General features: G+C 63.9%; 61 protein-coding genes, 1 tRNA gene and 1 pseudogene (1 of these 63 cut by a window edge). 11 read left to right on the top strand and 52 right to left on the bottom strand.

Going from position 1 to position 55,183, the window contains the following annotated elements:
- The 7 genes from aroKB to ASD28_RS09165 form a co-directional block, all read right to left on the bottom strand.
- Positions 1–461 carry the beginning of a bifunctional shikimate kinase/3-dehydroquinate synthase AroKB gene (aroKB, locus tag ASD28_RS09195; RefSeq protein WP_267873808.1) on the bottom strand. Its footprint begins 1,195 nt before the window's first position, so the window shows 461 of its 1,656 coding nt (coding positions 1–461); its start codon is at positions 459–461; its stop codon lies beyond the left edge, outside the window.
- Between the two features lie 74 nt (positions 462–535).
- Positions 536–2,494 (bottom strand): hypothetical protein, encoded by a 1,959-nt coding sequence (locus tag ASD28_RS09190; RefSeq protein WP_056126553.1) that lies wholly within the window; start codon positions 2,492–2,494, stop codon positions 536–538.
- A 26-nt stretch (positions 2,495–2,520) separates the two neighbouring features.
- Complete coding sequence (pilQ, locus tag ASD28_RS09185; RefSeq protein ID WP_056126551.1) at positions 2,521–4,674, bottom strand: type IV pilus secretin PilQ; 2,154 nt, start codon at positions 4,672–4,674, stop codon at positions 2,521–2,523.
- Positions 4,671–5,210 carry a pilus assembly protein PilP gene (locus ASD28_RS09180; protein WP_056126549.1) on the bottom strand — a complete coding sequence of 180 codons (540 nt, stop codon included), beginning with the start codon at positions 5,208–5,210 and terminating at the stop codon, positions 4,671–4,673. The genes pilQ and ASD28_RS09180 overlap by 4 nt, the downstream gene beginning before the upstream one ends.
- A complete protein-coding gene (locus tag ASD28_RS09175; protein ID WP_056126548.1) occupies positions 5,207–5,875 on the bottom strand; it encodes a type 4a pilus biogenesis protein PilO in 669 nt (222 codons plus the stop codon). Before ASD28_RS09175 ends, ASD28_RS09180 begins: the two co-directional genes overlap by 4 nt.
- Positions 5,872–6,489: a PilN domain-containing protein gene (locus tag ASD28_RS09170; RefSeq protein WP_056126546.1), complete on the bottom strand. Its 618-nt coding sequence runs from the start codon at positions 6,487–6,489 to the stop codon at positions 5,872–5,874. The genes ASD28_RS09175 and ASD28_RS09170 overlap by 4 nt, the downstream gene beginning before the upstream one ends.
- Positions 6,489–7,562, bottom strand: coding sequence for a pilus assembly protein PilM (locus tag ASD28_RS09165; protein ID WP_056126544.1), 1,074 nt, complete (start codon positions 7,560–7,562; stop codon positions 6,489–6,491). The genes ASD28_RS09170 and ASD28_RS09165 overlap by 1 nt, the downstream gene beginning before the upstream one ends.
- Before the next feature lie 298 nt (positions 7,563–7,860).
- Here ASD28_RS09165 and ASD28_RS09160 point away from each other — a divergent pair, with 298 nt between their 5' ends.
- Both ASD28_RS09160 and ASD28_RS09155 read left to right on the top strand, forming a co-directional pair.
- Positions 7,861–10,212, top strand: coding sequence for a penicillin-binding protein 1A (locus ASD28_RS09160; protein WP_056126542.1), 2,352 nt, complete (start codon positions 7,861–7,863; stop codon positions 10,210–10,212).
- A 158-nt stretch (positions 10,213–10,370) separates the two neighbouring features.
- Entirely contained in the window at positions 10,371–10,964 is a 594-nt protein-coding gene (locus tag ASD28_RS09155) for a PEP-CTERM sorting domain-containing protein (protein WP_082577336.1), read from the top strand.
- A 36-nt stretch (positions 10,965–11,000) separates the two neighbouring features.
- Here ASD28_RS09155 and cyaY read toward each other — a convergent pair whose 3' ends face one another.
- Positions 11,001–11,330, bottom strand: coding sequence for an iron donor protein CyaY (gene cyaY / locus ASD28_RS09150; protein WP_056126539.1), 330 nt, complete (start codon positions 11,328–11,330; stop codon positions 11,001–11,003).
- A gap of 41 nt (positions 11,331–11,371) precedes the next feature.
- On the opposite strand from cyaY, the gene ASD28_RS30955 reads away from it, so the two are divergent.
- Together ASD28_RS30955 and lysA are read left to right on the top strand one after the other, a co-directional pair.
- Positions 11,372–11,647 carry a lipoprotein gene (locus ASD28_RS30955; protein WP_229412148.1) on the top strand — a complete coding sequence of 92 codons (276 nt, stop codon included), beginning with the start codon at positions 11,372–11,374 and terminating at the stop codon, positions 11,645–11,647.
- Between the two features lie 11 nt (positions 11,648–11,658).
- Complete coding sequence (gene lysA, locus ASD28_RS09140) at positions 11,659–12,936, top strand: diaminopimelate decarboxylase (protein ID WP_056126536.1); 1,278 nt, start codon at positions 11,659–11,661, stop codon at positions 12,934–12,936.
- Positions 12,937–12,982: 46 nt separating this feature from the next.
- Here lysA and ASD28_RS09135 read toward each other — a convergent pair whose 3' ends face one another.
- The 6 genes from ASD28_RS09135 to ASD28_RS09110 all read right to left on the bottom strand — a co-directional run bounded on the left by ASD28_RS09135 (position 12,983) and on the right by ASD28_RS09110 (position 19,175).
- Complete coding sequence (locus ASD28_RS09135; protein ID WP_036239466.1) at positions 12,983–13,165, bottom strand: hypothetical protein; 183 nt, start codon at positions 13,163–13,165, stop codon at positions 12,983–12,985.
- A 4-nt stretch (positions 13,166–13,169) separates the two neighbouring features.
- Positions 13,170–13,811: a sulfite oxidase heme-binding subunit YedZ gene (locus tag ASD28_RS09130; RefSeq protein WP_056126534.1), complete on the bottom strand. Its 642-nt coding sequence runs from the start codon at positions 13,809–13,811 to the stop codon at positions 13,170–13,172.
- A gap of 12 nt (positions 13,812–13,823) precedes the next feature.
- Positions 13,824–14,801, bottom strand: coding sequence for a protein-methionine-sulfoxide reductase catalytic subunit MsrP (msrP, locus tag ASD28_RS09125; RefSeq protein WP_056126533.1), 978 nt, complete (start codon positions 14,799–14,801; stop codon positions 13,824–13,826).
- A gap of 255 nt (positions 14,802–15,056) precedes the next feature.
- A complete protein-coding gene (gene ccsB / locus ASD28_RS09120) occupies positions 15,057–16,223 on the bottom strand; it encodes a c-type cytochrome biogenesis protein CcsB (protein ID WP_056126531.1) in 1,167 nt (388 codons plus the stop codon).
- A gap of 30 nt (positions 16,224–16,253) precedes the next feature.
- On the bottom strand, positions 16,254–18,347 hold the full coding sequence (locus ASD28_RS09115; RefSeq protein WP_056126527.1) for a cytochrome c biogenesis protein ResB: 2,094 nt from the start codon (positions 18,345–18,347) through the stop codon (positions 16,254–16,256).
- Between the two features lie 144 nt (positions 18,348–18,491).
- Complete coding sequence (locus ASD28_RS09110) at positions 18,492–19,175, bottom strand: cytochrome c (RefSeq protein ID WP_056126525.1); 684 nt, start codon at positions 19,173–19,175, stop codon at positions 18,492–18,494.
- A gap of 175 nt (positions 19,176–19,350) precedes the next feature.
- Between ASD28_RS09110 and yihA the strand changes: the two genes are divergently transcribed.
- Both yihA and hemB read left to right on the top strand, forming a co-directional pair.
- Positions 19,351–20,043 (top strand): ribosome biogenesis GTP-binding protein YihA/YsxC, encoded by a 693-nt coding sequence (gene yihA, locus ASD28_RS09105; RefSeq protein ID WP_056126523.1) that lies wholly within the window; start codon positions 19,351–19,353, stop codon positions 20,041–20,043.
- A 28-nt stretch (positions 20,044–20,071) separates the two neighbouring features.
- The gene (gene hemB, locus ASD28_RS09100) at positions 20,072–21,085 is read left to right on the top strand and encodes a porphobilinogen synthase (RefSeq protein WP_056126520.1); all 1,014 of its coding nucleotides are present in this window, start codon (positions 20,072–20,074) and stop codon (positions 21,083–21,085) included.
- 118 nt (positions 21,086–21,203) lie between these two features.
- Here the strand turns inward: hemB and ASD28_RS09095 are convergent, their stop codons facing one another.
- The 5 genes from ASD28_RS09095 to ASD28_RS09075 all read right to left on the bottom strand — a co-directional run bounded on the left by ASD28_RS09095 (position 21,204) and on the right by ASD28_RS09075 (position 28,905).
- A complete protein-coding gene (locus ASD28_RS09095) occupies positions 21,204–22,100 on the bottom strand; it encodes a cell envelope integrity protein TolA (protein WP_056126518.1) in 897 nt (298 codons plus the stop codon).
- Between the two features lie 266 nt (positions 22,101–22,366).
- Positions 22,367–25,483 (bottom strand): efflux RND transporter permease subunit, encoded by a 3,117-nt coding sequence (locus ASD28_RS09090; RefSeq protein ID WP_056126516.1) that lies wholly within the window; start codon positions 25,481–25,483, stop codon positions 22,367–22,369.
- A gap of 5 nt (positions 25,484–25,488) precedes the next feature.
- Positions 25,489–26,664 carry an efflux RND transporter periplasmic adaptor subunit gene (locus ASD28_RS09085; protein WP_056126514.1) on the bottom strand — a complete coding sequence of 392 codons (1,176 nt, stop codon included), beginning with the start codon at positions 26,662–26,664 and terminating at the stop codon, positions 25,489–25,491.
- 148 nt (positions 26,665–26,812) lie between these two features.
- Positions 26,813–28,180 carry an ATP-binding protein gene (locus ASD28_RS09080; RefSeq protein ID WP_056126511.1) on the bottom strand — a complete coding sequence of 456 codons (1,368 nt, stop codon included), beginning with the start codon at positions 28,178–28,180 and terminating at the stop codon, positions 26,813–26,815.
- Entirely contained in the window at positions 28,177–28,905 is a 729-nt protein-coding gene (locus tag ASD28_RS09075) for a response regulator (RefSeq protein WP_056126509.1), read from the bottom strand. The genes ASD28_RS09080 and ASD28_RS09075 overlap by 4 nt, the downstream gene beginning before the upstream one ends.
- Before the next feature lie 228 nt (positions 28,906–29,133).
- Between ASD28_RS09075 and ASD28_RS09070 the strand changes: the two genes are divergently transcribed.
- A complete protein-coding gene (locus ASD28_RS09070) occupies positions 29,134–29,634 on the top strand; it encodes a Spy/CpxP family protein refolding chaperone (RefSeq protein ID WP_056126508.1) in 501 nt (166 codons plus the stop codon).
- A 107-nt stretch (positions 29,635–29,741) separates the two neighbouring features.
- Here the strand turns inward: ASD28_RS09070 and dsbD are convergent, their stop codons facing one another.
- The 30 genes from dsbD to ASD28_RS08925 form a co-directional block, all read right to left on the bottom strand.
- Positions 29,742–31,610, bottom strand: coding sequence for a protein-disulfide reductase DsbD (dsbD, locus tag ASD28_RS09065; protein ID WP_056126506.1), 1,869 nt, complete (start codon positions 31,608–31,610; stop codon positions 29,742–29,744).
- Positions 31,611–31,721: 111 nt separating this feature from the next.
- Positions 31,722–32,117: a 50S ribosomal protein L17 gene (gene rplQ / locus ASD28_RS09060; RefSeq protein ID WP_056126504.1), complete on the bottom strand. Its 396-nt coding sequence runs from the start codon at positions 32,115–32,117 to the stop codon at positions 31,722–31,724.
- Between the two features lie 114 nt (positions 32,118–32,231).
- On the bottom strand, positions 32,232–33,209 hold the full coding sequence (locus tag ASD28_RS09055) for a DNA-directed RNA polymerase subunit alpha (protein ID WP_036240374.1): 978 nt from the start codon (positions 33,207–33,209) through the stop codon (positions 32,232–32,234).
- A gap of 233 nt (positions 33,210–33,442) precedes the next feature.
- Positions 33,443–34,066: a 30S ribosomal protein S4 gene (gene rpsD, locus ASD28_RS09050; RefSeq protein WP_056126502.1), complete on the bottom strand. Its 624-nt coding sequence runs from the start codon at positions 34,064–34,066 to the stop codon at positions 33,443–33,445.
- 251 nt (positions 34,067–34,317) lie between these two features.
- The gene (gene rpsK / locus ASD28_RS09045) at positions 34,318–34,722 is read right to left on the bottom strand and encodes a 30S ribosomal protein S11 (protein WP_036172227.1); all 405 of its coding nucleotides are present in this window, start codon (positions 34,720–34,722) and stop codon (positions 34,318–34,320) included.
- A gap of 14 nt (positions 34,723–34,736) precedes the next feature.
- The gene (gene rpsM, locus ASD28_RS09040) at positions 34,737–35,102 is read right to left on the bottom strand and encodes a 30S ribosomal protein S13 (protein ID WP_036240369.1); all 366 of its coding nucleotides are present in this window, start codon (positions 35,100–35,102) and stop codon (positions 34,737–34,739) included.
- A 15-nt stretch (positions 35,103–35,117) separates the two neighbouring features.
- Positions 35,118–35,231: a 50S ribosomal protein L36 gene (gene rpmJ, locus ASD28_RS30950; RefSeq protein WP_005663407.1), complete on the bottom strand. Its 114-nt coding sequence runs from the start codon at positions 35,229–35,231 to the stop codon at positions 35,118–35,120.
- Between the two features lie 37 nt (positions 35,232–35,268).
- Positions 35,269–35,487: a translation initiation factor IF-1 gene (infA, locus tag ASD28_RS09035; RefSeq protein ID WP_005663428.1), complete on the bottom strand. Its 219-nt coding sequence runs from the start codon at positions 35,485–35,487 to the stop codon at positions 35,269–35,271.
- Between the two features lie 32 nt (positions 35,488–35,519).
- Entirely contained in the window at positions 35,520–36,854 is a 1,335-nt protein-coding gene (secY, locus tag ASD28_RS09030; RefSeq protein ID WP_056126499.1) for a preprotein translocase subunit SecY, read from the bottom strand.
- Between the two features lie 29 nt (positions 36,855–36,883).
- The gene (rplO, locus tag ASD28_RS09025; RefSeq protein ID WP_036240364.1) at positions 36,884–37,315 is read right to left on the bottom strand and encodes a 50S ribosomal protein L15; all 432 of its coding nucleotides are present in this window, start codon (positions 37,313–37,315) and stop codon (positions 36,884–36,886) included.
- Positions 37,316–37,342: 27 nt separating this feature from the next.
- Entirely contained in the window at positions 37,343–37,522 is a 180-nt protein-coding gene (gene rpmD, locus ASD28_RS09020) for a 50S ribosomal protein L30 (protein ID WP_036240361.1), read from the bottom strand.
- Between the two features lie 11 nt (positions 37,523–37,533).
- Complete coding sequence (gene rpsE / locus ASD28_RS09015; RefSeq protein WP_036240359.1) at positions 37,534–38,052, bottom strand: 30S ribosomal protein S5; 519 nt, start codon at positions 38,050–38,052, stop codon at positions 37,534–37,536.
- A 12-nt stretch (positions 38,053–38,064) separates the two neighbouring features.
- Complete coding sequence (gene rplR / locus ASD28_RS09010; RefSeq protein WP_036240357.1) at positions 38,065–38,427, bottom strand: 50S ribosomal protein L18; 363 nt, start codon at positions 38,425–38,427, stop codon at positions 38,065–38,067.
- 12 nt (positions 38,428–38,439) lie between these two features.
- Positions 38,440–38,973, bottom strand: coding sequence for a 50S ribosomal protein L6 (gene rplF, locus ASD28_RS09005; RefSeq protein ID WP_056126497.1), 534 nt, complete (start codon positions 38,971–38,973; stop codon positions 38,440–38,442).
- 10 nt (positions 38,974–38,983) lie between these two features.
- Entirely contained in the window at positions 38,984–39,379 is a 396-nt protein-coding gene (gene rpsH, locus ASD28_RS09000; RefSeq protein WP_036240352.1) for a 30S ribosomal protein S8, read from the bottom strand.
- A gap of 14 nt (positions 39,380–39,393) precedes the next feature.
- Positions 39,394–39,699 carry a 30S ribosomal protein S14 gene (gene rpsN / locus ASD28_RS08995; RefSeq protein ID WP_056126496.1) on the bottom strand — a complete coding sequence of 102 codons (306 nt, stop codon included), beginning with the start codon at positions 39,697–39,699 and terminating at the stop codon, positions 39,394–39,396.
- A 4-nt stretch (positions 39,700–39,703) separates the two neighbouring features.
- On the bottom strand, positions 39,704–40,243 hold the full coding sequence (rplE, locus tag ASD28_RS08990; RefSeq protein WP_036240349.1) for a 50S ribosomal protein L5: 540 nt from the start codon (positions 40,241–40,243) through the stop codon (positions 39,704–39,706).
- Between the two features lie 6 nt (positions 40,244–40,249).
- Entirely contained in the window at positions 40,250–40,564 is a 315-nt protein-coding gene (rplX, locus tag ASD28_RS08985; protein WP_036240348.1) for a 50S ribosomal protein L24, read from the bottom strand.
- Between the two features lie 10 nt (positions 40,565–40,574).
- On the bottom strand, positions 40,575–40,943 hold the full coding sequence (rplN, locus tag ASD28_RS08980) for a 50S ribosomal protein L14 (protein ID WP_056126494.1): 369 nt from the start codon (positions 40,941–40,943) through the stop codon (positions 40,575–40,577).
- A gap of 354 nt (positions 40,944–41,297) precedes the next feature.
- Entirely contained in the window at positions 41,298–41,570 is a 273-nt protein-coding gene (gene rpsQ, locus ASD28_RS08975) for a 30S ribosomal protein S17 (RefSeq protein ID WP_036240344.1), read from the bottom strand.
- Complete coding sequence (gene rpmC, locus ASD28_RS08970) at positions 41,567–41,758, bottom strand: 50S ribosomal protein L29 (protein WP_036240341.1); 192 nt, start codon at positions 41,756–41,758, stop codon at positions 41,567–41,569. The genes rpsQ and rpmC overlap by 4 nt, the downstream gene beginning before the upstream one ends.
- A gap of 12 nt (positions 41,759–41,770) precedes the next feature.
- A complete protein-coding gene (rplP, locus tag ASD28_RS08965) occupies positions 41,771–42,190 on the bottom strand; it encodes a 50S ribosomal protein L16 (protein ID WP_005663456.1) in 420 nt (139 codons plus the stop codon).
- Between the two features lie 2 nt (positions 42,191–42,192).
- A complete protein-coding gene (gene rpsC, locus ASD28_RS08960) occupies positions 42,193–42,987 on the bottom strand; it encodes a 30S ribosomal protein S3 (protein ID WP_036240339.1) in 795 nt (264 codons plus the stop codon).
- Positions 42,988–42,998: 11 nt separating this feature from the next.
- On the bottom strand, positions 42,999–43,331 hold the full coding sequence (gene rplV / locus ASD28_RS08955; protein WP_179966292.1) for a 50S ribosomal protein L22: 333 nt from the start codon (positions 43,329–43,331) through the stop codon (positions 42,999–43,001).
- Complete coding sequence (rpsS, locus tag ASD28_RS08950; protein ID WP_036240336.1) at positions 43,328–43,603, bottom strand: 30S ribosomal protein S19; 276 nt, start codon at positions 43,601–43,603, stop codon at positions 43,328–43,330. Before rpsS ends, rplV begins: the two co-directional genes overlap by 4 nt.
- 9 nt (positions 43,604–43,612) lie before the next feature.
- A complete protein-coding gene (gene rplB / locus ASD28_RS08945) occupies positions 43,613–44,440 on the bottom strand; it encodes a 50S ribosomal protein L2 (protein ID WP_036240335.1) in 828 nt (275 codons plus the stop codon).
- Complete coding sequence (gene rplW / locus ASD28_RS08940) at positions 44,440–44,757, bottom strand: 50S ribosomal protein L23 (protein ID WP_036240333.1); 318 nt, start codon at positions 44,755–44,757, stop codon at positions 44,440–44,442. Before rplW ends, rplB begins: the two co-directional genes overlap by 1 nt.
- Positions 44,754–45,374, bottom strand: a complete 621-nt coding sequence (gene rplD, locus ASD28_RS08935; protein WP_056126492.1) for a 50S ribosomal protein L4 — start codon at positions 45,372–45,374, stop codon at positions 44,754–44,756. Before rplD ends, rplW begins: the two co-directional genes overlap by 4 nt.
- A 3-nt stretch (positions 45,375–45,377) precedes the next feature.
- A complete protein-coding gene (gene rplC / locus ASD28_RS08930; protein WP_036240330.1) occupies positions 45,378–46,034 on the bottom strand; it encodes a 50S ribosomal protein L3 in 657 nt (218 codons plus the stop codon).
- 288 nt (positions 46,035–46,322) lie between these two features.
- A tRNA-Val gene (locus ASD28_RS08925) sits at positions 46,323–46,399 on the bottom strand.
- Positions 46,400–46,745: 346 nt separating this feature from the next.
- On the opposite strand from ASD28_RS08925, the gene ggpS reads away from it, so the two are divergent.
- Positions 46,746–49,052, top strand: a complete 2,307-nt coding sequence (gene ggpS, locus ASD28_RS08920; RefSeq protein WP_056126489.1) for a glucosylglycerol-phosphate synthase — start codon at positions 46,746–46,748, stop codon at positions 49,050–49,052.
- A gap of 35 nt (positions 49,053–49,087) precedes the next feature.
- Positions 49,088–50,143 (top strand): mechanosensitive ion channel family protein, encoded by a 1,056-nt coding sequence (locus ASD28_RS08915; protein WP_056126488.1) that lies wholly within the window; start codon positions 49,088–49,090, stop codon positions 50,141–50,143.
- A gap of 4 nt (positions 50,144–50,147) precedes the next feature.
- Here ASD28_RS08915 and ASD28_RS08910 read toward each other — a convergent pair whose 3' ends face one another.
- Complete coding sequence (locus tag ASD28_RS08910) at positions 50,148–51,149, bottom strand: LacI family DNA-binding transcriptional regulator (protein ID WP_056126486.1); 1,002 nt, start codon at positions 51,147–51,149, stop codon at positions 50,148–50,150.
- 435 nt (positions 51,150–51,584) lie between these two features.
- On the opposite strand from ASD28_RS08910, the gene ASD28_RS08905 reads away from it, so the two are divergent.
- On the top strand, positions 51,585–52,937 hold the full coding sequence (locus tag ASD28_RS08905) for a nucleobase:cation symporter-2 family protein (protein ID WP_056126483.1): 1,353 nt from the start codon (positions 51,585–51,587) through the stop codon (positions 52,935–52,937).
- A 77-nt stretch (positions 52,938–53,014) separates the two neighbouring features.
- A complete protein-coding gene (locus ASD28_RS08900; RefSeq protein ID WP_056126481.1) occupies positions 53,015–54,370 on the top strand; it encodes an 8-oxoguanine deaminase in 1,356 nt (451 codons plus the stop codon).
- Between the two features lie 212 nt (positions 54,371–54,582).
- Here ASD28_RS08900 and rpsJ read toward each other — a convergent pair whose 3' ends face one another.
- Both rpsJ and ASD28_RS30945 read right to left on the bottom strand, forming a co-directional pair.
- Complete coding sequence (rpsJ, locus tag ASD28_RS08895) at positions 54,583–54,900, bottom strand: 30S ribosomal protein S10 (RefSeq protein WP_005663509.1); 318 nt, start codon at positions 54,898–54,900, stop codon at positions 54,583–54,585.
- A gap of 180 nt (positions 54,901–55,080) precedes the next feature.
- Positions 55,081–55,183 (bottom strand): annotated as a pseudogene (locus ASD28_RS30945) (elongation factor Tu); the annotation flags it as partial.

Here is a 55,183-nt window from a genome sequence, read left to right as displayed (position 1 = left end):
TCGATGACCATGTCGGCGATCTCGCGGTACAGCGGCTCGCGCTGCGCGGTCAGGTCTTCCAGCTTCCTGCGCGGGTCGGCCGTCTGCAGCAGCGGGCGGTTCTTGTCGTGCGCCGTGCGCGCCAGGATGCTGGAGACGCTCGCGCGCAGGTAGATCACGGTGCCCCGCTCCGCCAGCAGCGCGCGGCTGGCCGGGTTCAGCACGGCGCCGCCGCCGGTCGCCAGCACGATGCCGTTCTGCGCAGTGAGTTCGCGGATCACGTCGGCTTCGCGGCGGCGGAAGCTGGCCTCGCCCTCGATCTCGAAGATCCACGGAATCGTGGCGCCCGTACGCGCCTCGATCTCGTGGTCGGAATCGATGAAGGTCATGTCCAGGCGCCGCGCCAGCAGGCGGCCGATGGTGGTCTTGCCGGCCCCCATCAGGCCGACGAGGAAGATGTTGTTGTTCTTACAGTCAGACACGTGTACGCGTTCAAATAAAAACGGCCAGGACATCCCTGGCCGCTTTGTTGCAATTGGGCATCCCTTAAGAAAACTTATGGGCAGGTGAACGACAGTTTAAACGGAATACTGGTTACGGAGCCAGAAGGCGACGTCACGGTGACGTTGAATGAGGCCTGAGCGGGTGCGCAATTGGTTGAGCTCGTGCTCGAAATGCTGAAAACATGCGTATAACCCTGCGGGCCGCTACCAACAGTCAAGCCGGTTGGATCATCGACATTAGTGGTCGAGTGAGGGGCAATATTTGGTACAGTGGCAGGTACGACCGGTGCAGCGTTGCCGTTAAGCATGCTCGTTATTTCGACTTGGGAGCCGAAAGGCATCGGGTTGTTGTTCACATCGTTGAGCTGCAGCGAGAATACCTTGGTTGCGCTGCCGCTGATCGAGCCAAGATCGACGGTTTTACTCAGGTCCAACGGGACCGCGCTGCCATCCATATAAACGTTCTTCACGAAACCGCCGCTGAAGAAGATAGCCGTCCTGGCATACACAGTATTGGTACCATCCGTCGAGCTGGCGCAAATAGTGGCCAAGCCGGGGCGGGTCGCGTCCGGGGTGACAGCGTTGCAGGGGCTTAGCGGCAAGCCAGGCGTAGCGACGCGCGGATTTTGCGTACGAAGGAAGACCGTGCAGAGGCCGTTGGTCGTATTGCAGCCGCCCTTGTCTGACGTACCAACGGCGCCCATATTCGTCTGGAACACCACTGGCGTGCCGTCCGGGACTGGATTACTGAAAGCGTCGGCCAGCATGACCTGCAGGGTGGTCGCCTGCGGGCTATCAATATCTCCATTGACGTTGAACGTGCCCGAGCTCAGCGAAAACGCGCGTTGCACGGGCAGGCCAGTCGTCACCACGATCGAATCAGACAGGGTCGAGATGTCCGATCCACCATTGGTGCCGGTACCTCGGAGCGTCGCCTGCACGCGAAACGACATGGCGGTCGCGCCCGAGTTGACCGTCGTGACCACGCTGCCGGTGGCATCGGTCGTGTCGCTGGCCTTGTTGATGACGACGTCGGCGCCCGCGGGCACCGGCGTGAAGTCCACGCGCTGGCCGGCCAGCGGATTGCCGAAGATGTCGACGACCTTGTACGTCAGGATCGCGGTTTCGGTGCGGCCGTTGCCGCCGTTGCCGCGCACGACGATCGATTGCGCGGTCGGCGTGGCGCCCACGAACTGCACCGACGCGGCGGCCGGCGGCGCGATCGCCAGCGTGGCCGACGCCGACTTGGCGATGCCGGCGGCCGTCACGGTGATGATGTCGTTGTTGGCGCAGCCCTTGTCGCGGTAGACCGTCTGCACGGTGCCGTTATTGGTCGGCACGGTCGCGGCCAGCGTCGCCTTGCCGGCCGTGACGCACGCGGAGCTGAAGCTGACGTTGACCTGCTGGTCCGTGTACTTGCTCGAACCGTTCAGCACGTCGACCGACAGCACCGTCGAGCCGTAGGCCTGGATGCTGGCCGGGCTGGCGGACAGGGTGCCGAACGTCAGCGTGGTGGTGCCGACGGAATAGTTCGCGGTGCCGCTCACGGTCGTGCCGGCGACGCTCGACGTGGCGGTCACGGTGCCCGCGCCGCCGGAGGCCAGGCTGGCGGCGCGCATGCTGACCTTCGCGACGCCGTTGACATCCGTCAGCGCGGTGGCGGCCGTCGGCGAGAACACGGCCAGCGTATTGTCGGTGGCGAAGGTCACGATCGCGTTCGGCACGGGCTTCTTGTCCGCATCCAGCACGGTGGCATTGACGGTCAGCAGCGTGGCGCCGGAGAGCGCATTGGTCGACGCGCCGGCCGCGTTCGTGAAGCCCACGGAGACGGTGGGCGCCGCGGGGGTGGTGGTGCCGCCGGTCCCCGTGCTGCCGGAACCGGAGCCGGTCCCGCCGCTCACGGCGCCCGGATTGCCGCCGCCGCCGCCGCATGCGGTCAGCACCATGGCCATCAGCAGGCCGGCCACGCGCACGCCGTGGCGCGCCGTGAAGTCGTTCTTGAAGTCGTTCATGTGTGGGGGTCTTGTTGATGATTCCGTCAATGGCCGTTCTGCAGGCGCTCGGCCACGATCTTGGGCGTGATGAAGACGAGCAGCTCGGTCTTGCTGTTCTGGCGCGACGTCGACTTGAACAGATTGCCCACGACCGGGATGTCGCCGAACAGCGGCACCTTGTCGTCGTTGCGGGTCTCGGTCATCTGGTAGATGCCGCCCAGGACCACCGTGCCGCCGTTCTCGACCATCACCTTGGTCTTCACGTGCTGCGTGTTGATGGCGAAGCCCGACGCGGTCGCCTCGCCCTTCGAATCCTTGGCCACGTCCACGTCCAGCACGACGTTGCCGTCCGGGGTGATCTGCGGCGTGACTTCCAGCTTCAGGTTCGCCTTCTTGAACGTGACCGACGTGGCGCCGCTGCTCGTGGCCTGCTGGTACGGCAGCTCGACGCCCTGCTCGATGATGGCCGGGACGTTGTCCTCGGTGACCACGCGCGGGCTGGAGATGATCTTGCCTTTGCCATCCGCTTCCAGCGCGGACAGTTCCAGGTTGAGGAAGCGGTTCGCCGCCGACGAGAACAGCGAGAATGCGATCGACGGCGCATTCGTGCCGTTGATGCCGGCCGCCGGCAGGTTCACGAGCGTGGTGTTGGTGTAGCCGTCGCCCTTGTCCGGCGTCTGGCCCGTGACCTGGCCCACGCCCGTCAGGTTGCCGCCGATGGCCACGCGCTGGTTGCCGCTGACCTGGTAACCCGTGTCGCCGCCGCGCAAGGTGCGCAGGTCGGCGAAACCGAGCTTGGCGCCGAGGTTGCGCGAGAAACCGTCGTTCGCTTCCACCAGGCGCGCCTCGACGAGCACCTGCTTGGTGGCGATGTCGGTCTTCTGGATCAGCTTGCGGATGTCTTCGATCTTCGATGCGATGTCCGTGATGAACAGCTGGTTCGTGCGCGGGTCGATGATGGCGCTGCCGCGCTTGGACAGCACGCGGTTCTTGCCGCCGCCGTCGCCGCTGGCGCCGCCGTTCTGGTCGAGGCCGAACACGGTACGGAACGCTTCCGCCTTCTGGTAGTTCAGCTGGAAGATCTCGGAGCGCAGCGGCTCCAGGTCGGAGATCTGGGCCCGCTGCTCGAGCTCCAGTTTTTCCTTGGTCAGCAGTTCTTCCTTCGGCGCGATCCACAGCACGTTGCCGTTCTTGCGCATGTCGAGGCCCTTGGCCTGCAGGACGACGTCCAGCGCCTGGTCCCACGGCACGTCCTTCAGGCGCAGCGTGAGGTTGCCGGTGACGGAATCGCTCGTGATGATGTTCAGGCCCGAGATGTCGGCGATCGCCTGCAGCGCCTGGCGCACCTCGACGTTCTGGAAGTTGAACGACAGCTTCTCGCCCCGGTAGCCCGCGCCGCCCGCGCCGCCGGCCGGCCGGTTCGGATCTTCCTTGACGGGCTTGACGTCGATGACGAGCTGCGTGTCGCTCTGGTAGACGCTCTGCTCCCAGTTGCCGTGCGCTTCGACGACCATGTGCGTGTTCTCGCCCCGCGGCGTCGTCGTGATGCGCGACACGGGCGTGCCGAAGTCGGTCACGTCCAGGCGCCGGCGCAAGGTCGGCGGCACGCCGGTTTTCAGGAAATCGACGAGGATCTGCGAGCCGACCTGGCGCACGTCGACGGCGACCTGGCCGTTCGGCAGGTCGACGACGATGCGGCCTTCGCCATTGGTGCCGCGGCGGAAATCGAGGTCGCGCAGCAGCGGCAGGCTGGCCGGGACGGCGCTTGCCGCGCGGGCCGGCTCGCCGGCGGCGTCGATAGCGCGCGCGGGCGCGCCCGAGCCTTCGACGGTGACGATGACGTCCTTGCCGTCGACGGCGGTCGCGTAGTTCAGTACGCGCTTGAGGTTCAGCACGAGGCGCGTGCGTTCGCCCGCCTGCACGACGTTCACGCCGCGCACGTCGCCCAGGTTGATGTCCTGGACGTTCTTGCCGGTGGCGTTGGCGGTGGCGCCGAAATCGAGCGCGATGCGGGCCGGGTTGGTGATCGAGAAGCCGATCGGCGGCTGCTTCGGGGGTGCCTTCATGCCCACGCGGATGACGACGTTGCCGCCCTGCTGGTTGGCGCTGATCGACTCGATCGCGTTGTCCTGGGCCCAGGCGCAGACCGTGGCGAGCGCCAGCAGCATGCCGCCCGCGGCGGAAAGGAATCGGGTCATTTACGGTTCTCCTTGGTTTGCAGCTCCAGCTTCGTCATGCGTCCGGTCCATTCTCCCGCGGCGTCCTGCACTGTTTCGCGGATGTCGACGGCGTCCTCGCCCACGTGCGTCACGACGCCGAAGTTCTGGCCGATGCGCTGGCCGGCCTTCACCTGGTACAGCGCGCGTTCGATCTGCAGCAGCGCGAAGCGCGTGCCGCCCTTTTCCATCGTGCCGACCATCTGCATGGTGTCGAGCGGGAAGGTCTCCAGCTGCTCGCGCGGGCGCTGCAGGTCCGGCTGGTTCGGATTGTTCGACGTCGCGGCCGCGCGGGCCAGTTCGCCCAGCAGCTTGTTCGCATCGAACGGGTCGACGGCATCCTTCGCGCCGTACGCGTAAGGCAGGAAATCCTTCGGCTCGGGCAGCGGCTTCACGGCGGGGCGCGTGTCGCGCTTGACCTGTTCCATCCAGCCGCGCACTTCGCGCACGTCGGAATCGCCGCAGCCGGCCAGCAGCAGGGTCGCCATCAGGGCGCCGATCGCGATGCGCGGGCTCATGCCTTCCCCTTCTTGGCGGTCTTCTTCGCCTTGCGGGCCTTGGCCTGCGCATCCAGTTCGTCCTGGTCGAGGTAGCGGAACGTCTTGGCGATGGCGTCGAGCGACAGCGTGCCGTCCTTGCCGGCGGTGAGCGCCAGGTTGTTCAGGGTGACGATGCGGGGCATCCTGGCCATGTCGGCCGCGAATTCGCCGATGTCGTGGTAGTGGCCCGTGACCTTGATGTCGATCGGCAGCTCGGCGTAGTAATCCTTGACGACGACCTGGCCCGGCTTGAACAGTTCGAACTGCAGGCCGCGGCCGATGCCGGCCTGATTGATGTCGGACAGCAGCGCGGCCATCTCGGCCTTGCTCGGCAACTGCTTCTCGAGACGTTCGACGTAGCGGTTCACCTGCTGCTGCTGGGCTTCCAGCGCGTCCAGGTTGATCGCCTGCGCCATCTTGACCTTGTAGTCGTCGCGCAGCTTGAGTTCCTGCGCGGCCAGCGCGTCCTGTTCCTCGAACTGGCTGCTCCAGTAAAAGAAGTAGCCGAGGCCGAGGACGGCCGCCATCACGCCGGCCGCGCACAACAGGCGCGGCGCCAGCGGCCACAGGCCGGGATGGCGTCCCTGCAGGCCCTCGAACTGGGCCGCCAGGTCGGCGAAAGACTGTTTCAGATCGATGTTCATGACTTGGTGCCCGCTTGTTTCGTGGACGGCTTGGCATCCTTGTCGTCGTCCTCGACGCGGGCGCGCTTGATCGCGACGTTCAACGTGAATTCGACGACCTTGCGGCCGGTCTTGCTCTGCGCAAGCGTGGCCGCGCGCACCTCGGTCAGGTCCGGGCGCTCCAGCCACGGCGAGCTGCCGGACAGGTTGCGCAGCAGCTCCGCCACGCGCTCCTGCGACTGCGCATAGCCGTTCAGCAGCACGCGCTGGCCCTCCTGCTTGAAGCTCTTCAGGTACACGCCGTCCGGCGTCTGGCGCACCAGTTCGTCGAGCAGGTAGACGGGCTGGTTGCGGTCGCCCTGCAAGTCCTCGACGGCCTGCTGGCGCGCCTTCAGCGCCTCGATCTCGGCCTTCAGGCTGGCGATCTTGCTGATCTTCTTGTCCAGTTCCGCGTTGGCGTTCTTGAGGACCAGGTTGCGTTCGTTCTGCGTGGCGATGCGGCTGGCGTTGTACGCGCCCACCAGCAGCACGAGCGCGACGCCGACCAGGCCGCCCAGCGCCATCAGCGCGATGAACGCGGCCTGTTTCTGCTTGCGCTTCGCTTCCCGGTGCGGGAGCAGGTTAATGCGGATCATCAGCCGAACCTCCGCAGTGCGAGGCCGCAGGCGACGAGATAGCCGGGACCGTCCGTGCGCAGCTGCTGCTCGCGCACGGCGGGGGCCAGCTGCATGCCGAAGAACGGCGCCACGACGGAGGTCGCGATGCGCGTGCGGCCCGCGATGATGTCGGGCAGGCCGGGCAGCTGGGCGCTGCCGCCGGCGAGGACGATCTGGTCGATGCGCGTGTACGGCGTCGACGTGTAGAAGAACTGGATCGCGCGCGTGACTTCCAGCGCGGCGTTTTCGAGCCAGGGCGCCAGCAGGTCGGCGCGGTAGTTGTCCGGCAGGTCGCCCGTCTTCTTGCGCGTTTCCGCTTCCTCGAACGAGAGGCCGTAGGCGCGCACGACGTCCTGCGTGAGCTGCACGCCGCCGAACGGCTGCTCGCGCTCGTAGACGGTCTCGCCGTTCTGCAGCACGGAGACGTGGGTCGCGTTGGCGCCGATCTGGAACAGCGCGACGATGCGGTCGCGCGGGCCGTTGTCGTTGTCGAGGAGGCGCTGCAGCGCGGCGCGGGCGGCGTACGATTCGATGTCCATCACGGTGGCCGTGAGGCCGGCCGCTTCGGCGATGGCCACGCGGTCCTCGACCTTTTCGCGGCGCGCCGCGGCCAGCATCACTTCCATGTCCTCGGGCGAACTGGCGACGGGGCCGATCACGTCGAAGTCGAGGCTGACCTCGTCCAGCGCGAACGGGATGTACTGGCTGGCCTCGGACTCGACCTGCACTTCGAGCTGGTCTTCCGGCAGGCCGGCCGGGAGGATGATCTTCTTGGTGATGACGGCGGCCGGCGGCATGCCGAGCGCCACGTGCTTGATGCGGGTGCCGCTCTTCTGCACGACGCGGCGCACGGCGTCCGACACCGCGTCGATGTTCTCGATGTTGCCGTCGACGACGGCGCCGCGCGGCAGCGGTTCCGCCGCATGGCGCTCCAGCCGCAACTCACCCTTGCCGCCGTCGGACAACTCGACCAGGCGCACGCCGGACGTACTGATGTCGAGCCCGACGAGCGGCGGGCTCTTTTGTCCGAACAAGGAACCTAGACTGATCACGAGCGCACTCCCCTATCTGCTGCTTCTTTGAACGCCCGCTTGGGGAACTGTTGAAATGGTAGAAATACAGTGCATATATATCAGGCACCGTATTGAATCGTAGCAATACTGATGTTTGAGGACAAGAAATTTCTACACGGGAACATAATAGTGCGCAGCATGAAAACGACACTCCTTTCACTCTGATATCAATCAATCTTGCCTCTGTTTTCACACCTATTGTCCGCTTGTCACGCCGTGCCTCAGATACAAGCGTGACTTATAATGAAATGGATCAATAAAGCGACCAACATTACGCATGAAAGCATCCCAAAACGGGGCCAGCCCCGCGCCGCAGTCTCCTACGCCGAAGCACACACCCAAGCGCATCCTCCTGACCATCCTCGCCACGCTGGCCGGTCTGGCCGTCTGCGGGGTACTCGTGGTCGTGTTCGCGCTGGCGATGGCGTACCCGAACCTGCCCGCCCTCGACACCCTGACCGATTACCGGCCCAAGATGCCGCTGCGGATCTTCACGGCCGATAACGTCCTGATCGGCGAATTCGGCGAGGAGCGCCGCACCCTCGTCCACTTCAAGGACATTCCGGACGTGATGAAGAAGGCCGTGCTGTCCATCGAGGACGACCGCTTCTACGAGCACGGCGGCGTGGACTACTGGGGCATCCTGCGCGCGGCCGTGCACAACGCGACCGGCGGCGCGCGCCAGGGCGCATCGACCATCACGCAGCAGGTGGCCCGCAACTTCTTCCTGTCGTCCGAACAGACCCTCAAGCGCAAGGCGTACGAGGCCCTGCTCGCGTACAAGATCGAAAAGAACCTCTCCAAGGACCAGATCCTCGAGGTCTACATGAACCAGATCTACCTGGGCCAGCGCGCGTTCGGCTTCTCGTCGGCCGCGCAGATCTACTTCGGCAAGGACTTGAAAGACATCTCGGTCGCGGAAGCGGCGATGCTGGCCGGCCTGCCCAAGGCGCCGTCCGCGTACAACCCGGTCGTCAATCCGAAGCGCGCACGCGTGCGCCAGCAGTACATCCTGCAGCGCATGCACGACCTGCGCTACATCACCGACGCCCAGTACGAACAGGCGAAGAACGAGGAACTCAAGATCAAGATGGACAGCACGGCGTTCGGCGTGCATGCGGAATACGTGGCCGAGATGGCGCGCCAGCTCGTGTACGAGCAGTTCAAGGAAGACACCTATACGCGCGGCCTGAACGTGTTCACGACCATCACCAAGGCCGACCAGGACGCCGCCTACCTCGCGCTGCGCCGCGGCGTGATGGACTACGAGCGCCGCCACCCGTACCGCGGCCCGGAAAAATACATCGAGATCCCGTCCGCCAAGGGCGAGGCCGACGAAGCCATCGAGGCGGAACTGGCCGAGCATCCGGACTCGGACGGCATCGTCGCGGCAGTCGTGATGTCGGCGTCGCCCACGCAGGTGAAGGCCGTGCTGGCGTCCGGCGAGGACATCACGATGACGGGCGCCGGCCTGGCGTTCGCCAAGGACTGGCTGTCGCCGAAGGCGGCCGAGACCCGGCGCTTGCGCCGCGGCGCCGTCGTGCGCGTCATGCAGGATGACGATTCGTCATGGCGCATCACGCAGATGCCGGAAGTGGAATCCGCGTTCATCGCGGTGAGCCCGGACGACGGCGCGATCCGCGCGCTGGTGGGCGGCTTCGACTTCAACCGCAGCAAGTTCAACCACGTGACGCAGGCGTGGCGCCAGCCGGGATCGTCGTTCAAGCCGTTCATCTATTCGGCGTCGCTGGAACGCGGCTTCTCGCCGGCCACCCTGATCAACGACGCGCCGATCTCGTTCGACGCGGGTGCGACGGGCGGCCAGGCGTGGGAACCGAAGAACTACGACAACAAGTACGAAGGCCCGATGACGATGCGGCGCGGCCTGACCAAGTCGAAGAACATGATCTCGATCCGCATCCTGAACAAGATCGGCGCCCGCTACGGCCAGGAATACGCGACGCGCTTCGGCTTCGATCCGGACAAGAACCCGCCGTACCTGACGCTCGCGCTGGGCGCCGGCGCGACGACGCCGCTGCAGATGGCCGGCGCGTATTCGGTGTTCGCCAACGGCGGCTACCGCATCAGCCCCTACATCATCTCGAAGGTGACGGATGCCGACGGCAAGGTGTTGTCGGAAGCGCGTCCGGACCGCGCCGGCGTCGACGCCAACCGCGTCATCGACGAGCGCAACGCGTGGCTGATGGACAGCATGCTGAAGGACGTGGCCCGCTACGGCACGGCCGCCAAGGCGTCGCAGGTGCTGAAGCGCACGGACATCGCGGGCAAGACGGGCACGACGAACGATTCGATCGACGCCTGGTTCGCCGGCTACCAGCCGCACCTGGTGGGCATCGCGTGGATCGGCTACGACCAGCCGCGCAACCTGGGCAACAGGGAAACGGGCGGCGGCCTGGCGCTGCCGATCTGGATCGGCTTCATGCAGAAGGCGCTCAAGTCCGAGCCGGTGGTCGAGCGTCCGGTGCCGCCGGGGCTCGTGCAGTACGGCGACGAGTACTATTACGCCGAGAATCCGCCGGGCACGGGCGTGCAGTCGCTGGACGTGGGGCCGGTGGCCCCTGCGGCCGAGCAGAAGTCGCGCGACGCCGTGCGAAACGAGTTGTTCTGAAACTGTCGGAGGTCTTTACAACTGAATTGCTCGCCTGGAACACTGTTCGGTCAAGTTGTTGTTTTTAAAAGGTAAAGCGTTTGCGTTGCAAAATGGCATGAAGATTGCTCAGCAGGAAGCCGACGTCCAACACTGTCTTTTCCTGGTGAGCCAATAACATGTTCAAAAAAATACCTGCAATCGCTTTCGCTCTTCTTTCCAGCGTCTTTTCGGTACAGTCCGCCAACGCGACCGTGTATTCGGTGGCCTACACCGCGACGGCGCCCAGTTTCTCGCTCCTGTCCGGCACGGGCGACGTCGGCGCGACGCTCGATGTGGGCGATTCGTTGACGGTGACGGTCAACGCCCCCGCCAACAAGGCGTTCAAGACCACCGGGGGATTCATTTTCAATTACCAGATGTGGAGTGGCAGCAGCCAGCTCACCGAGGACGCCACCTACGACTTCTCGCTGGGCGGACTCAGCGTCCTGTCCGGAACCGTGAACAACGCGGCGGCATGCTGCTCCGACGTGCGCCTGCCCATCTACAGCCTGCCCCCGCTGACCTGGGATACCCTGACCTTCACGGCGACGATCGTCAGCGCGAACGGTCCTGTCCAGCTGCTGAACATGTTCGTCTCCCAGCAGAACAACACGCAGTTCATCGACACCGCGGCCGTGCCGGAACCGGCGTCGATCGCACTGATGGCCATCGGTGCGCTGGGCTTCGCGCAGCGGCGCCGCCAGCGCGGCAAGCAGGCCACGCTGGCCTGACCTGGAAGCCGGCGCCCGCCGGCTTTTTTTTCGCCGTCAGCGCAGCTTGACCGGCGCGCCGCCCTGCTGGGTGGCGAAGTCGGACAGCGACGTGAAGAACTCCGTGTCGTCGCGCGTGTTGCGCCACTCGTCGCCCACGCGCTTGTAGTGGAAGCCGCCGGCGCGGGCGGCGATCCACATTTCCTGCAACGGCGCCTGGCTGTTGACGATGATCTTCGAGCCGTTGTCGACGAACTCGATCTCGAGCACGTTGCCGCTGCGCTTGCACTCGACGTCGACGATATCCTGCTCGAACAGGCGGTCGAATGCCTGCTCGATGTCGTTCAGGGTGGACTCGGCCAGGGCCAAAAATTCGGATTCGGTCATGCTACACTCCAAGGTCTGCTAATCAAACCGTGATTCTAATCGTGAAGTCCCCATTTGCGCTCCTGACAAGCCTGGCGACCCTGATGGCGCTGTCGGCCTGCGGCCAGACCGGTCCGCTCTACATGCCCAAGCCCCCCGCCCGTCCCGGTGCCGCGCCTACCAGCGCCGCCCCGGCCGGCACCACCACGAACACGGCCACTCCGGCGGTCCAGATCTCCCCGCCGGCACCCGCTGCCGGCGTGACCGTCCCCGCCGCCGGTTCGAATGCGAACAATACCGAAGCGAACAACCAGACGCCGCCGGCCACCCAACAGTAAGCACCGATTTCATGTCTCACTTCACTTATCAAGACGGCGTCCTGCACGCCGAACGCGTTCCCCTGTCCAGGATCGCCACCGAACACGGCACCCCGACCTACGTCTACTCGAAAGCCCAGCTGCTGGAAAACTTCGCCGGCTACGCGCGCCCATGCGCGGGCCGCGACGCGCTGGTCTGCTATGCGATGAAGGCAAACTCCAACCTGGCCATCCTCGACCTGCTCGCGCGCCAGGGCGCCGGCTTCGACATCGTGTCGGGCGGCGAACTGCTGCGCGTGATCGCGGCCGGCGGCGACCCGGGCAAGGTCATCTTCTCGGGCGTCGGCAAGACGGCGGCCGAAATCGCGCTGGCGCTGGAAAAGGGCATCCTGTGCTTCAACGTCGAGTCGATTCCCGAACTGCACCGCATCAACGAAGTCGCCGGCCGCATGGGCAAGCGCGCGCCCATCTCGCTGCGCGTGAACCCGAACGTCGACCCGAAGACCCACCCGTACATCGCCACCGGCCTGAAGGCGAGTAAATTCGGCGTCGCGTTCTCGGACGCGCTGGACACCTACCGCACCGCCGCCGAACTGCCGCACCTGGACGTCGTCGGCATCGATTGCCACATCGGCTCGCAGTTGCTGGACGACGCGCCGCTGCTGGAAGCGCTGGACAAGCTGATCGAACTGATCGACGCGCTGGCGGCCGAGGGCATCCACCTGCACCACGTGGACGTGGGCGGCGGCCTGGGCATCGACTACGGCACGGGCGAGGATTCGCCGGTACCGATCTCGCATTACGTCGAGCGCGTGTTCGCGCGCGTGGACGCATGGCGCGCCGAGAAGCACGGCGGCCAGCCGATCAAGGTGATCTTCGAACCTGGCCGCTCCATCGTGGGCAACACGGGCGTGCTGCTGATGTCCGTCGAATTCCTGAAGCCGGGCGAGGAAAAGAACTTCTGCGTCGTCGACGCCGCCATGAACGACATGGCCCGTCCGACCCTGTACCAGGCCTGGATGGACGTCAAGCCGGTCGTGCAGCGCGATAGTAGCGCGGTGACCTACGACCTCGTCGGCCCCGTGTGCGAATCGGGCGACTGGCTCGCCCGCGACCGCGCGCTGGCCGTCGAGCCGGGCGACGTGCTGGCCATGATGGCGGCCGGTGCCTATGGCTTCACGATGGCGTCGAACTACAACACGCGCGGCCGCGCGGCCGAGGTGCTCGTCGACGGAGACCAGGTGCATATGATCCGCAAGCGCGAGAATCCGGCAGACCTGTTCGCGCTCGAGACGATTGTGAAGGCCTGAAAACCGTCGCCCCCGCGCAGGCGGGGGCCAATTTCTCGCGCAGCACCTACTCCCGCCCCCGTGACCGGTCATCCGGCCACATCTGCGCCGCGCACGCGGCAGCCTGCTCGTTCCAGCGACCGCCCAGGTCGAGACAGCGTTCGAGCAGGCCATAGCGCGGCCGCCCCATGCCGAACACGAGCACGAGGGCCAATACGACGACGATCACCAGCGCGAGGGGCCACTTCATGTCGTCATGATCGCACGGAAGCCGGTGTAATACGTTTTTCGGCACGCGTGCGGCTGAGGCTCCACCACACGCGCAACAGCAGCAGCACGCCGACGACGCTGCCCCACACGATGGGCTGCTCGAAGTTGTGCTTGCCCGCCTTCATCCACCAATAGTGCAGGATCGCCAGCGGCGCGATCACGTAGATCGCCTTGTGCAGCAGGGCCCAGTTGCGGCCGAGCCGCCTGATCATCGCATTGGTGCTCGTCACGGCCAGCGGAATCAGCAGCACAAAGGCGGCGAAACCCACCGTGATGAACGGGCGCTTGAGCACGTCCTTCCACATGGCGGCCACGTCGAAGAAATGGTCGAACCACAGGAACGTCATGAAGTGCATGAACGCGTAGAAGAACGTGAACAGGCCCGCCATGCGCCGCAGTCGTACGACCCAGTTCCAGCCCGTCAGGCGCCGCAGCGGCGTGATGGCGAGCGTCGCGCACAGCAGGTACAGGGCCCAGTCGCCGCTGCCGTGCGTGAGGAATTCGACCGGGTCGACGGGCACCCCGGCCGCCGTCAGCCACGCCATGCGCAGGAACGGCAGCAGCGCCAGCACGAACAGCGCGGCCTTCAGGGCCTTGAACTGCCTCGGGGACGGATTGAACGCCATCACAGCCCCCGCTCAATAAAACTTCTTGAGATCCATGCCCGTGTACAGCGAGGCGACCTCGTTATAGCCGTTGAACAGCAGCGTCTTGCGCTTGGGCGTGAACAGGCCGCCCTCGCCGATGCGCCGCTCCGTCCCCTGCGACCAGCGCGGGTGGTCGACGTTCGGGTTCACGTTCGAATAGAAGCCGTACTCGTCGGGTGCGATGCCGTTCCACGCCGTGCGCGGCTGGTCGCGCAGGAAGCGGATCTTGACGATGGATTTGGCCGACTTGAAGCCGTATTTCCACGGCACGACGATGCGCACGGGCGCGCCGTTCTGGTTGGGCAGCACCTGGCCGTACATGCCGACGGTCAGCAGGGTGAGCGGGTGCATGGCTTCATCCATGCGCAAGCCTTCCACGTACGGCCATTCCAGCACGCGGCTTTTTACGCCCGGCATCTGGCTGCGGTCGGCGAGGCTCGTGAATTCGATGTATTTCGCGTTGCTCGTCGGTTCGACCTGGCGAATCAGGCTCGAGAGCGAATAACCGACCCACGGAATCACCATCGACCAGCCCTCGACGCAGCGCAGGCGGTAGATCCGCTCTTCCAGCGGCGCCAGTTTGACCAGGCGGTCGAGGTCGATCGTTTGCGGTTTCTTGACTTCGCCCTCGATCTGCACGGTCCACGGCCGCGTGCGCAGGGTGTGCGCGTTGGCGGCCGGGTCGGCCTTGTCCGTGCCGAATTCGTAGAAATTGTTGTAGTGGGTCGCGTCGTCGAACGAGGTCTGCTTCTCGTTCGTCGAGAACGCCGGGTTGCGCGTGGCCGGCAGTTTTTGCACCGTACCTTGTGCGAAGGCTTCGCGCGTGGCCATTTCCCACAGCGACGAGCCGACGACGGCCGAGGCCGCAACCTTGGCAAGGAACGCGCGCCGGCCTTCGTAGACCTCGCGCGGCGTGATTTCGGACGGGAACGGCAAATCGATGCCGTTCGGATTTTTTCTGATCAACATGGCGGCTCCGGCTGTAAAAAGGGCACCTCGAAAAACCGTCGCGAGCGGCAGCAGATTTGGTCGAGAAGCGCAGCTGTACGAACAGTACAGTGAGCATCGCAGGGCTGGGCGCCCCCACCAATATGCAACGCGCAGCAGGTTTTTCAACGTGCCCGATGTTTCTCGCGACATATAAACGTTACACCATCTGCCGCCGCAGGGTCGTCCGGACGCCGATTTGTTACCAAATCCCGCCAACGGACATAAACGAACACATTACAGCTTGCCGTAAGAATGCAGGCCCGACAGGAACATGTTCACCCCGAGGAAGGCGAACGTCGTCACGACGAGGCCGATGAGGGCCCACCACGCCGCCGCGCGGCCGCGCAGGCCGGACATCAGGCGCATGTGCAGCCACGCCGCGTAGTTCAGCCAGACGATCAGCGCCCACGTCTCTTTCGGGTCCCACGACCAGTAGCCGCCCCAGGCCTCGGCGGCCCACAGCGCGCCCAGGATCGTGGCGACGGTGAAGAACGCGAAGCCGACGGAGATCGCCTTGTACATCACGTCGTCCAGCACCTCCAGGGACGGCAGGCGGTCGGCCAGGATGCCGTGCGACTTCAGCAGGTAGGCCGAGCCGACCATCGCCGCGAGCGCGAACGTGCCGTAGCCGATGAAGTTCGCCGGCACGTGGATCTTCATCCACCAGCTCTGCAGCGCGGGCACGAGCGGCTGGATCTCGGCGGCGTCGCGCGCGACCGTGTACCACAGCAGGAAGCCGACGGCGGCCGAGATCACGAGCAGCACGAACGGGCCCAGCTGGCGCGTCTGGTAACGCTGTTCGTAGTACAGGTAGAACATCGCCGTGATCATCGAGAACAGGATGAACACTTCGTACAGGTTCGACACGGGGATGTGGCCGACGTCGGTACCGATCAGGTAGGACTCGTACCAGCGCACCATCATGCCCGTGAAGCCGAGCACGACGGCGGCCCAGCACAGCTTGGAGCCGACGCTGCCGCCGAACGGCGAACGGGTGAGCAAACCGAGCCAGTAGAACACGGTCGAGAACACGAACAGCGCGCTCATCCACAGGATCGCGGACTGGCTCGACAGCATGTATTTCAGGAAAAATTTCTGGTTCGCGGCATCGAGCGAGCCGCCATACAATTGCACGGCCCACAGCGCCAGCAGCGCGACGAGCGGCATCAGCCAGCGTACCGGCTTGAAGGTCCAGCCGACGAAGGCGAAGGTCGGCGCGGCCAGCACCAGGATCGCCCGCTCGTAGATGTCCATGTAGGCGCCGAAACGGCTCAGCGCGTACAGCGCGGCGGCCAGGAGGCCGGCGCCGAACAGCCAGTCGATGGCCGTGAGGCGCTTGAAGAAGCCCGGCGGGCGGATGTACGCCGCGCCTTGCGCTTGCGATGCGGATGAAATGTCCATGGATGTCTCCTGTTTCCTTGCTCTGCTAGCTTACGCCGATTGCGGCAATTTGGTCTTCAAGTCTTCGAATTCGCGCTCGAAATCGAGCGTCTTGCGCTGCGTGCTCATCGCCATCAGCGCATGCGTGCCGCCGTCCGGCGCCGGTTTCACCCAGACCCAGACGCGACGCTCGCGGATGTAGAACATCGAGAAGATGCCCAGCACCAGCAACAGGCAGCCCACATAAACCACTTTCTTGCCGGGCGAGCGCGTCACCTGCAGCACCGACGCCTTCACTTCCTTGAAATCGTCCAGCGCGAGGAACACGGGGGCGCCGTAGAAAAAGCTGTCGGACAAGGCGTTCGTCGCCTGCTGCAGGAAGCGGCCGTGGGCCTCGGTGGGCGTGGCGGGTTGCTCGCCGGCGCGCGCACGCGCAGCCTGCCACAGCTCCCACATGGCGCCGTTGAGCATCTTCATGAACACGGTCGCCGCCTTTTCCTGCTCCGCGGCGGGGATGCGCTCGAGGAATTTTGACACGGCCAGATAGCCGCCCTGGTTGCCGTCGCCCGCGAAGATGGCCAGCGTCTTGGCGGCCGATTCCTGCAATTGCGTGGACAGCGCGCCGCTCGCGTCGCCCGGCGGCAGCGCGCGCGCGGCGTAGCGGCGGGCCGCTTCTTCCCGCAGCGACGGGTCCGCGAGCGCGGCGCGCAGGCGCATCCATTCGCGCAGGCCGTGGTCGTCGTCGGCCGGGATGCGCAGGAAGCTGAATTGGTCGGACGGATTGTTGCGCACGCCGGCCAGGAACACTTGATGGCCTTCCAGCGTCACGGGCTGCATGTAGTTCAGGTATTCGCGCGCCTGGCCCGTCTTGTCGCGCAGCTTGTATTGCACGCTGGGACCGACGTTCTTCAAGTCCTTGTTGCCCACGTTCTTCGCGGCCGAGCCTGAGTGCTGGGACAAGGTCTGGGCGAACTGTTCCTCAAGGCTCTTGCCCTTGGTGACGGCGCGCGCATCGTTGTTCTGGCTCGTGTTCTCGACGTTGAACGGACGGAAGCCCGACCATTCGACCGAATACACGTCGGCGCCCTGCTTCAACTCGGTCGCATTGCCGACTTCGCCTTCGAACGAGAACGATTTGTCGCTCGTGCCCGTCATGGGCCAGCCGGTCAGCTTGAGCTTGCTGCCGCCATCCTCGAAGCTTGACTGGTAGACGGCGATGCCGCGGTAGATCAGCGGCTCGTTGACCTTGATGGTGGCGGGGAAGGCCTTGCCCGTCTCATGGTCGCGGATCACGACTTCGCTGGCGAACAGCTTCGGCATGCCCGTCGAGTAGAAGTCGATAATGAATTTGCGCAGCTCGATCGTGAACGGCAGATCCTGCACGAGCACGCCGTCGGCCTGCTGGAGCAGTGCCGTGTCGCTGGCCTGGCCTTCCGGAATCATCGTGTTGCCGCGGAAGGTCGGGTTGCCGAGGCCCAGCCGGTGCTGCGGCGGGATGGCGGAGATGAGGCCCGTGCCGGCATATGGCGTCTTGCCCATGAACCATTGCTGGAAGCGGATAGGCAGGTTCGAATCGAGCAGGCCGCCCAGCAGGATGACGATGATGGCCGTGTGCGCGAAGATGTAGCCGAACTTGTTGCCGGCGCCCTTTTTCGCGGCGACGAGCACGCCGCCCGCCTTGTCGACCATCTTCGTTTTATAGCCGGCGTCGACGAGGCGGGACGCCGTCTGCTGCGCGAGCGGGACCATGTCCAGCGGCGCCGTCCATTCGCTCCGGTGGTGGAAATTGCGCAGCGACTCTTCGCGCACGGAATCGCGCCAGCTCCGCATATCGCGGATGAACTTGGGCGCATTGCGCGCGATGCACAGGCTCGTGGACACGATCAGGAACGCGAGGATCAGCAGGAACCACCAGGCCGAATAGACCGTGTACAGGCTGAGCTTGCGGAACACTTCGAACCAGAACGGTCCGAACTGGTTCACGTAGTCCGGCATCGCCCGGTCCTGTTGCATGATGGTGCCGATGATGGCGGCGATCGCGATCATGACCAGCAGGGTGATTGCGAAACGCATCGAGGACAGCAGTTCGACCGTTTCCGCTACGCCGCGCCGGCGCGTCTTCAGTTCAATTCCGGTGGTACTCATCGACTTTCACTCTAGACACAACATTCATCGAGGATACAACAAAAGGGCGCACCGCTTGCGCGGCCGCCCTTCCCTGTTGTCCTGCTTTTTTTATTGTAGGCCGATTATTCGGCTCTATTCACTCTGACCGGCTGATACCGGGTATCACTTCAGGCCGGCGATATAGTCCGCCACTGCCTTCATTTCATCGTCCGACAAGCGCTTGGCCAGCGCGGCCATCTGCGGGCTGTTGCTGCGCCCGCCCGCCTTGAACGCTTGCAGCTGGGCGACAGTGTAATCCTGGTGCTGCCCTGCCACGCGCGGATACTGGGCCGGGATGCCGGAACCGGTGGCGCCGTGGCAGCTGGCACAGGCAGCCACGCCGCGGTCTGCGATACCGCCGCGATAGATCTTGCGGCCCAGTTCCAGCGTGTCCTTGTTGCGCGCGGCGCCCTGCTTCGGCTGCTGCGTGGCGAGGTAGGCGGCGATGTTCTTCTTTTCGTCCTCGCTCAGCATCTTGGCGTACGTCGTCATCACGGGCTGGTTGCGGGCCGGCGTCGTGAAGTCGACGAGTTGCTTGTGCAGGTAATTGTCGATCTGTCCTGCCAGCTTGGGGTTCGTGTTGATGGTCGAATTGCCGCCGGCGCCATGGCACGACGCGCAGGCCGGCAGGCCGCGGGCATTGTCGCCGGTGTCGTAGAGGGAACCGCCCTTCGCCGGATCGGCCTTGGCGGCGGCCGGGGGCGCGTGGGCCGCGTCCGCTGCAAGAGCGCTGCCCACGATGAGGAAACTGGCCAGCAAGGACTTCACGATCGCCGCACACGCGGCCGGTTGGAACACACGATTCATTCAAGCACCCTGAAAAAGTCAAAGATAAACTTGCAGTTGCAGTGCAGCGGTCATGCTCGTGCCCCCGCGTCGGCAATGGCGCCTTCAGGCTCGCCGGCGGCAGGTAACTCCCTATTGTACAATAGCCTTTGTTTCCTGCCCTCACCTTCGTTGTCTTTTTCGCTCCACTTCCCTCATGTCCAAACTCTGGCAAGCCCGTTTCTTCACGACCGTCAACCAGTTGCGGGATCTTCCCAAGACCCAGGTGCCGGAAATCGCCTTCGCCGGCCGGTCCAATGCGGGCAAATCGACGGCGATTAATATCCTGACGAACCAGAAGGGCCTCGCCTTCGCGTCCAAGACCCCCGGCCGTACGCAGCACATCAATTTCTTCTCGATCGGCGGGGCGCACGTCGCCATGCACCGCAAGGATCCGACCAAGGTCGAGGAAATCGAGGGCCTGCTCGTCGACCTGCCGGGCTATGGCTACGCGGAAGTATCGGGCGATGCCAAGCTGCACTGGCAAAGGCTGCTGGGCGACTATGTGCAGCGGCGGGAACAACTGGCCGCGCTCATCCTGATCATGGATTCGCGCCGCCCGTTCACCGAGCTCGACATCCAGATGCTGGAATGGTTCGCCCCGACGGGCAAGCCGATCCACTGCATCCTCACGAAGGTCGACAAGCTCAACCGCAACGAATCCGTCAATGCCTTGCGCCAGGCGCAGCAAGTGCTGGACAGCTATGTCGACGAGGAAGGCAACGGCTTCCCGTTCACCGTCCAGCTGTTCTCGGCCCTGAAACGCATCGGCATCGAGGAAGCCAACGACAAGATCATCGAACTGCTCGGCCTCGACCAGGAGCCGCTCCCGGCCGATCCCGAACAATAGGAATTTACGCAAACTCGCAGGAACCGCCATGCCGATCATCACACCTTCGCAATACCCCGCCGTGCGCATGCGCCGCATGCGCCGCGACCCGTTCTCGCGCGCCCTGATGCGCGAAAACGTCGTCACCGCCTCCGACCTGATCTATCCCGTGTTCATCCTCGACGGCCAGAACCAGCGCCAGCAGGTCGCGTCGATGCCGGGCGTGGAGCGGCTGTCGGTCGACCTGCTGCTGAAGGTGGCCGAGGAAGCGGTCGCGCTGGGCATTCCCGTGCTCGCGCTGTTCCCCGTCATCGAGGCGTCGCTGAAGACCTATGACGGCGTGGAAGCGACGAACCCGGACGGCCTCGTCCCGCGCGCCGTACGCGAGCTGAAGCGCCACTTCCCGCAGCTGGGCATCATGACGGACGTCGCCCTCGACCCGTACACGACCCATGGCCAGGACGGCCTGCCGGACGAAAACGGCTACATCGTCAACGAAAAGACGATCGCGATGCTGACGCGCCAGGCGCTGGCCCAGGCCGAGGCCGGCGTCGACGTCGTCGCCCCGTCGGACATGATGGACGGCCGCATCGGCGCGATCCGCGTGGCGCTGGAAGAGAAGGAACTGATCCACACGCGCATCATGGCCTACTCGGCCAAGTACGCGTCGGGCTACTACGGCCCGTTCCGCGAAGCCGTCGGTTCGGCCGCCAACCTGGGCAAGGCCGACAAGAACACGTACCAGATGGACCCGGCCAACAGCGACGAAGCCCTGCGCGAAGTGGCGCTGGACATCGCGGAAGGCGCGGACATGGTCATGGTCAAGCCGGGCATGCCCTACCTGGACGTCGTGCGCCGCGTGAAGGACGAATTCAAGGTGCCGACCTTCGCCTACCAGGTCAGCGGCGAGTACGCGATGCTGCAGGCCGCGTTCCAGAACGGCTGGCTCGATCCGGACAAGGTCATCATGGAGACCATGATGTCGTTCAAGCGTGCCGGCGCGGATGGCGTGCTCACCTATTTCGCGATGGATGTGGCGCGGCGCCTGAAGGCCGCGGCATAAAACACGTCTGAAACGTTACACATCGTTCATGTGTGACATTTCGATAGCGGCGGGCCGTCCGTAGGAGCTGGTGTAGCAATGGGAAATCGAAGAAGCCTCTCGGTTTCCCACGACGCGATCAGCGCGGCGGTTTGTATTCCGGGAACATTTCCTTGTACAGGAAGGCCATCAGTTCCTGCGTATCCTGCGGCCGGGCCGACAGCGTGACGACGCGGTTCAGGCGGTGCGAATCCCACTCGAAGTCGCCGGTCTTTTCCTTGCGAATCAGCTCGATCATCTTCTTGACGATGGCCGTCTCGATGTCCGGGTCGCTGCCGCGCTCGACCGTCACGGCCGTCAGCCAGCGGCGCTTGAAGTTCGGGTTCCAGCCGCGGAATTTCAGGTCGGCCCGGCTGAACGTCTTGTTGGAGATGCTGAACACGCCGCCCGTCTCGTTCGGATCCTGGCCGCCGCGGCCGTTGATGGCGGCGATGTTCGCGAGCGCGTTGCGCGTGCCGCGCGCGGCTTCGCTTTCCTCGGCCTGGTCCGTCTGCGCCGGGGCGCCGCGGCGCTTGCGCTGGGCCTCGATATAGGCCTGCATGTCGACTTCCTGCGGCGGCGCCTTCGTCTCTTCCTTCGGCGGCTGCGGCTTTTCCTCCACCGTTTTGATCTCCGGCACGGTAATCGTGTTCGGCAGGCGCGGCATCGTGATGCGCGGCGGCGTGAACTTCGGCGCGGCCGCTGCCTTGGCGGTGTGCTTCGGTGCCTGCTCGGCCGGCTTGGCGGCCGGCTTGTTCTGCTTCAGCGGCGGCAGCCAGACGACGGCTTCGCCGGCTTTCGGCGGCGCGTGCTTTTCGATTTTCGGCTGGAACAGCCAGACGGCCACGAGCAGCAGGTGCAGCCCGATCGTGATCGCGATGCCGGTCCGGTTCGGGCCCTTCTGCCCGTAGATGACCACTTTCCGTCCGGGCAGCGGCTGGCCGCAATGTGCGCAGACATCGCTGTCTTCCAGCGGGATATGGGAATGGTCACGCAAGATAATGAACGCCTCCGGTTGGAGGACAAATAAATGATATTGACGAGGCGCAGTCTAACCCGTTTGGATTAGCCGCGCACGCGCTGTTAAGGATCTGTAATGAGAGTACAAGCTGGGTAGCTTAATGGTTGTTACAGTGTGTATCAACCTTGCCCTTCGGAATTACTTATCCCCGTCGTTCCCGGACTGGCCGTCCGCCTTGGCGGGACCCGAGTTTGAACGGCTACGGAAGCAAAATTTGCCCCCCGCCTTCGCAGGGGCGACGGTTAAGCGACCTTCGTCAATACCGGCTTCCGCCCCTGCTCCGCGTCCGCGAGTTGCGTATCCGTCATCGGACCGCTGCCGCTGTACTTGTCGAGGTACAAATAAATCACCGGGGTGATGTACAGCGTGATGACCTGCGAGAAGATCAGGCCGCCGCACACCGCGAGACCCAGCGGCTGGCGCAGCTCGGCGCCGGCACCGAGGCCCAGGGCGATCGGCAGCGCGCCCATCAGCGCGGCCAGCGTCGTCATCATGATCGGGCGGAAACGCAGGATGCACGCCTGGCGGATCGCCTGCTCCGGCGCCATGCCCCGGTTGCGCTGGGCGTCGAGGGCGAAGTCGATCATCATGATCGCGTTCTTTTTCACGATGCCGATCAGCATCAGGATGCCGATGATGGCGATCATCGTCAGGTCCAGGTTGAACAGGCGCAGCGTGAGCAGCGCGCCCACCGCGGCGGACGGCAGGCCGGCCAGGATCGTGATCGGGTGAATGAAACTCTCGTACAGCACGCCCAGCAGCACGTAGATGACGCCGACCGCGGCGACGATCAGGATCAGTTGGCTCGACTGGGAATCCTGGAACACGGCCGCGTCGCCGCCGTATTTCGTGATAATCGACGCGGGCAGCTTCATGTCGCGGCCCATCTGCTCGATGGCGGCCGTGGCGTCGCCCAGCGGCGCGTCCGGCGCGAGGTTGAACGACAGCGTGATCGCCTGCAGCTGTCCCTGGTGGTTGACGGCGATGGGGCCGACCGTGCGTTTCACCGTCGCCACGCTGGAGAGCTGCACCAGCTGGCCCGTCTTGCTGCGCACCGACAGGCGCGACAGCGCGTCCTCGAACTGGCGGTCCTCGTTGGCCGTTTCCAGGATCACGTAATAGCTGGCCGCGCTGGAATAAATCGTCGACACCTGGCGCTCGCCGAACGCCGCGTACAGCGCCGTGCGGATGTCGCCCACCTGCACGCCCAGCAGGTTCGCCTTGTCGCGGTCGATGTCGAGCTTGGCCTGCAAGCCCTTGTCCTGCGTATCGCTCGTCACGTCGCGGAACAGCGGGTTGTTGCGCATGCGCTCCATGTACTGGTTGGCCCACTGGCCGATGTCGGCGCCGGACACGCTCTGCAGCGTGTACTGGTAGCGGCTCTTGCTCGGGCGGCCGCCCAGCTGCAGGTTCTGCACGGGCGCCATGTAGACATTGACGCCGGCAATCCCGCGCAGCGACTTGCGCAGGCGGTCGACGACTTGCGGCATCTTGTCGCGCTGGGTGCGCGGTTTCAGCACGATGAACATGCGGCCATTGTTGCCGCCGCCGGTGAACGAGGTGACGTCCTGCACGGCCGGATCGGCCTGGATCACTTCCGCCACCTTCGTCTGCAGCACGACGAGCGCCGACGACGAAATGTCCTCGGCCGCTTCGGTCGTCACGCGCAGCTGGCCGATGTCTTCCTCGGGGAAGAAGCCTTTCGGGATGGTCGTGTACAGCACGACGGTCAGCGCGAACGTGCCGAACGCGACGATCAATACGATGAAGCGGTGCTTCAGCGCCACGTCGAGCGTCTTCTCGTAGGCGTTGCGCAGCGCCGTGAAGCCGCGCTCGAAATGACGGCCGATGAAGCTTTTCTCTTCCGTGTGGTCGTGGCCATGTGCCGGGAGCAGGCGCGACGCCAGCATTGGCACGAGGGTCAGCGACACGGCGGCCGACACGAGGATCGCGAGGCCGACGATGACGGCGAATTCGTGGAACAGCAAACCGATCACGCCCGGCATGAAGAAGATCGGAATGAACACGGCAATCAGCGACACCGAAATCGAGACAATGGTAAAACCCATCTCGCGCGAGCCGTCGAGCGCGGCGCGCAGCGGCTTCTTGCCCATCTCGATGTGGCGCACGATGTTTTCCAGCACGACGATCGCATCGTCGACGACCAGGCCGACGGCCAGCGTGATGCCCAGCAGAGAAATGTTGTCGAGGCTGTAGCCGAGCCAGAACAGCAGCGCCAGCGCGCCCAGCAGCGAGATCGGCATCGTGATCGCGGGGATGAACGTGGCCGACGCGCGGTGCAGGAACAGGAAGATCACGAGCACGACGAGGCCCACCGTCAGCGCCAGCGTGAAGTTCACGTCATGGATCGCCTCGCGGATCGATCGGGAACGGTCGTTGACGAGATTGATCTTGATGGAAGCGGGCAGCTGCGACTGGAAGCGCGGCAGCAGGCGGCGCACGCCGTCGACCACTTCGACCGTGTTCGCGTTCGGCTGGCGCTGCACCAGCAGCACGATGGCGCGCTCGCCGTTGTAGGCGCCGAAGGCCCGGGTGGACTGGTAGCTGTCCTCGACGGTGGCCACGTCGCGCAGGCGCACCGGCAGGCCGTCGCGCGTGGCGACGATCAGGTTTTCGAAGTCGGCCGCCTTCATCATCTGGGCGGGCCCCTGGATGGTCAGGGTCTGCTGCGGACCGTCGAGGATGCCCAGCGCCGAATTCGAGTTGGCCGAGCGCAGCGCCGTCGCCAGCTCGTCCATCGTGAGGTTGCGGGCATTCATGAGGTCGGTCTTCGCGCGCACGCGCACGGCGAAGCGCTTGCCGCCGTTGACGGACACCTGCGCCACGCCCGGCAACGTCGAGATCGCGGGCGACACGAGGTTTTCCGCGTAATCGTTCAGCTCGGACAAGTTCATCGACGGCGACGTCATCGTCATGAACAGCACGGGCGCATCGGCCGGATTGACCTTGCGGTACGACGGCAGCGTCGTCATTTCCTGCGGCAGCTGGCGCTGGGCTGCAAGGAGTGCGGCCTGGACGTCGACCGCGGCCGCGTTGACGTCGATCGACGGGTCGAATTCCAGCGTGAGCGACGTGCTGCCCTGCGTGCTCGTCGACGTGATCAGGTTGATGCCGGCGATGGTCGAGAACTGCTTTTCGAGCGGCAGCGCGACGGACGAGGCCATCGTCTCGGGGCTGGCGCCGTCCAGGTTGGCGTTGACGTTGATGACGGGCGTGTTATAGCTGGGCAGCGCCGCGACGGGGATGTGCGAATACGCCAGGATGCCCACGAGGATCAGGCTGATCGACAGCAGCACGACCATCACGGGCCGGCGGATGCACAGTTCGGACAGGTTCATCGTGTTCAGCCCTTGTCGGCGACGTGGACGTCTTTGCCCTTGCCTTTGCCCATGTCGGACGCCAGGCGGACCTTGGCGCCCGGGCGCACGTTCTGCTTGCCGTCGGTAATGACCTGCTCGCTGCCGGCGAGACCGCTGACGGCCGCATCCACGCCCGCGCCGTACACGCGGCGCACCGGCACGAGGCGGGCCGAGTGGTCCTTCTCGAGCACGTAGACGAACGTGCCCTGGGCATTGGTGATGATGGCGTTCTGCGGGATCACGACGGCATCCTTCAGCGTCTGCACGATGACCTTCGTGTTCACGTACTGGCCGGGCCACAGCGTGGTCTCGCGGTTGTCGAACTCGGCCTTCACCTTGATCGTGCCGGCTTGCGGGTCGACCGTGTTGTCGACGAAGCTCAGCAGGCCCTTCACCGGCGCCAGGTCGGCGCCCGGCAACGCCTCGACCTCGACCTTGCCGCGCTTCTGCGCCGCCAGCAGCGACGGCAGGCTGGATTCCGGCAACGTGAACGCGACGGTGATCGGGTCGAGCTGGGTGATCGTCGTGAGCGACGTCGCCGGCTGCACGAGGCTGCCCGGATAGACGTTGATGCCGCCCACGCGGCCGGACATCGGCGCGCGGATCGCGGTGTAGCTGGTCGTGACGCCGCTCGCGCGCGCGGCGGCGGCGTCGGCCTGCAGGGTGGCGCGGGCCTGGTCGACCTGGGCGCGCAGCGTGTCGACGGCGCTCTGGGCGATGAAGTGCTGCGCGAACAAGTCCTGGCTGCGCTTGAGCTGGCGCTCGAGGTCGGCCAGCGATGCGCGGTCGCGTGCGACCTGGGCCTGGGCCTTGTCGAGGTTGGCGCGGTCTTCGCGGTCGTCGAGCGAGAACATCAGCTCGCCCTGTTTGACGAACTGGCCTTCCTTGATGTGGACTTGCCGGATGGTGGCGGTCGTCTGCGGGTGCAGGTCGACGGTGCGGATCGGCGTCACGGTGCCGTTGGCCTGCTGCACGACGGCCACGTCCTGGCGTTGCGGCGCCACGACGTTGACGACGGCCGGCGGCTGCGCCCCGTTACCCTTGCCGCCCGGGGCGGCGGCCCCGTCGGCATGCGATTCGGACCCGTCCTTCATGGCCCACGTGGCGGCGCCGACGGCAACGACGATGCCGGCGACAATCGCGATATTCTTGGTCTTCATTCCACTCCCTGTGCCGCCTGTCCGCGGTCTTTCTCTTTGTGTATTTATGCGATGAGGGTGACGCCGGCCGCAAGACCGGGGCTCCGGCGGAGATTGTCCCACACGGGTGTAACAGTAATGTTTCTGCCCGTGCGATTTTTCAGCGTGCTTATTTGCCGGGATAAAATTCCGGCAACATCAGGGTCGCTTCGAGCCCGCCTTCCGGATGATTGGCGAGGTTGATGCTGCCGCCGTGCTGCTCGGCGATGTTGCGGGCGATGGTGAGCCCGAGGCCCGTGCCGCCCGATTCGCGCGAGCGCGACGTCTCCACCCGGTAGAACGGGTCGAACACGCGCGCCAGCTCGGCGCCCGGAATGCCGGGGCCGGCGTCGCGGATGCGGATGCGCGCCGCGCCGTTGATGCGGTCGACGCTGACCCTGGCCGCGTGGCCGTACTTGACGGCGTTGTCGATCAGGTTCACCAGGCAGCGGCGCAGGTCCATCGGCCGGCCCAGCAGCGCCATGCCGGCGTGCCCCGTCAAGGTCACGCGCTGGCAGCTCTCGGCCGCGTCGGCGACGACGGAGTCCAGCAGCGAGTCGAGGTCCAGCATCTGCATGGCTTCGTTCGTGTCCATGCTGCGCGCCAGATCGAGGCCTTCGCGCACCATCGCCTGCATCGCGGACAGGTCGCCGATCAGGCGCTCCTGCAATTCCGGTTCGTTGACCTTTTCCAGGCGCAGGCGCATGCGCGTGAGCGGCGTCTGCAGGTCGTGCGTGATGGCGGCCAGCATCTGCGTGCGCTGGAAGATGTACTGGCGGATGCGCGCCTGCATCGCGTTGAAGGCGGCGCTCGCCTGGCGGATCTCGTCGGCGCCCGTGAGGTCGAGCGGCGGGTGGTTGATGTCGTTGCCGAGATCTTTCGCGGCCTGCGCCAGCTGCTTCAGCGGACGCGTCGTCATGCGCGCCACGAGGTAGGCGAGGAAAGCGACGCTGACGAGGAAGATCGAGATCGTCCACGTGTAGTCGGTGCGCTGCGGCGACGTGGCCGAGCGCGGCGGCAGCACGGACAGCACGAGGTCGTCGCCGTCGCGCAGGCGCACGGCGATGCTCTCGCACGTACCGCGCCACTTCATGCGCAGCAGGCCGAACACGACGGGCTGTTCGCGCGCCGTCGAGCACGCGACGGGACGCGCGGCCAGCGACCGCATCAGATACCCTTTGCCCATGCGGGCGGCGAGCGCCTGGGTGAATTCGGAGTTGGTCGGGGCAAGCGCCGCCGGATGGGTGTCGACGTCGGCGAGCTGCATGCCGGGACGGTTGGCCACGTCGAGGTAGGCCTTGCGCGCGGACTCGGGGACGATCTCGGTGGCCATGATGAGCTGTTCGGCCCGGTCGAGGTTGTGCAGGTCGCGGAACTCGTCGATGACGCGCGCGCGCTCGGCGTCGGCCAGCAGCTGGGTCAGCGCGGCCGTGAGCAGGATGCCCAGCAGCAGGGTAGCAAACACGCGGCCCGTCATCGAGCCGAGGAAAGCTCTCACGCGCTCGGCTCCACCGTGACCTGGCCGGCCAGCACGTAGCCGCCGTTGCGGACGGTCTTGATGATCTGGGGCATGCGCGCATCCTCGCCCAGCTTCTGGCGCAGGCGGCTGATCTGGATGTCGATCGAGCGGTCGAACGGATCGGCGTCGCGGCCCTGCGTGAGGTTCAGCAGCTGGTCGCGGTTCAGCACGCGGTTCGGGTGCTCCAGGAAGACGCGCAGCAGGCGGAACTCGGCGCCCGACAGCATGATGATGACGCCCTGCGGATTGACGAGGTGGCGCGCGGTGAGGTCGAGCGTCCAGCCCGAGAATTTCATCTGCTGCACGTTCTCGGCCTGCGAGGTCGGCGGCATCGCGTGGCTGCGGCGCAGCACGCTGCGGATGCGCGCCAGCAGTTCGCGCGGCTCGAACGGCTTCGGCAGGTAGTCGTCCGCGCCCATTTCGAGGCCGAGGATGCGGTCCAGCGGCTCGCTGCGGGCAGTGAGCATGATGACGGGCATGGTCGAATGCGCGCGCAGCTTGCGGCACAGCGTGAGCCCGTCGTCGCCCGGCAGGTTCAGGTCGAGCACGATCAGGTCCGGACGCGACTCGTCCAGGAGTTTCCACATGGCGGTGCCGTCGGCCGCGGCAAGCGCGCGGTAGCCGTTCGCTTCCAGGTAATCGGCCAGCAGCGAGCGGATATCGCGGTCGTCGTCGACGATCAGGATGGTAGATGGATTGTCCATAACGCCATTATCGCGAGTTGTTCGAACCCTGAACAGTCACTTTGTATCGGCTTGTATATGGATCTTCCAGGGAAACAAATTGATACAAAGAACGAGAGACGGGAAACGCTGCGCTTACATCTTCGGCCCATGATGGGAACCGTGCGAAGACGACGCGATGCACGCAGATCGGAGCATGAAGACAACGTTTGGCGGTTTGCCAACTTTAACCCCACTAGGAAACCTGAGATGAAAACCTATCGCAAACACCTCCTCGCCGCCCTGTCTGCGCTGACCCTCGGCGCTGCCGCACTGGGCGCCCATGCACAGACGACGGACCAGGCCGCACCGCAGGCCCGCCACGGCATGCAGCACCAGAAGCTGACGCCGGAACAGCGCGCGCAATTCCGCGCCAAGCGGATCGCGAAGCTGCACGACCAGCTGAAGATCACGCCGGCCCAGGAAAACGCCTGGAATGCGTTCGTGACGTCGATGCAGCCGCCTGCACGCCAGCCGCACGACCGCGCCGCCTGGGCCAACCTGACGGCACCGGAACGCATGGCGAAGATGATCGAGCGGCAAAAGCTGCGTACGGCCGCCCTCGAGCAACGCCAGGCGTCGCTGAGCACCTTCTACTCGGTCCTGAGCGCGGACCAGAAGAAGACGTTCGACGAGAAGGCGGCGCGCTTCGGCCACGGCCACGGCGGGCATCGCGGCTGGCAGCAGCGCGGCCATACCGCGCAAGGTTGAATATCCACCGTCGCTCCCGCGCAGGCGGGAGCCCAAGTTCCTCGGCTTGGCCACGAACTTGGGGCCCTGCCGTCGCAGGGGCGACGTTGTTTTGTACAGCGTGAGGATTACTGCAGCTTGCCCAGCGAACCCAGGAACTTGTTCGCATCCTGGTAGCCGATCACCCGGCTATCGGGAATCTCTTTCCCCTGCTTGTCGAACAGGATGATGCCCGGCGGCCCGAACAGCCCAAAGCGCTTGAGCATCGCCCGGTCATCCGCATCGTTGGCCGTCACGTTTACCTGCAGCAGCACGGTATTTGCCAGCCGCGCCTTGACGGCCGGATCGACGAAGGTCAGCTTTTCCATCTCCTTACACGACACGCACCAGTCGGCGTAAAAATCCAGCATCGCGGTGCGGCCACCGGTGGCGGCCAGCGCGGCGTCGAGCTGGCCGACGGTCTTGATGCGCGTGAACGCGAGCGGCTGCGCCGGCGCGCCGCCCGTGAAGCGGGCCAGCGGCGCGAGCGGGTCGCGCGCACCGCTGGCCACGCCGACGAGCTGCGTCGCGCCCAGCACGACGCTGGCGGCGCCCAGGGCGAGACCGGCCCAATGCCCGCGCAGGCCGCGCAGCAGGTAGAAACCATAGCCCAGCAGCAGCGCGGCCCACAGGACCATCTGCACGATGCCCGGCAATACGGGCGCGGCCATCCACAAGGCCATCGCCAGCATCAGGACGCCAAAGAAGCGCTTCACGGATTCCATCCACAGGCCCGCGCGCGGCAGCAGGGAGCCCGCGGAGACGCCTACGAGCAGCAGTGGAATGCTCATCCCGACCGCCATCGCGAACAGGGCGGCGCCGCCGATGACGACGTCGCGCGTCTGGCTGATGTACACGAGCGCACCCGCGAGCGGCGCGGCCACGCACGGGCCGACGATCAGTGCGGAGATCGCCCCCATCACGAACACGCCGGCCAGCTTGCCGGACGACTGGCGGCCGGAGGCGCTGGACAGCCGGGTCTGCAACGCGGCGGGGACCTGCAACTGGTAGACGTCGAACATCGACAACGCCATCACGACGATCAGCAGCGCGAAGCCGCCCAGCACCCAGGGATTCTGCAGCGCGGCCGCCAGTCCTTCGCCGAGCAGGCCGGCCGCCACGCCCAGCGACGTGTAGACGATCGCCATCCCGAACGAGTACGCGAGCGACAGCACGAAGCCGCGCGTGCGGTGCACCTGTTTTCCTTCACCCACGATGATCGACGACAGGATCGGCACCATCGGCAGCACGCACGGCGTGAACGCGAGGCCCAGGCCCAGCAGGATGAACGCGGGGACGATCGCCAGCAGGCGGCCACCCTGCAGCAGCGAGGCGATGCCGGAGAGTTCGGACGGCGCCGCCGGTGTCACGGGCGCGACGGGCGCCTGTGCGAGTGCGAGTGCGGGTGCGGGTGCGGACGCGGGCGCGGGCGGCGTATCGACCTGTGGCGCGGGTTGTCCCGGGAAGTTGAACCCGCCGCCCTGCCCCGGCGCAACGCTCATCTGCGGCGCGCTGCCGCCGGCACCGGGCGTGAGCTGGACCGACGCATCCTGCGGCGGATAGCACAGGCCCTTGTCGGCGCAGCCCTGGCCGGTGGCGGTCAGCGTGAACGGTCCGGCGGCTTCGACCGGGATGCGGATCTCGACCCCGTTGTGATAGGTCTCGACGTTCTTCTGGAACGTGTCGTCGTACTTGATCTTGCCGGGCGGGATGACGGCCTCGCCGAGCTTCGCGCCGCTTGCCGCGAAATGGAAGCGCTCGCGGTACATGTAGTAGCCGTCCGCGATTGCGTAATTGACGACGATCGTGTGTGCGTCCGCCATCTGCGCGGAGAACTTGAATGCCTGCTCAGGCGGCAGGAAGTCGTCGTCGGCGTGGGCGGGCGAGACGAAGGCGAGGCAGGCCAGCAGCCATGCGGCCAGCAGTCGCGTTATCGACAGGGAAAAAGATCGGGACATGGTCGGAATATTGGTTCAACGCATCAGCATGGTACACCGGGTGCGTTTAGTGCGCTGCAGACGAAAAAAAACCAGGCCGGAGCCTGGTTTTTCATGTTGCTTGAACCGCGATTACTCGGCGGTCGGCGCGTCGTCAGCCGAGGTGACTTCCGGACGATCGACCAGCTCGACGAAGGCCATCGGGGCGTTGTCGCCAACGCGGAAGCCCATCTTCAGGATGCGGATGTAGCCGCCCGGACGCGCGTTGTAGCGCGGGCCGATTTCGGCGAACAGCTTCTGGACGATTTCGCGGTCACGCAGGCGGGCGAATGCCAGGCGCTTGTTGGCCAGGGTGTCGCTCTTGCCCAGGGTGATGATCGGCTCGACGACTTTGCGCAGTTCCTTGGCTTTCGGCAGGGTGGTCTTGATCGCTTCGTGACGCAGCAGCGAAACGGTCATGTTGCGCAGCATGGCGAGGCGGTGGGACGAGGTACGGTTCAGCTTGCGAAGGCCGTGACGGTGACGCATGGTATTTCCTTTCGAGTTAAGTTTAAATCCGAGCTCTTCGATCGCCGCTTATGCGCGACGCGGGCCGGTTGGCGTTGAACGCCCGGGACACCTGCCCCGGGCGGGTGCTGCAAATTACTTTTCCAGACCTGCGGGCGGCCAGTTCTCGAGCTTCATGCCCAGGGTCAGACCACGGGAAGCCAGGACTTCCTTGATCTCGTTCAGCGACTTGCGGCCCAGGTTCGGCGTCTTCAGCAGTTCGTTTTCCGAACGCTGGATCAGGTCGCCGATGTAATAGATGTTCTCGGCCTTCAGGCAGTTTGCCGAACGGACGGTCAGTTCCAGGTCGTCCACCGGACGCAGCAGGATCGGATCGACCAGCGGCGCACGCGACGGTGCTTCCGCGGCGGCTTCCGTGCCTTCCAGGGCGGCGAACACGTTCAGCTGGTCGACGAGGACGCGGGCCGACTGGCGGATCGCTTCTTCCGGCGTGATGACGCCGTTGGTCTCGATGTTGATGATCAGCTTGTCGAGGTCGGTACGCTGTTCGACACGGGCCGATTCCACGGCGTACGACACGCGGCGGACCGGCGAGAACGATGCATCCAGGATGATGCGGCCGATGGTCTTGTTCGTGTCTTCCGACAGGCGGCGCACGTTACCCGGCACATAGCCGCGGCCTTTTTCGACCTTGATCTGCATGTCCAGCTTGCCGCCGGCGGTCAGATGGGCGATCACGTGTTCCGGGTTGATCAGTTCCACGTCATGCGGCAGGTCGATGTCCGAAGCCAGGACCGGGCCTTCGCCTTCCTTCTTCAGGGTCAGCGTCACGGAGTCGCGGTTGTGCACCTTGAACACGACGCCTTTCAGGTTCAGCAGCAGGTCAACGACGTCTTCCTGCACACCATCCAGCGACGAGTACTCGTGCACGACGCCGGCGATCGTCACTTCGGTCGGCGCGTAGCCGATCATCGACGACAGCAGCACGCGGCGCAGCGCGTTACCCAGCGTGTGGCCATAACCACGTTCGAACGGTTCCATCACGACTTTCGCGTGGCCGGCGCCGAGCGTTTCGACATCGATAATACGTGGCTTCAACAAACTATTTTGCATGAGTGTCCTCTTCAATACCCTCGGCTCGTTACACCGATAAGGCTGATGGCATCAGTAGTAGAAACGCCTGCTTCTGGGAGCAGGCGGTAAAGCGAATTCGGTGCAGACGGAAACGGATGTTCCGTCGTTCCCGCGGAAGCGGGAACCCATACACAGCGGGCTTTCGCCAGCTCAGTATGGATCCCCGCTTTCGCGGGGACGACTTCGGCGCGGGATGACCGCGCCAAAGTCGATTAACGCGAGTACAGTTCGACGATCAGCGCTTCGTTGACGTCGGCAGCGATCTCGTTACGCTCCGGATACGAACGGAAGGTCGCTTCCATTTTCTTGGCGTCGACCGACACCCAGCTCGGGAAGCCAACCTGCTCGGCCAGCGACAGGGCTTCGAGGATACGGGTCTGCTTCTTGGCCTTTTCGCGGACGGCGACGACGTCGCCGGTCTTGACCTGGTACGAAGCGATGTTCACGACGTTGCCGTTCACGGTCAGGGCCTTGTGGCTGACCAGCTGACGTGCTTCGGCGCGGGTCGAGCCGAAGCCCATGCGGTAGACGACGTTGTCCAGACGCGATTCCAGCAGCTTCAGCAGGGTCTCACCGGTGTTGCCCTTGCGGCGCGACGCTTCGGCGAAGTAGCGGCGGAACTGACGCTCCAGCACGCCGTAGATACGCTTGACCTTCTGCTTTTCGCGCAGCTGGTTGCCGTAGTCCGACGTACGCTGGCCCGACTTGACGCCGTGCTGGCCCGGCTTGACGTCCAGTTTGCACTTCGAATCGAGCGAGCGGCGTGCGCTCTTCAGGAACAGGTCGGTGCCTTCACGGCGCGACAGTTTTGCTTTAGGTCCGATATAACGTGCCACGTTAAACTTCCTTTGTTTGAATGATCACGCCCCGGATGCGGCCGAAGTTCAGTACTTCTTCCACAACAGGCGCTAGTCCAGTTCTTCGATGAGACCGGACGTGGCTTACAAAAACCTCATGGCCAGGACGGCCCGAGGCGACAATAGCCGGGCAGTATAACCCATTTCTGGGTTAACTGCACCGGCGATTCTTTACACCACGGCGTGTAGCGCATCAATGCTGCGACGGGCGGCGAACCGCCCGGGCAACATTAGATACGACGACGCTTCGGCGGACGGCAGCCGTTGTGCGGAACCGGCGTCACGTCCTGGATCTCGGTGATCTTGATACCCAGGTTGTTCAGCGCGCGCACAGCCGACTCACGGCCCGGGCCCGGACCCTTGATGCGGACTTCCAGGTTCTTCACGCCGTATTCCTGAGCAACCTTGCCAGCTGCTTCGGCTGCGACCTGAGCCGCGAACGGGGTCGATTTACGCGAACCCTTGAAGCCTGCGCCGCCGGACGTCGCCCACGACAGGGCATTGCCCTGACGATCGGTGATCGTGATGATGGTGTTGTTGAACGATGCGTGGACGTGTGCGATGCCTTCGGCGACGTTCTTCTTGACTTTCTTGCGGATGCGGGCTGCAGCCGCCGAGCTTTGTTGCTTAGCCATGGTCAGTTCCTAGATTATTTCTTGAGCGATTGAGCTGCTTTGCGCGGGCCCTTGCGGGTACGTGCATTGGTACGGGTGCGTTGACCGCGGACCGGCAGGCCTTTGCGGTGACGCATGCCGCGGTAGCAGCCCAGGTCCATCAGACGCTTGATGCTCATGGACAGCTCACGGCGCAGGTCGCCCTCGACTACGAACTTGCCGACTGCATCACGCAGCTTTTCCAGCTCGTTGTCGTCCAGGTCCTTGACCTTCTTGTTGGTCGCAACGCCGGTCGATTCGCAGATCTGCTTCGAGCGGGTACGGCCGATACCATAGATCGCCGTCAGGCCGATGACGGTGTGCTGGTGATTGGGGACGTTGACCCCTGCAATACGTGCCATTCGATATTCCTCGTATTAACCTTGACGCTGCTTGTGACGCGGCTCGACGCAGATCACACGGACCACGCCCTTGCGCTTGATGATCTTGCAGTTGCGGCAGATCCGCTTGACTGAAGCGTTAACTTTCATTTTGCACTCTCTTCCAGATTCGATAACTTGATTAGTTTTACTTGGTGCGGAACACGATGCGGGCCCGGGACAAGTCGTAAGGGGTCAGCTCCACCGTTACCTTGTCACCCGGAAGAATGCGGATGTAATTCATCCGCATTTTACCCGAGATATGTCCAAGCACCACGTGCCCGTTTTCCAGCTTCACGCGAAAGGTCGCGTTCGGGAGGTTCTCCAGAATCTCCCCTTGCATTTGGATGACGTCGTCTTTTGCCATTCGGTCTATTCACTCCTGGGGGCGCCGGCCGCTCAACGCGACGGGATACCGCCCTTGAAATTAGCCTTGCGCAGCAGCGATTCATATTGCTGCGACATGACGTAGTTCTGCACCTGCGCCATGAAATCCATCGTGACGACCACGATGATCAGGAGCGAGGTTCCGCCAAAGTAGAAAGGTACTTTCCACTGGCTCTGGAAGAACTCCGGCACCAGGCACACCAGCGTGATATAGACCGCACCGGCCAGGGTCAGGCGCATCAGGATCTTGTCGATGTAGCGTGCGGTCTGCTCGCCCGGACGGATGCCCGGTACAAACGCGCCGCTCTTCTTCAAGTTGTCCGCCGTTTCCTTGCTGTTGAATACCAGCGCCGTGTAGAAGAAGCAGAAGAACACGATGGCCACCGCATACAGCAACGCGTGGATCGGTTCGCCCGGGCTCAGCGAGGCAGCGAGGTCTTTCAGGAACCCGACGACGGGGCTGTTGACATCTTTGCCGCGCGTGAACCAGTCGACGATCGTGGCCGGGAACAGGATGATCGACGAAGCGAAGATCGGCGGGATCACCCCAGCCATGTTCAGCTTCAGCGGCAGGTGGCTGGTTTGGCCACCATAGATCTTGTTACCGACCTGGCGTTTCGCGTAATTCACCAGGATCTTGCGCTGGCCGCGTTCGACGAACACGACAGCGTAAGTCACCAGGGCTACCAGAATCACGATGATGATCGCGGAGAAGCTACCGATCGAACCGTTCGACACCAGGGTGAACAAGCCACTCAGTGCGCCCGGCAGACCTGCTGCGATACCGGCAAAAATGATGATCGAGATACCGTTGCCAAGACCGCGCTCGGTGATCTGCTCGCCCAGCCACATGAGGAACATGGTGCCGGTCAGCAGGGTCACGACGGTCACGAGGCGGAAGCCCATGCCCGGATCGATCACGAGGCCTTGCTGCGCCTCGAGCGCGACGGCGATACCGAACGCCTGGAACAGAGCCAGCACGACCGTGAAGTAACGGGTGTACTGGGTGATCTTGCGGCGGCCGGCCTCGCCCTCTTTCTTCAGTGCCTCCATCTGCGGCGAGACGATCGACACCAGCTGCATGATGATCGAAGCCGAAATGTACGGCGTGATGCCAAGTGCGAACACGGCAAAACGAGACAAGGCACCGCCCGAGAACATGTTGAACATGCCGAGAATGCCGCCCTCGTTCTGCTTGAACAGCTGGGCCATGGCGATCGGGTCAATCCCGGGGACCGGGATATGAGCTCCGATACGGTACACGACCAATGCGCCAAGCAAGAACCACAACCGGCCCCAGGGGAAACCGGATGCAGCACTTTTACCAAGTTGTGAATTAGTCGCCAATTTTTGCTCCGATCAGGCAGCGGTCGCGTTTAGGCGACCGAGCCGCCAGCTGCTTCGATTGCTGCTTTCGCGCCAGCGGTTGCCTTGATGCCTTTCAGGTTCACCGCTTTGGTGATTTCGCCCGACAGGATCACGCGCACGTCGCGAGCGACGACCGGCAGCACGCCGGCTTGCTTGAGCACCAGGACGTCGACGTCGGCGACGGCCAGGTTGTTCAGGTCCGACAGACGCACTTCAGCCTTGAACGTAGCGTTCAGCGACTTGAAGCCACGCTTCGGCAGACGGCGCTGCAGCGGCATTTGACCGCCTTCGAAGCCGACCTTGTGGAAGCCGCCCGAACGCGACTTCTGACCCTTGTGACCGCGGCCGGCGGTCTTGCCCAGGCCCGAGCCGATACCGCGACCGACGCGGCGCTTGGCGTGTTTCGCGCCTTCAGCGGGTTGGATGGTATTGAGTTGCATTATTTTCTCCGTTGACCAAGCCGCAGCTTAGTCGACAATTTTCACGAGGTAGTTGACCTTGTTGATCATGCCGCGGATCGCCGGGGTGTCCTGCAGCTCGGAAACCGAGTTGACACGACGCAGACCCAGACCGCGCACGGTGGCGCGGTGATCCTGGCGGGTACCGATCAGGCCTTTGACCAGCTTGACTTTGATGGTGTTTGCCATAGTTATTCCCCTTAACCCAGGATCTCTTCCACCGACTTGCCGCGCTTGGCAGCGATGTCGGCCGGAGTGCTCATTTTTGCCAGACCGTCGAGGGTCGCGCGAACCAGGTTGTACGGGTTCGACGAACCGGTCGACTTGGCGACGACGTCGGTCACGCCCATGACTTCGAAGATTGCGCGCATTGCGCCGCCTGCGATCACGCCGGTACCCGGCTTGGCCGGCGACATCATCACGTACGACGCGCCGTGGCGGCCGGTGACGCTGTGCTGCAGCGTGCCGTTCTTGAGGGGCACCTTGATCAGGTTGCGGCGGGCTTCTTCCATCGCTTTCTGCACGCCGACCGGAACTTCCTTCGACTTGCCTTTGCCCATGCCGATGCGGCCATCGCCGTCACCGACAACGGTCAGCGCTGCAAAACCCATGATACGACCACCCTTGACCACTTTGGTCACGCGGTTGATCGCGATCATTTTCTCGCGCATGCCATCATCCGGCTTGTCGCTTGCCATTTTCGCTTGCATTTTTGCCATGACGATTCTTCCTTAGAACTTCAGACCAGCTTCGCGCGCGGCTTCTGCCAGCGCCTTCACACGGCCGTGGTAACGGAAACCCGAACGGTCGAATGCGACTTCGGTGATCCCTGCTTTCAGTGCTTTTTCTGCGACGCGCTTGCCAACCAGTGCGGCTGCAGCGGCGTTGCCGCCCGCACCCGACTTGCCGCCCAGCTCGGCGCGCACTTCTGCTTCCAGCGTCGAAGCCGAAACCAGGACCTTCGCATCCGGGCTGATCAGGTTCGCATAGATGTGCAGGTTGGTGCGGTGCACCGACAGGCGGTTCACGCCCAACTGCGCGATCTTGATGCGGGTTTGGCGTCCGCGACGCAGACGCGATTCTTTCTTGTCCATCGTCAGCTCCGATTATTTCTTCTTGGTTTCTTTAAGCTTCACCACTTCGTCCGCATAACGGACACCCTTGCCTTTGTACGGCTCAGGCGAGCGGTAAGCACGCACTTCTGCGGCAACCTGGCCGACCTGTTGACGGTTGATACCCTTGATCAGGATCTCGGTCGGGGTCGGGGTCGCTGCGGTGACGCCTTCCGGCATCGCGTGCAGCACAGGGTGCGAGAAGCCCAGCGACAGGTTCAGGGCGTTGCCTTGGACGGCGGCCTTGTAACCCACGCCGACCAGGGTCAGGCGCTTTTCGAAACCTTTGGTGACACCGGTCACCATGTTGTTCACCAGTGCACGCAGGGTGCCCGACATGGCGTTCGATTCGCGCGAATCGTCGATCACGTCAAAGGTCAGCGTGCCATTGTTGTTTTCCACTTTGACCAGGCCGTTCAGCGGCTGGGTCAGGGTGCCCAGCGGGCCCTTGACGGTGATCGACGACGCGTTGATCGCGACATCGGTACCGGCCGGGACGGCGATTGGCATCTTAGCTACTCGAGACATCGTCTACTCCTTAAGCCACGTAGCAAATCACTTCGCCACCGACACCGGTAGCACGTGCTTTGCGGTCGGTCATCACACCCTTCGGGGTCGAGACGATTGCCACGCCCAGGCCGTTCATGACCTGAGGGATCTCGTCTTTGCCCTTGTAGATGCGCAGGCCAGGACGGGAGACGCGCTCGATGCGCTCGATAACCGGACGGCCGACGTAGTATTTCAAACCGATTTTCAGTTCAGCCTTGCCACCTTCGGTGGACACGGCGTAATCTTCGATGTAACCCTCATCCTTCAGGACGTTGGCAATCGCAACTTTCAGCTTGGACGACGGCATTTCGACGGTGGTCTTCTGCACGCCTTGCGCGTTGCGAATACGGGTCAGCATATCGGCGATAGGATCGCTCATACTCATTGCTTATTCTCCTATTACCAGCTAGCTTTGGTCATACCCGGGATTTCGCCTTTCATGGCGAATTCGCGGAGTTTAATACGGGCCAGACCGAATTTACGGAAAGTGCCACGAGGACGGCCGGTCATGGCGCAGCGGTTACGCTGGCGGGTCGGGGCCGAGTTACGCGGCAGGGCCTGCAGCTTCAGGCGTGCTTCGTAACGCTCTTCTTCGGTCTTCGACTGGTCGTCGATGATTGCTTTCAGAGCGGCACGCTTTGCGGCGAATTTCTCCACCAGGTCTGCACGCTTCTGTTCGCGGTTAATCAGTGCAAGTTTTGCCATGTTCTTAGTTCCGGAACGGGAATTTGAATGCGGCGAGCAGCGCTTTGGCTTCTTCGTCGGTCTTAGCGGTCGTGGTGATCGAGATGTTCATGCCACGCAGCGCATCGATCTTGTCGTAATCGATTTCCGGGAAGATGATCTGCTCTTTGACGCCGATGTTGTAGTTGCCGCGACCATCGAACGATTTGCCGCTGACGCCACGGAAGTCACGCACGCGCGGCAGGGCCACGGTGATGAAACGGTCCAGGAATTCGTACATGCGGGCGCCACGCAGGGTCACCATCGTGCCGATCGGGTAGCCTTCGCGGATCTTGAAACCTGCGATTGCCTTGCGAGCCTTGGTCACGACCGGCTTCTGGCCAGCGATCTTCGTCAGGTCGCCGGTTGCGTGCTCGATGATCTTCTTGTCGGCGACAGCTTCCGACAGACCCATATTCAGGGTGATCTTGGTCAGGCGCGGCACTTCCATCACCGACTTGTAACCGAATTTTTCGGTCAGTTCGGCAACGACTTTGTCTTTATAAACTTGTTGGAGACGGGCCATTTCTCATTACCCTTTCACTACTTCGCCGTTCGACTTGAAGACGCGGACTTTTTTGCCATCCACTTCTTTGAAGCCAACGCGATCAGCCTTGCCGGTCGCTGCATTGAACAGCGCGACGTTCGACACGTGAATCGGCATGGTCTTGTCGACGATACCACCAGTTACGCCGGTCATCGGGTTCGGCTTGACGGCCTTCTTGGCCACGTTCACGCCTTCGACGATGACGTGCTCAGCATCTACACGCTGCTGAACGACACCGCGCTTGCCTTTGTCTTTACCGGCCAGAACGATGACTTCGTCGTTTTTACGAATCTTATCCATTGCTGCTCCCTTACAGAACTTCAGGTGCCAGGGACACGATCTTCATGAACTTCTCGGTACGCAGTTCGCGCGTCACCGGTCCGAAGATGCGGGTACCGATCGGCTCCAGCTTGCTGTTCAGCAGGACGGCGGCATTGCCGTCGAACTTCACCAGGGAGCCGTCCTGGCGGCGCACACCTTTAGCGGTACGCACGACCACGGCGTTGTAGATTTCACCTTTCTTGACGCGGCCGCGCGGAGCAGCTTGCTTCACGGTGACCTTGATCACGTCGCCAATGCTGGCGTAACGGCGCTTGGAGCCGCCCAATACCTTGATGCACAGAACTTCTTTTGCACCGGTATTGTCGGCCACTTCGAGCCGGCTTTCGGTTTGAATCATGATATTTTCTTTCCCAACTTAAGCCGAAGAAACCCCACGGAAAACCGTAGGCCTGCGGTCAGTCTTGGTCCCGCCGTCCGCACTCATTGCAAGCGCGTACGTTTGGGTGATTGGACTTTCCAATGTTCGTTGCAGGCCGCAGTTACCGAAGGACAAACTGCGGCAACACATGAACGAAGCCCGCTAGTATTCCACATACCAGCGGGCCACGCAAGACAAATTTTCCGGGGGCGTTGTAAAACCTACTGCGCGTCGCATTGTCGGTCTGCGATGCTCACCGTACGTCCGTACGGCTGCGCTTCTCGACCAACACTGCTTCCGCTCGCTACGGTTTTACAAGGCCCCGGTTTTGGATCAGAGAACCGGAGCGACCTGCAGAACTTTGGTCAGGGTCCAAGCCTTCGTCTTCGAGATCGGGCGACCTTCCGCGATCTCGACGGTGTCGCCGATTTTCGCCTGGTTGGTCTCGTCGTGCGCGTGATACTTGTTCGAACGCACGATGATCTTGCCGTACAGCGGGTGCTTGACGTGACGTTCGATCAGCACGGTCACCGTCTTGTCCATCTTGTCGGACACGACTTTGCCGACCAGCGTACGCTTCAGCGCCGTTTTAGTGGTGTCGTTCATTTGGCTTCCTTCTGGTTCATCACAGTCTTGACACGCGCGATATCGCGGCGCACCTTCTTGAGCTGGGCGGTGTTCGTCAGTTGCTGCGTAGCGATTTGCATGCGCAGGCCGAACTGTGCCTTCAGCAGCTCATTCAGCTCTTGTTGCAGAGCTGCCTGGTCCTTGCCGCGGAGTTCCGTTGCTTTCATTCTTAACTCCTGTTATTGACCGACTTGACGCACGACGAACGTCGTCGCCAGCGGCAGTTTGGCGGCAGCCAGACGGAAGGCTTCGCGCGCCAGTTCTTCAGCGACGCCGTCCATTTCGTACAGGACCTTGCCCGGCTGGATCTCGGCCACGTAGTACTCCGGATTACCTTTACCGTTACCCATACGGACTTCAGCCGGCTTGTTCGAGATCGGCTTGTCCGGGAAGATACGGATCCAGATACGGCCGCCACGCTTGATGTGACGGGTCATGGCACGACGTGCAGCTTCGATCTGGCGTGCGGTGATACGGCCGCGGGCAACTGCCTTCAGACCGAATTCGCCGAACGAGACCGCGGTGCCGCGGGTGTGCGAAATGCCGGTGTTGCGGCCTTTCTGCTCTTTACGATACTTTCTGCGGGATGGCTGCAGCATGCTTATTCTCCTGCTTTCTCAGCGGCCGGCTTGGCAGCACGGCGGCCTGCGGGTGCGGTACCTGGCTTGGCGCCCGGGCGGCCACGGCCAGCCGGTTTGCCATCGTCACGACGCGGACCGCGCGGCTTTTTCTCGTCGGCCGGAACGTCGATCACCGGTGCTTCGCCGGTCGGCGAACGGTCACCCTTGTAGACCCAGACTTTCACGCCGATGATGCCGTACGTGGTCGAGGCTTCGCTGGTGCCGTAGTCGATGTCGGCGCGCAGGGTGTGCAGGGGCACACGGCCTTCGCGGTACCATTCGGTACGCGCGATCTCGATGCCGTTCAGGCGGCCCGACGACATGATCTTGATGCCGACGGCGCCCAGACGCATGGCGTTCTGCATGGCGCGCTTCATCGCGCGGCGGAACATGATGCGCTTTTCGAGCTGCTGGGCGATCGAATCGGCGATCAGCTGCGAGTCGATTTCCGGCTTGCGGATCTCTTCGATATTGACGTGCACCGGCACGCCCATGATCTTCGTCAGCGACGACTTCAGGACTTCGATGTCTTCGCCCTTCTTGCCGATGACGACGCCCGGACGCGACGAGTAGATCGTGAAGCGCGCATTCTTGGCCGGACGCTCGATGACGATGCGGCCGACGGAGGCGTTCTTCAGTTTCTTCTTCAGGAAAGCGCGGGCTTCCAGGTCTTCCTTCAGCATGTCGGCGAAGTTGCCGTTGCCAGCGTACCAGCGCGATGCCCAGTTACGGGTGACCGCCAGGCGGAAGCCGGTTGGGTGGATTTTCTGACCCATCGTGTGACTCCTTAGTTACCGACAGTCACGAAGATGTGACAGGATTGTTTCGAAATGCGATCACCGCGGCCTTTGGCACGTGCCGTAAAGCGCTTGAGGATCGGGCCCTTTTCGACATAGATCTGAACGACCTTCAGTTCGTCGATGTCGGCACCATCGTTGTGCTCGGCGTTCGCGATTGCGGACTCCAGCACTTTCTTGATGATGGTCGCGCCTTTTTTCGGGCTGAACTGCAGGATGTTCAGCGCGGCGTCGACTTTCTTGCCGCGGATCAGATCGGCGACGAGGCGGCCTTTCTGTTCCGACAGGCGGACGCCTTTGAGGATAGCTTTAGTTTCCATTATTTCTTCGCCTTCTTGTCAGCGGCGTGGCCCTTGAACGTGCGGGTCAGGGCGAATTCGCCCAGCTTGTGACCCACCATGTTCTCGGACACGTACACCGGCACGTGCACTTTACCGTTGTGGACGGCGATCGTCAGACCGATGAAGTCCGGGGTGATCGTCGAGCGGCGCGACCAGGTTTTGACCGGCTTTTTGTCTTTGTTCGCTTGCGCGGCTTCGACTTTTTTCACCAGGTGGGCGTCAATGAACGGCCCTTTTTTCAATGAACGAGTCATGTCTTATCCTTATTTCTTGCCGCGGCGCGAGACGATCATCGACGACGTGCGCTTGTTCGAACGCGTCTTCTTGCCCTTCGTCTGCTGGCCCCATGGCGACACCGGATGACGACCGGCAGCCGTACGACCTTCACCACCACCGTGCGGGTGGTCGATCGGGTTCATCACCACACCGCGAACGGTCGGGCGGACACCGCGCCAGCGCATTGCACCGGCTTTACCGATCTTGCGCAGGTTGTGCTCGCCGTTGCCGACTTCGCCAACCGTTGCGCGGCACTCGATGTGCACGCGGCGCACTTCACCCGAACGCAGGCGAACCTGAGCGTAGGTACCTTCGCGAGCCATCAGCACGACGCCGGCGCCTGCGGTACGGGCCATCTGGGCACCCTTACCCGGCAGCATTTCGACGCAGTGCATGGTGGTGCCGACCGGGATGTTACGGATCGGCAGGCAGTTACCCGACTTGATCGGCGCTTCCGAGCCGTTCATGACGGTATCGCCCACGGCCATGCCTTTGGTGGCGATGATGTACGCGCGGAAACCGTCGGCGTAGCACACCAGAGCGATGTGCGCGCTGCGGTTCGGGTCGTATTCAATGCGCTCGACCTTGGCCGGGATACCGTCCTTGTTGCGCTTGAAGTCGACCACGCGGTAGTGGTGCTTGTGGCCACCGCCGATGTGGCGGGTGGTGATGTGACCGTTGTTGTTACGGCCAGCGGTCTTCGATTTCTTCTCAACCAGGGCTGCAAACGGACGACCCTTGTACAGGTCGGCGTTCACAACCTTCACCATGCCGCGGCGGCCTGGGGAGGTTGGCTTCATCTTAACGAGTGCCATTATTTAGCCTCCTCGACAAAATTGATTTCCTGGCCCGGCTTCAGGGCCACGAAAGCGCGCTTGGTGTGGTTGCGGCGACCGGTGAAACGGCCCGAACGCTTCTGCTTGCCTTCGCGGTTCACGGTCTGCACCGATTCCACTTCGACTTTGAACAGCAGCTCGACGGCGGCTTTGATTTCCGGCTTGGTCGCGTCCGGCAGGACCTTGAACACGATCTGTTCGTTCTTTTCCGCGACGAAGGTCGCCTTTTCGGAAATGACCGGAGCCAGCAGCACCTTCATCAGGCGCTCTTCGCTGAATTTGATTGCGGCGCTCATGCGTACATCTCCTCGATCTTGGCCAGAGCAGCTTTGGTGACCAGGACTTTCTTGTAGAACACCAGCGACATCGGGTCGGCGTGCTTCGGCTCGACAACCAGCACGTTCGGCAGGTTGCGCGATGCCAGCAGCAGGTTTTCATCGATGGTGTCGGTGATCACCAGGACCGAGTCCAGACCCATGCCCTGCAGCTTTTGCGACAGCAGCTTGGTCTTCGGTGCTTCGACGGTCAGGTTCTCGATGACGCTCAGGCGGTCTTCGCGGGCCAGCTGCGAGAAGATCGAGCAGATACCTGCGCGATGCATCTTCTTGTTGACCTTGTGCGAGAAGTTCTCGTCCGGCGAGTTCGGGAAGATACGACCACCACCGCGCCACAGCGGCGACGACGACATACCGGCACGAGCACGGCCCGTACCTTTTTGACGCCACGGCTTCTTGGTCGTGTGGGAGACTTCTTCACGATCCTTCTGCTTGCGGTTGCCCGAGCGCGCGTTGGCGGCGTAGGCGACCACGATCTGGTGGATCAGGGCTTCGTTGTAGTCACGGCCGAACACGGTGTCGGCGGCGTTGACTGCGGCGCCAGCTTGACCTTGCTCATTCAGGAGCTTCAGTTCCATCTCTTACGCTCCTTTCTTGGCTTTGACTTTGACTGCCGGCTTGACGATCACTTGACCGTTCTTGGCGCCAGGAACGGCACCCTTAACCAGCAGCAGTTGACGCTCGGCGTCGATACGGGCGATTTCCAGGTTCTGGGTGGTGACAGTGACATCACCCATGTGACCGGTCATGCGCTTACCCGGGAACACACGGCCCGGATCCTGTGCCATACCGATGGAACCCGGCACGTTGTGCGAACGCGAGTTACCGTGGGTGGCGCGGCCCGACGAGAAGTTGTAACGCTTGATGGTACCGGCGTAGCCTTTACCGATCGAGGTGCCTTGCACGTCGATCTTCTGGCCCACTTCGAACAGCGAGACGTTGACTGCGTCGCCAGCTTTGAAACCAGCGGCTTGAGCGGCTTCGACGCGGAATTCCTTCAGCATCGTGCCAGCTTCGACGCCAGCTTTGGCGTAGTGACCGGCAGCGGCCTTGTTCACGCGGGAAGCGCGACGTTGACCGAAGACGACCTGAACTGCGGCATAACCATCAGTTTCAGGAGTTTTGATTTGCGCAACACGGTTGTTCGACACGTCCAGCACGGTGACGGGAATCGAATCGCCGTCGTCCGTGAAGATGCGCATCATGCCAACCTTGCGACCGAGAAGGCCCAGGCTCATTTTTTCTCCATTCCCACCTACGATTGGGCGGGGCTAGTTGACTATCGGAAGTTTTAAAAAAACTTCCTCTTAAACGCGTGGGCCAAAAAAAGATAGGCCCACACCGAAGCCGGCTAGTATAGCGCGCGCAACGGATGGACGCAACAGGAAAATGCGAAGCTGACGCGGCCTGTTGCGCTTTACGCTAGAGTCGTGGAGATCAGAGAATCCGTTCAAGCTGAACGGCACAGAAAAGACACCTTGGCATCTTTTCTCTACAGGCTCGAGGCCTGCGATATGGAGGAATTCTGGTGGGCGGTGCAGGATTCGAACCTGCGACCCCTTGGATGTCGACCAAGTATTCTAACCAGCTGAACTAACCGCCCGGGGAGCCGCATTATACGAGGATGTTTTAGCAAAGCGCAATACCCAATCCAAAAAACTCGTCATTCCGTGATTCGGTGCAAACGTCTCACGGGTTGTCGATGTTATTTTGCAATGTTATCCTTGACGGGTTCCACCGGGGACGAGCGCCGTCTCACACCATAAATACAATCCTCACGCTGGCGCCCCGTTTCAAGCTCACCGTCCGTCCCCGTCGCGTGGATGCCAAGCCGCATCCGCTTTCCTGCGCGCGCACCCGGCCACCGGCCGCGGCCCTGCACGCCTCACTCCCTGCCACGTCCGCGCTCGAGCGGGCCGCGTGGCGGACATCGCTCGACAAGGATGACCATGACCGCATTGCCTTTCCGTTCCCGTACCCCTCACCTCGATCCGCGCAAGCTCGTGCTCGCCACCGACCTCGACGGCACCCTGCTGGCCGGCCCGCAGGAAGCGCGCCGGAGAGTGCGCGAGCTGTTCGGCGGCGGCCTGGAAGGTGCCACGCTCGTGTTCGTCACGGGCCGCGGACTGGAATCCGTGATGCCCCTGCTGGCCGATCCGACCATTCCCACGCCCGACTACATCATCGCCGACGTGGGCGCCACTATCGTGCACGGCAACCTGCGTCCCGTCGAACCGCTGCACCATGAGATCGCGGCGCGCTGGCCCGGCAGCCAGGCCGTGCTGAAGGCGCTGGCCGGCTTTCCGCAGCTGGAACGCCAGAGCGTGCCGCAAGAGCGGCGCTGCTCGTTCATCGCGCCCGAGGGTGCCGTCACGCCGGCGCTGCGCAGCACGGTGCAGGCGCTCGGCTGCGAGCTGCTGTTCTCCGCCGGGCGCTACCTGGACGTGCTGCCGCGCGGCGTCGGCAAGGGTCCCGCGCTGCGCCGGCTGATCGATGCGGCCGGCTTCGACCCGGCCCACGTCGTCGTCGCGGGCGACACCCTGAACGACCTGTCGCTGTTCGAGACGGGCTTGCGCGGCGTGGTCGTGGGCGGCGCGGAGCCCGCGCTCGTCGCGCGCGTGCGCCGCATGCCCAGCGTGTTCATCGCGGAAAACGCCGGCTGCGGCGGCATCCTCGACGGCCTCGCCCACCACGGCCTGCGCGCGCATCACGCGGGCACGGCGGAGGTCGCGCACCTGCCCGGCAAGGCCGAACTCGTGATGGTCTACCACCGGCTGCCGTTCGACGAGGCGGTCGAGGATGGCGTGGCCGTGCGGCGCCGCCCGAAAAGCCCGAACGGCATCATGCCGACCCTGCTGAGCCTGTTTTCGGGCGGCCGCACGGGGTCCTGGGTCGCGTGGTCGCAGCAGGACTCGCGCGATCCGGACGGTTTTGCGAGCCACGTCGCCGTCGATCCGGAGCAGTATCCGAACCTGCAGGCGGCGCGCATCGCGCTGACCGAAGAGGACATCGACCTGTTCTATAAAAAGTTTTCGAAAGAGGCGTTCTGGCCGATCATCTTCTCGTTCCCGGACCGCGCCGAATTCCGCCAGGACCATTGGGAACGCTACCTCGACGTGAACCGCCTGTTCGCCGAGCAGGCCGCGCGCGAGGCGGCGGAAGGCGCCACCGTCTGGGTGCACGACTACAACCTGTGGATGGTGCCCGCATTCCTGCGCCCGCTGCGTCCGGACCTGAAGATCGCGTTCTTCCACCACACCGCCTTCCCGTCCAGCGACGTCTTCAACATCCTGCCGTGGCGCCGCGACATCGTCGCCAGCCTGCTGCAATGCGACTACGTGGGCTTCCACATCCCCCGCTACGTCGAGAACTTCGTCGATGCGGCCCGCTCCTGCGCGCCGGTCGAGGTCGTCGCCAGCGCCCCGTGCGCGCCCCGCTTCCTCACCTATGGCTGCGCGCTGGGCGTCGACACGACGACGACGGCGATCGAGGCCGGCGGCCGCCGCGTCGCGCTGGGTGCCCATCCGGTCGGCACGGACGTCGCGCTGATCGGGCGCTTGATGCGGACGCCGCAGGTCGCGGCGGATCTCGCCGAGATCGACGGTTACCTGGCCGGCCGCACCGGCATCGTCTCGATCGAGCGCCTGGACTACGTAAAAGGGTCGCTGGAAAAGCTGCAGGCGTTCGAGCGCCTGCTGGAGCAGCATCCGGCGCTGGCGGGCAAGGTCACGCTGCTGAACATCATCACGCCCGCCGCGCCCGGCATGGAGATCTACGACACGCTGCGCGAAGAACTGGACCGCACGGTGGGCCGGATCAACGGGCGTTTCTCGACGCTGGACTGGGTGCCGGTACGCTATTTTTATCGCTCGCTGCCGTTCGAGGCCGTGCTGGCCCATTACGCGGCCTGCGACATCGCGTGGATCACGCCGCTGCGCGACGGCCTGAACCTCGTCGCGAAGGAATACATCGCGGCACGCCACGCGGTCGGCAAGCCGGGCGTATTGATCCTGTCGGAATTCGCCGGCGCCGCGGTCGAACTGCACGGCGCCCTGCTGACGAATCCCTACGACGCGCATTCGATGACGGACAGGCTGTACCGCGCCATTACAATGGGGCCCGACGAGGCCGCCTACCGCGCGGAGCGCATGGCCGCCATCGTCGCCGACCATGACGTCGCGCGCTGGGGCGGGGAGTTCCTCGCCGCCGTCGCCGACGCGGCAGCCGGCACCGAGGCATTGCCCGAAGCCGCCTGAGCAATCCCACCGCAACCACCGGAAAGGATGATCGGATGAATGTAGTGTTTTTCGATAACACGACGCTGGCCTGGCTCACGGCCCTCGGCATCGCGGCCGGCGTCGCGCTGGCCCTGTACGTCGCCAAGAAGCTGGGCGTGCACCACTTGCGCAAGCTGGCCGAGCGCACGGAGACGCGGCTGGACGACATTGCCGTCGAAGCGCTCGACGGCACGCGGCTGCTGGCCATCGTCATCATGGGCCTGTTCGCGGGCAGCAAGTTCCTCGTACTGCCGCCCGAGGTACATCTGTTCGCGGCGCGGGCCGCCATCGTCACGGGCCTGATCCAGGCCGCCGTCTGGGGCCACCGCGCCCTGCGCGCCTGGCTGACGGACTATTACCAGAATCGCGCCGACGACCCGGCCCGCGCCACGTCGGCGGCGGCCGTCGGCTTCATCGCGCAGACCGTGCTGTGGACCGTGCTGATGCTGATGGTGCTGGACAATCTGGGCGTCAACATCACGACGCTCGTCGCCTCGCTGGGGATCGGCGGCATCGCGGTGGCACTGGCCGTCCAGAACATCCTGGGCGACCTGTTCGCATCGCTGTCCATCGTGCTCGACAAGCCCTTCGTGGTCGGCGACTTCATCATCGTCGACAAATACCTGGGCACCGTGGAATACGTGGGCCTGAAGACGACCCGGCTGCGCAGCCTGGGCGGCGAGCAGCTCGTGTTCTCGAACGCGGACCTGCTCAAGAGCCGGCTGCAGAACATGACGCGCATGAGCCGGCGCCGCGTCGTGTTCACGGTCGCCGTCGCGTACGAGACGCCGACGGACAAGCTGCGCCTGATTCCGCCGCTGCTGACGGAACTCGTCAAGGCGCAGGAAGGCGTGACGTTCGACCGCGCCCATTTCGCCGGCATGGTGGCGCCCTCGCTGAACTTCGACGTCGTGTACTGGGTGGAGTCGGCGGATTACGTCCGCTACATGGACATCCAGCAGGAGATCTATCTGCAGCTGATGGACCGTTTCGCCGCGCTGGAGATCGAGTTCGCGTTTCCGACGCAGCGGCTGCATCTGCACGATGCGCGCGAGCCGGCGACCACCTGACGGATCATTGCGGCGGCGCGGTCGATGCCCGCACGACGAGCGTGCTGGCCAGCGCCGTGCTGCGCGGCGGCGCGTACTGGCCGCGTATGCGATCGATCAATAGCTCGATCGCAAGATTCGCCATGTCGCGCTTGGGCGGCGCCACCGTCGTCAGCGGCGGCAGCGCATAGCCCGCGCCGGCGATATCGTCATAGCCGACCACGGACAACTGCGCCGGCACGCGCACCCCGGCCGCACCGGCGGCGCACAGGCCGCCCAGCGCCATCAGGTCGCTCGTGACGAACACGGCGGTCGGGCGTTGCGTCTGGCCCAGCAGGCGCGTAAAGGCCGCGTGGCCGCCCGCGCTCGTGAATTCCTCGTGCACGATGCGGTCCGGCGCCACCGCCAGCCCCGCCTCCGCCATCGCACGCAGGAAGCCGCCGACGCGTTCGCGCGTGCGCGGCAGGTCGGCCGGGCCGGACACGCAGGCGATCTCGCGGTGCCCCAGTTCGACCAGGTGGCGCGTGGCCTGGTAGCCCCCCTCTTCCTGACCGGCCAGGACGAGGTCCGCATCGAGCCCGGGCAGCGCCCGTTCCAGCTGGACGATCGGGACGGCTTGATGGCGCAGCAACAGATCCTGTTCGTCGTCGGCGCCGCTGGCGACGAGGACCATGCCGTCGATGCGCTTTTCCATCAGCAGCCGCAGATAGGCGGCCTGCTTCCGTGCGCCGCCGTGCGCGTTGCAGAGGATGATGTTGTAGCCGAGCTCGAACGCCGCGTCCTCGATCCAGCGGATCAGTTCGGCGAAGTATGGATTGGACGAGTTCGGCACGAGCACGCCGATGGTGTGGGTCTTGTCGTTCTTGAGGCTGCGGGCGACGGCGCTGGGGATGTAGCGCATCTCGTCGATGATGCCGAGCACGCGCTGGCGCACGTCGTTGCTGACGACGCGCGTGTTGTTGATCACGTGCGAGACCGTGGAGATCGACACCCCGGCACGCTCCGCTACCTGTTTCATGGTCGCCATCGCTTCCTCCTGAGGCGCGATTATTACCGATGTGTTTCAGTAATTACAACTCCCGGGGTTCATTCTTCAAGATCAGGTCGCTATCCGGCTTATCAAGAGGGCTGTGGCCGGCCAGTCGATCTGATATTTCCACGCAAAACGGTCTTGAAAAATTGTATACAGAGGACGCCAAAAATCCCCGCCTTCCCTCTGTGAGACAGCAGAATCACCCACTTCTTAGCCAATAGAAACTGTATACAAATTCGTTGACAGTGCCGGCATGCAGGGGCATCATGATTTGAAAACAAGCCGCCGCAGAGTGGCCCAAGCATTGTGGAGACGTCGCAATCGGTTGCATCCGGATCCCGGATTGCCTGCCGTGGTTCACCGTCTCCACCGTCCGGAAATCATCGAACCACCCGACGCAGTTCAGGACAACATTCGACGGAGACACATATGAACAATCTGCTGTACAAGGTCGACGACCGCCCCCCTCTCATCACCACGACCCTCCTCGCCGCCCAGCACATGCTGGCCGCCCTCGGCGGCATCATCGCCGTGCCGCTCGTCGTCGGCGCCATCCTCAAATTGCCCGCGGACCAGGTCGTCGCGCTCGTCAACGCGGCGCTGCTGGGCTCGGGCATCGTCACGATCGTCCAGTGCAAGGGCATCGGCCCCGTCGGCATCCGGCTGCCGTGCGTGATGGGCACCAGCTTCGCCTTCGTCGGCGCGGCCATCAGCATCGGTTTCGAGCATGGCGTGGCGGGCATCCTCGGCTCGTCGCTCGCAGGCTCCGTCGTCATGATCGTCGGCAGTTTCTTCATGCCGCAGATCCGCAAACTGTTCCCGCACCAGGTGACGGCCGTCGTCGTCACGATGATCGGCCTGTCGCTCGTCCCCGTCGCCGTCGACTGGGCGGCCGGTGGCAAGGCGCCGGGCGCGGACTACGGCGCGCCCGCGAACCTGGGCATCGCACTGTTCGTGCTGGCCATCGTCGTCGCGCTCGTCCAGTTCGGCAAAGGCATCATCTCCGCCTCCGCCATCGTGATCGGCATCGCGATCGGCTACGCCGTCTGCCTGGGCCTGGGCCTCGTCGACTTCTCGAGCGTGCAGAAGGCCGCCGTGTTCGCGCTGCCGCAGCCGCTGCACTTCGGCATGAGCTTCCCGCCGAGCGGCATCTTCGCGATGGCCCTGGCCTACGTCGTGACGATGGTCGAAACGACCGGCACCTTCATGGCGCTGGGCGCCGCGACCGAAACGAAGATGCGCGGCACGCTGCTCAAGCGCGGCGTGCTGTGCGACGGCGTCGGCTCCGCATTCGCCTCGACGCTGGGCGCGCCGCCGATGTCGACGTTCGCGCAGAACGTGGGCGTCATCTCGCTGACCGGTGTCGCGAGCCGCCACGTGGTCGCCCTCACCGGCGTGATGCTGGCGCTGGCCGGCCTGTTCCCGGTGCTGGGCGCCGTCGTCGTCACGATCCCGCAGCCCGTGCTGGGCGGCGCGGGCCTCATGATGTTCGCGATGATTCTTACCGCCGGCGTGCAGATGCTGGGCAAGGTCGAGCACGACAGGCGCACGGGCCTCATCATCGCCGTCTCGATCGGCTGCGGGCTCGCCGTCAGCGTGCGTCCGGAACTGCTGGCCAAGCTGCCGCCGTTCGTGAACGAAATCTTCGGCTCGGGCATCAGCACGGGCGCCATCATGGCCGTCCTGCTGAACCTGGTGCTGCCGAACCGTCCCGTGGAAGTCCACGACGACGAAGAAGACGTCCCCCAGCCGCTGCTGGTCAAAGACCTGGAGGCGGTCTGACGGGGATACTCCCGACATTGTTTCCGCAGTGCCCGCGCATTGTTTCCGCAGTGTTGAAATCTAAAAAAGTGGAACTTATGAGCAAAACTCTCCTGATCAAGAATGCGCGCGTCCTCGTCACGATGGACGCGCAACGCCGCGAAATCGAAGACGGTGCCGTCTTCATCCGCGACAACGTGATCGTCAGCGTGGGCACGACGGACGCACTCCCCCAGGACGCCGACGAGGTGATCGACGCGGCCGGCCACGTCGTCATCCCCGGCCTCGTCAACACGCACCATCATATGTACCAGAGTCTCACGCGCGTCATCCCGGCCGCGCAGGACGGCGAACTCTTCAACTGGCTGACGAACCTGTACCCCGTGTGGGCGAACCTGACGGGCGAGATGGTCCACGTGTCGACGCTCACCGCGATGGCGGAACTGATCCTGTCGGGCTGCACGACGAGCAGCGACCACCTGTACATCTACCCGAACGATTGCCGCCTCGACGACAGCATCGAAGCGGCGCACACCATCGGCATGCGCTTCCACGCGGCGCGCGGCGCGATGAGCGTGGGCCGCTCGAAAGGCGGCCTGCCGCCGGACAGCGTCGTGGAAGACGAAGCGGCGATCCTGAAGGACACGCAGCGGCTGATCGAAACGTACCACGACGCGTCGCGCCACGCGATGCAGCGGATCGTCGTGGCGCCCTGCTCGCCGTTCTCCGTGTCGCGCGACCTGATGAAGGAAGCGGCGCTGCTGGCGCGCAGCCACGGCGTGTCGCTGCACACGCACCTCGCGGAAAACGTCAACGACATCGCGTACAGCCGCGAGAAGTTCGCGATGACGCCGGCCGAATATGCGGAAGACTGCGGGTGGGTCGGCCACGACGTGTGGCACGCGCACTGCGTGCAGCTGGACGATGCGGGCATCGGCCTGTTCGCGCGGACCGGCACCGGCGTCGCGCACTGCCCGTGCTCGAACATGCGCCTCGCGTCCGGCATCGCGCCCGTGCGCAAGATGGTCGACGCCGGCGTGCCCGTGGGCCTCGGCGTGGACGGCAGCGCGTCGAACGACGGCGCCCACATGCTGGGCGAAGTGCGCCAGGCGATGCTGCTGCAGCGCGTGGGCTTCGGTCCGGATGCGATGACCGCGCGCCAGGCGCTGGAACTCGCCACGCTGGGCGGCGCGAAAGTGCTGAACCGCGACGACATCGGCAGCATCGCGCCGGGCATGTCGGCGGATATCGTCATGTTCAAGCTGGATGGCGTGGGCTTCGCGGGCGCGCTGCACGACCCGGTGGCGGCGCTCGTGTTCTGCACGCCGGCCAACGTCAATCACAGCGTCATCAACGGCAAGGTTGTCGTGAAGGATGGGGTGTTGAGGACGGTCGACCTGCCGGTCGTGCTGGAGCGGCATAACCGGCTGGCGGAGGAGTTGGCGCTGGCCTAGTCGTCGTTCCCGCGAAAGCGGGAAACCATGCAGAGCGGCAGAATTCAGTATGGCGGAAACGCCGCAATGCGCTTCAATTTCGACTTCGTATCTTCAGCATGGGTCCCCGCTTTCGCGGGGATGACGTGCAAAAGCAAACGGCCCATCTACCGCGAAGTAGATGGGCCGTTTTGCATGCGCCGGCGGCAGGGCCGCCGTGGCGCTTGATACGATTACTGCAGCTTGATTTCGACGTCAACGCCAGCCGGCAGGTCCAGCTTCATCAGCGCGTCGACGGTCTTGTCGGTCGGGTCCACGATGTCCATCAGACGCTGGTGCGTACGGATTTCGAACTGGTCGCGCGAGGTCTTGTTGACGTGCGGGGAACGCAGCACGTCGAAACGCTGGATGCGGGTCGGCAGCGGAACCGGGCCCTTGACGACTGCGCCGGTGCGCTTGGCGGTGTCGACGATTTCCAGAGCGGACTGGTCGATCAGCTTGTAGTCGAACGCTTTCAGGCGGATACGGATTTTCTGATTCGGAGCGGACATGCTATTTCCTTAAAAAAGAACGAACCGGCACACGGGCCGGCAATCATGTGTCAGGTACTGCGTGTACTGCGGAGGGGACGGCAGTATAACACCGTTTTATCCCTTACTGCTCAAACAGAAGGGACAGAACTTTCGTCCTGCCCCTTCTGTCGTATTGCGACTACTTGGATGATCGCTAAATTAAGCGATGATCTTGGCAACCACGCCGGCGCCGACGGTACGGCCGCCTTCGCGGATTGCGAAGCGCAGACCTTCTTCCATCGCGATCGGAGCGATCAGCTTG

Origin of the sequence: Massilia sp. Root133, assembly GCF_001426525.1 — a bacterium.
Classification (GTDB): Bacteria; Pseudomonadota; Gammaproteobacteria; order Burkholderiales; family Burkholderiaceae_D; genus Telluria; species Telluria orientalis.
The sequence above is the reverse complement of the archived record's forward strand: the minus strand, read 5'-3'. Positions and strand labels throughout refer to the sequence as shown.

Excerpts from the sequence above, each read along its gene's own strand:
- ASD28_RS09190 (WP_056126553.1), bottom strand. The coding sequence starts at position 2,494 with ATGAACGACTTCAAGAACGACTTCACGGCGCGCCACGGCGTGCGCGTG.
- pilQ (WP_056126551.1), bottom strand. The coding sequence starts at position 4,674 with ATGACCCGATTCCTTTCCGCCGCGGGCGGCATGCTGCTGGCGCTCGCC.
- ASD28_RS09180 (WP_056126549.1), bottom strand. The coding sequence starts at position 5,210 with ATGAGCCCGCGCATCGCGATCGGCGCCCTGATGGCGACCCTGCTGCTG.
- ASD28_RS09175 (WP_056126548.1), bottom strand. The coding sequence starts at position 5,875 with ATGAACATCGATCTGAAACAGTCTTTCGCCGACCTGGCGGCCCAGTTC.
- ASD28_RS09170 (WP_056126546.1), bottom strand. The coding sequence starts at position 6,489 with ATGATCCGCATTAACCTGCTCCCGCACCGGGAAGCGAAGCGCAAGCAG.
- ASD28_RS09160 (WP_056126542.1), top strand. The coding sequence starts at position 7,861 with ATGAAAGCATCCCAAAACGGGGCCAGCCCCGCGCCGCAGTCTCCTACG.
- ASD28_RS09155 (WP_082577336.1), top strand. The coding sequence starts at position 10,371 with ATGTTCAAAAAAATACCTGCAATCGCTTTCGCTCTTCTTTCCAGCGTC.
- cyaY (WP_056126539.1), bottom strand. The coding sequence starts at position 11,330 with ATGACCGAATCCGAATTTTTGGCCCTGGCCGAGTCCACCCTGAACGAC.
- lysA (WP_056126536.1), top strand. The coding sequence starts at position 11,659 with ATGTCTCACTTCACTTATCAAGACGGCGTCCTGCACGCCGAACGCGTT.
- ASD28_RS09135 (WP_036239466.1), bottom strand. The coding sequence starts at position 13,165 with ATGAAGTGGCCCCTCGCGCTGGTGATCGTCGTCGTATTGGCCCTCGTG.
- ASD28_RS09130 (WP_056126534.1), bottom strand. The coding sequence starts at position 13,811 with ATGGCGTTCAATCCGTCCCCGAGGCAGTTCAAGGCCCTGAAGGCCGCG.
- msrP (WP_056126533.1), bottom strand. The coding sequence starts at position 14,801 with ATGTTGATCAGAAAAAATCCGAACGGCATCGATTTGCCGTTCCCGTCC.
- ccsB (WP_056126531.1), bottom strand. The coding sequence starts at position 16,223 with ATGGACATTTCATCCGCATCGCAAGCGCAAGGCGCGGCGTACATCCGC.
- ASD28_RS09115 (WP_056126527.1), bottom strand. The coding sequence starts at position 18,347 with ATGAGTACCACCGGAATTGAACTGAAGACGCGCCGGCGCGGCGTAGCG.
- ASD28_RS09110 (WP_056126525.1), bottom strand. The coding sequence starts at position 19,175 with ATGAATCGTGTGTTCCAACCGGCCGCGTGTGCGGCGATCGTGAAGTCC.
- yihA (WP_056126523.1), top strand. The coding sequence starts at position 19,351 with ATGTCCAAACTCTGGCAAGCCCGTTTCTTCACGACCGTCAACCAGTTG.
- hemB (WP_056126520.1), top strand. The coding sequence starts at position 20,072 with ATGCCGATCATCACACCTTCGCAATACCCCGCCGTGCGCATGCGCCGC.
- ASD28_RS09090 (WP_056126516.1), bottom strand. The coding sequence starts at position 25,483 with ATGAACCTGTCCGAACTGTGCATCCGCCGGCCCGTGATGGTCGTGCTG.
- ASD28_RS09085 (WP_056126514.1), bottom strand. The coding sequence starts at position 26,664 with ATGAAGACCAAGAATATCGCGATTGTCGCCGGCATCGTCGTTGCCGTC.
- ASD28_RS09075 (WP_056126509.1), bottom strand. The coding sequence starts at position 28,905 with ATGGACAATCCATCTACCATCCTGATCGTCGACGACGACCGCGATATC.
- ASD28_RS09070 (WP_056126508.1), top strand. The coding sequence starts at position 29,134 with ATGAAAACCTATCGCAAACACCTCCTCGCCGCCCTGTCTGCGCTGACC.
- dsbD (WP_056126506.1), bottom strand. The coding sequence starts at position 31,610 with ATGTCCCGATCTTTTTCCCTGTCGATAACGCGACTGCTGGCCGCATGG.
- rplQ (WP_056126504.1), bottom strand. The coding sequence starts at position 32,117 with ATGCGTCACCGTCACGGCCTTCGCAAGCTGAACCGTACCTCGTCCCAC.
- ASD28_RS09055 (WP_036240374.1), bottom strand. The coding sequence starts at position 33,209 with ATGCAAAATAGTTTGTTGAAGCCACGTATTATCGATGTCGAAACGCTC.
- rpsK (WP_036172227.1), bottom strand. The coding sequence starts at position 34,722 with ATGGCTAAGCAACAAAGCTCGGCGGCTGCAGCCCGCATCCGCAAGAAA.
- rpsM (WP_036240369.1), bottom strand. The coding sequence starts at position 35,102 with ATGGCACGTATTGCAGGGGTCAACGTCCCCAATCACCAGCACACCGTC.
- rpmJ (WP_005663407.1), bottom strand. The coding sequence starts at position 35,231 with ATGAAAGTTAACGCTTCAGTCAAGCGGATCTGCCGCAACTGCAAGATC.
- infA (WP_005663428.1), bottom strand. The coding sequence starts at position 35,487 with ATGGCAAAAGACGACGTCATCCAAATGCAAGGGGAGATTCTGGAGAAC.
- rplO (WP_036240364.1), bottom strand. The coding sequence starts at position 37,315 with ATGCAACTCAATACCATCCAACCCGCTGAAGGCGCGAAACACGCCAAG.
- rpmD (WP_036240361.1), bottom strand. The coding sequence starts at position 37,522 with ATGGCAAACACCATCAAAGTCAAGCTGGTCAAAGGCCTGATCGGTACC.
- rpsE (WP_036240359.1), bottom strand. The coding sequence starts at position 38,052 with ATGGCAAAAATGCAAGCGAAAATGGCAAGCGACAAGCCGGATGATGGC.
- rplR (WP_036240357.1), bottom strand. The coding sequence starts at position 38,427 with ATGGACAAGAAAGAATCGCGTCTGCGTCGCGGACGCCAAACCCGCATC.
- rplF (WP_056126497.1), bottom strand. The coding sequence starts at position 38,973 with ATGTCTCGAGTAGCTAAGATGCCAATCGCCGTCCCGGCCGGTACCGAT.
- rpsH (WP_036240352.1), bottom strand. The coding sequence starts at position 39,379 with ATGAGTATGAGCGATCCTATCGCCGATATGCTGACCCGTATTCGCAAC.
- rpsN (WP_056126496.1), bottom strand. The coding sequence starts at position 39,699 with ATGGCAAAACTTGCACTGATTAACCGCGAACAGAAGCGTGCAGACCTG.
- rplE (WP_036240349.1), bottom strand. The coding sequence starts at position 40,243 with ATGGCCCGTCTCCAACAAGTTTATAAAGACAAAGTCGTTGCCGAACTG.
- rplX (WP_036240348.1), bottom strand. The coding sequence starts at position 40,564 with ATGGATAAGATTCGTAAAAACGACGAAGTCATCGTTCTGGCCGGTAAA.
- rplN (WP_056126494.1), bottom strand. The coding sequence starts at position 40,943 with ATGATTCAAACCGAAAGCCGGCTCGAAGTGGCCGACAATACCGGTGCA.
- rpsQ (WP_036240344.1), bottom strand. The coding sequence starts at position 41,570 with ATGAACGACACCACTAAAACGGCGCTGAAGCGTACGCTGGTCGGCAAA.
- rpmC (WP_036240341.1), bottom strand. The coding sequence starts at position 41,758 with ATGAAAGCAACGGAACTCCGCGGCAAGGACCAGGCAGCTCTGCAACAA.
- rplP (WP_005663456.1), bottom strand. The coding sequence starts at position 42,190 with ATGCTGCAGCCATCCCGCAGAAAGTATCGTAAAGAGCAGAAAGGCCGC.
- rpsC (WP_036240339.1), bottom strand. The coding sequence starts at position 42,987 with ATGGGTCAGAAAATCCACCCAACCGGCTTCCGCCTGGCGGTCACCCGT.
- rpsS (WP_036240336.1), bottom strand. The coding sequence starts at position 43,603 with ATGACTCGTTCATTGAAAAAAGGGCCGTTCATTGACGCCCACCTGGTG.
- rplB (WP_036240335.1), bottom strand. The coding sequence starts at position 44,440 with ATGGCACTCGTTAAGATGAAGCCAACCTCCCCAGGCCGCCGCGGCATG.
- rplW (WP_036240333.1), bottom strand. The coding sequence starts at position 44,757 with ATGAGCGCCGCAATCAAATTCAGCGAAGAGCGCCTGATGAAGGTGCTG.
- rplD (WP_056126492.1), bottom strand. The coding sequence starts at position 45,374 with ATGGAACTGAAGCTCCTGAATGAGCAAGGTCAAGCTGGCGCCGCAGTC.
- rplC (WP_036240330.1), bottom strand. The coding sequence starts at position 46,034 with ATGAGCCTGGGCCTTCTCGGTCGCAAGGTTGGCATGATGCGCATCTTC.
- ggpS (WP_056126489.1), top strand. The coding sequence starts at position 46,746 with ATGACCGCATTGCCTTTCCGTTCCCGTACCCCTCACCTCGATCCGCGC.
- ASD28_RS08915 (WP_056126488.1), top strand. The coding sequence starts at position 49,088 with ATGAATGTAGTGTTTTTCGATAACACGACGCTGGCCTGGCTCACGGCC.
- ASD28_RS08910 (WP_056126486.1), bottom strand. The coding sequence starts at position 51,149 with ATGGCGACCATGAAACAGGTAGCGGAGCGTGCCGGGGTGTCGATCTCC.
- ASD28_RS08905 (WP_056126483.1), top strand. The coding sequence starts at position 51,585 with ATGAACAATCTGCTGTACAAGGTCGACGACCGCCCCCCTCTCATCACC.
- ASD28_RS08900 (WP_056126481.1), top strand. The coding sequence starts at position 53,015 with ATGAGCAAAACTCTCCTGATCAAGAATGCGCGCGTCCTCGTCACGATG.
- rpsJ (WP_005663509.1), bottom strand. The coding sequence starts at position 54,900 with ATGTCCGCTCCGAATCAGAAAATCCGTATCCGCCTGAAAGCGTTCGAC.